We start from the raw sequence: 55,631 nt of genomic DNA on the forward strand, positions 1-55,631 counted from the left end.
CCCCCCCCCCCCCCCCCCCCCCCCCCCCCCCCCCCCCCCCCCCCCCCCCCCCCCCCCCCCCCCCCCGCTCCTACGGGGGGATGTGGGCGAGCCTGCTGCCAGTGCTTTACCCACGCCCCAGCAGATAGGTCGCGTAATCCGGGATGCGGTGTTCGTGAGCCTGATCCATCAACGGGCTGCTGAGCAGGTAGTCGGCGCTGCATTCGTTGCAGGCCACGGGGATGTTCCACACCGCCGCGACCCGCAGCAACGCCTTGATGTCCGGGTCGTGGGGTTGCGGTTCGAACGGGTCCCAGAAGAACACCAGCATGTCGACCCGCTGCTCGGCGATTTGCGCGCCGAGTTGCTGGTCGCCGCCCAGCGGACCGCTGATCATGCTTTCCACCGGCAGGCCGAGGCGTTGTTGCAACAACAACCCGGTGGTGCCGGTGGCGACCAGTTCATGCTGCGCGAGTTTGTCTTTCTGCCGCTCGGCCCAGTCCAGCAAAAACACTTTGCAATGGTCATGGGCGACCAGGGCGATACGCTTGCGCGCCGCCATGGTCTTTTGCGTAAAGCTGATACCGATCATCGGTTGCTGCTCCACGGTTTACTCGGCGTTGCAGAGCGCCAGGCAGTTATCGAGCATGCGGTTGGAGAAGCCCCACTCGTTGTCGTACCAGGCCAGCACTTTGAGCAGCTTGCCGCTGGACTTGGTGTGGTTGGCGTCGAAGATCGACGACAGCGGGTTGTGGTTGAAGTCGCTGGAAACCAGCGGCAGGGCGTTGTAGCCGAGAATCTTCGAGTGCTGGCTGGCTTGTTTGAGCAGCGCATTCACTTCATCGGCCGACGCTTCGCGCTTGAGCTGCACGGTCAGGTCCACCAGCGACACGTTGATCACTGGAACACGCACCGCCATGCCGGTCAGTTTGCCCGCCAGCTCCGGCAGCACCAGGCCCACCGCTTCAGCGGCGCCGGTCTTGCTCGGGATCATGTTCTGGGTGGCGGAACGGGCGCGGTACGGGTCGGTGTGGTAGACGTCGGTCAGGTTCTGGTCGTTGGTGTAGGCGTGAATGGTGGTCATCAGACCACTTTCGATGCCCAGCTCGCGGTGCAGCACCTGGGCCACCGGGGCCAGGCAGTTGGTGGTGCACGAGGCGTTGGAGATGATCTGGTGCGACTGGCGCAGAATGTCGTGGTTAACCCCATAAACCACGGTGGCGTCGGCGCCTTTGGCCGGGGCCGAGATAATCACTTTGCGTGCGCCGGCCGTAATATGGGCGGCGGCTTTGGCACGGTCGGTGAACAGACCGGTGCATTCGAACACGACGTCGACCTTCTCCGCGGCCCAAGGCAGTTCGGCCGGGTTGCGAATGGCGCTGACCGAAATACGGTCGCCGTTGACGGTCAGGCTTTCCTGATCGTGCTGGACTTCGGCATCGAATGTGCCGTGAACGGTGTCGTATTTCAGGAGGTGAGCATTCATCGAGCTGTCACCCAGGTCGTTGATCGCAACGATCTGCAGATCCTGACGATAGCCTTGGGTATACAGTGCGCGCAGGACATTACGGCCAATACGGCCAAAACCATTGATTGCGATTCGAAGAGTCATTTACAGCGCCGCCGTCGTTTTGTTGTTGGAATTACAAGATTATTCGCAAAAAAATAGAAAACAAGCCTTTTTAGTGGCAATATTTTGTTTTATCTACAACGAGTGACCTGAATCAACTGGTCCGAATGATCAAGAAAGCCGTCTGTCACCCCGATCACAACGGCGTTTGATCAGCATAGACAATCAGGTCGCCACATCCGTTAGCCTGGAGTTCTACACATGCATCCCCGCGTCCTTGAGGTCACCGAACGGCTTATCGCCCGCAGCCGCGCCACGCGTGAGGCTTACCTTGCATTGATCCGCGGCGCGGCCAGCGACGGCCCGATGCGCGGCAAGCTGCAATGCGCCAACTTCGCCCACGGCGTGGCCGGGTGTGGCAGCGACGACAAGCACAGCCTGCGGATGATGAACTCCGCCAACATCGCAATTGTTTCGTCATATAACGACATGCTCTCGGCGCACCAGCCGTACGAAGTCTTTCCTGAACAGATCAAAAAAGCCCTGCGCGAAATCGGCTCCGTCGGCCAGTTCGCCGGTGGCACTCCGGCCATGTGCGATGGCGTGACCCAGGGCGAACCGGGCATGGAACTGAGCCTGCCGAGCCGTGAAGTGATCGCGTTGTCCACCGCCGTGGCGCTGTCCCACAACATGTTCGACGGCGCGCTGATGCTCGGCATCTGCGACAAGATCGTGCCGGGCCTGATGATGGGCGCGTTGCGCTTCGGTCATCTGCCGATGATTTTCGTGCCGGGCGGGCCGATGGTGTCGGGCATCTCCAACAAGCAGAAAGCCGATGTGCGTCAGCGCTACGCCGAAGGCAAGGCGACCCGCGAAGAGCTGCTGGAATCGGAAATGAAGTCCTACCACAGCCCTGGTACCTGCACTTTCTACGGCACCGCCAACACCAACCAGTTGCTGATGGAAGTCATGGGCCTGCACTTGCCGGGCGCCTCGTTCGTCAACCCGAACACCCCTTTGCGCGATGCGCTGACCCGCGAAGCGGCGCATCAGGTGACGCGCCTGACCAAGCAGAATGGCAACTTCCTGCCGATCGGCGAAATCGTCGACGAGCGTTCGCTGGTCAACTCCATCGTGGCCCTGCACGCCACCGGCGGCTCGACCAACCACACCCTGCACATGCCGGCCATCGCCATGGCCGCGGGCATTCAGTTGACCTGGCAGGACATGGCCGACCTCTCCGAGGTGGTGCCGACCCTGAGCCACGTGTACCCGAACGGCAAAGCTGACATCAACCACTTCCAGGCAGCGGGCGGCATGTCGTTCCTGATCCGCGAACTGCTGGAAGCCGGCCTGCTCCACGAAAACGTCAACACCGTGCTCGGCCACGGCCTGAGCCGCTACACCCAGGAACCGTTCCTCGAAAATGGCCAACTGGTCTGGCGCGAAGGCCCGATCGAAAGCCTCGACGAAAACATCCTGCGCCCAGTGGCTCGTGCATTCTCGCCAGAAGGTGGTTTGCGCGTGATGGAAGGCAACCTCGGCCGTGGCGTGATGAAAGTCTCTGCAGTCGCTTTGGAAAACCAGGTCGTCGAAGCCCCGGCCATGGTGTTCCAGGATCAACAGGACCTGGCCGATGCGTTCAAGGCCGGTCTGCTGGAGAAGGATTTTGTCGCGGTGATGCGCTTCCAGGGCCCGCGCTCCAACGGCATGCCGGAGCTGCACAAGATGACGCCGTTCCTCGGCGTGTTGCAGGACCGTGGCTTCAAAGTCGCGTTGGTGACTGACGGGCGCATGTCCGGCGCCTCGGGGAAAATCCCGGCGGCAATCCATGTCAGCCCCGAAGCTTATGTGGGCGGCGCTTTGGCGCGGGTGCGAGAGGGCGATATCATCCGTGTCGATGGCGTCAAAGGCACCCTGGAGCTTAAGGTGGACGCCGAAGAATTTGCAGCGCGCGAGCCGGCCAAAGGCCTGTTGGGCAACAACATCGGCACCGGTCGCGAACTGTTTGGTTTCATGCGCATGGCCTTCAGCTCCGCAGAGCAAGGCGCCAGCGCCTTTACTTCTGCCCTGGAGACGCTTAATTGAAACTGGCTTTGGTCGGTGACATCGGTGGGACCAACGCACGTTTCGCGTTGTGGAAAAACCAGCAGCTGGAATCGGTCCAGGTGCTGGCGACGGCAGACCACGCCAGCCCGGAGGAGGCAATCGCGCTCTATCTGAACGGGCTCGGCCTGGCGCCGGGTTCGATCGGTTCGGTGTGCCTGTCGGTGGCGGGCCCTGTGAGCGGTGATGAATTCAAGTTCACCAACAATCACTGGCGGCTCAGTCGCAAGGCTTTCTGCAAGACCTTGCAGGTGGATCAACTGCTGCTGGTCAACGATTTCTCGGCCATGGCGCTGGGCATGACCCGCTTGCAGCCGGGCGAGTTCCGGGTGGTCTGCGAAGGCAAGCCGGAGCCGTTGCGGCCAGCAGTGGTGATCGGCCCGGGTACGGGGCTGGGCGTGGGCACGTTGCTCGATCTGGGCGAGGGCCGTTTTGCCGCGTTGCCGGGGGAGGGCGGTCACGTCGATCTGCCGCTGAGCAGCCCGCGGGAAACCCAACTGTGGCAACACATCTTCAGCGAGATCGGCCATGTCAGCGCTGAAACGGCATTGAGCGGCAGTGGTTTGCCGCGGGTCTACCGGGCGATCTGCGCGGTGGACGGTCACACACCTGTGCTCGACACGCCTGAGGCGATCACAAAGGCCGGGCTGGCGGGCGATCCGATTGCCCTGGAAGTGCTCGAGCAGTTCTGCTGCTGGCTCGGTCGCGTGGCCGGCAACAACGTGCTGACCACCGGCGCACGGGGTGGCGTGTACATCGTTGGCGGGGTGATTCCACGGTTTGCCGATTTCTTTATCGAAAGCGGTTTCGCCCGGTGCTTCGCCGACAAGGGCTGCATGAGCGATTACTTCAAAGGCATTCCGGTGTGGCTGGTGACAGCGCCGTATTCCGGCCTTGTTGGCGCGGGTGTGGCGCTGGAGCAGGCGCAGTAATGATCGTTCCCACGCTCTGCGTGGGAATGCAGCCCGGGACGCTCGGCGTCACTGGACGCGGAGCGTCCCTTGAAGCGTTCCCACGCAGAGCGTGGGAACGATCGAATTCGTCATCAGATTTCCGTAAGGCATAATCCTCCCCAACACAAACAACAAGGATGCCGCCGTGAGCTCAGTCAACAAGTCGATTTTGTTGGTCGATGACGATCAAGAGATACGCGAGTTGCTGGACACCTACCTGACCCGTGCCGGTTTCCAGGTTCGTACCACGCCCGATGGCGCAGGCTTTCGTCAGGCGCTGAACGAGGCGCCGAGCGATCTGGTGATCCTCGACGTGATGCTGCCGGACGAAGACGGTTTCAGCCTCTGCCGCTGGATCCGCCAGCACCCGCGCCAGGCTCACGTGCCGATCATCATGCTCACCGCCAGCTCCGACGAGGCCGACCGCGTCATCGGCCTGGAACTGGGCGCCGACGACTACCTCGGCAAACCCTTCAGCCCCCGTGAATTACAGGCGCGGATCAAAGCGTTGTTGCGCCGCGCGCAGTTCGGTCAGGAGCGTTCCGGTGGCGAAGTGCTGGCCTTCGACGAATGGCGGCTGGACATGGTCAGCCATCGACTGTTCCACACCGACGGCGAGGAAGTGATTCTCTCCGGCGCCGATTTCGCCCTGCTGAAACTGTTCCTCGATCACCCGCAGGAAATCCTCGACCGCGACACCATTGGCAACGCCACCCGTGGCCGTGACCTGATGCCGCTCGATCGAATCGTCGACATGGCGGTCAGCCGTTTGCGCCAGCGCCTGCGCGACACCGAAAAACCGCCGCGGCTGATCCGGACCGTGCGGGGCAGCGGCTACCAACTAGCGGCCAACGTGGTTGCCGGCAATGGCCACTGAGTTCCTGCGCAAGCTCGCCGGGCGCGTGCCGGTGCCGCGTTCGCTGCTCGGGCGCATGTTGCTGCTGACCCTGTTGGCGGTGCTGTTTGCCCAGACACTGTCGAGCGTGATCTGGGTTTCGCAACTGCGCGCCACGCAACTTGAAGGCCTGGTCACCAGCGCCCGCAGCCTGGCCCATTCGATGACGGCCAGTGTCAGTTATTTCCGCTCGTTGCCGGTGGCGTTCAGGCCGCTGGTGCTCGACCAGTTGCGTAGCATGGGTGGCACCCGGTTCGTGGTGACCCTCAACGACAAACCCTTGGGAATGGAAGTGCTGCCGATCACGCCGCGCAAAGAAGCGGTGCTCAAAGCGGTGGACGAAGTGCTGCGCCAGTCGCTGGGCCAGGACGCGGATATTTCGGTGACGTTCGTCAGCCCCGAAGACCTGCGGATCTTCAATAGCGGGCTGAAACTCGATGAATTGCCACGCTCCTGGGCGCACTACGCGTTGACCCTGGAGCCAGTGAACCCACCGGTGCTGGTCACGCAAATCCAGATGGCGCCGGGCGAATGGCTGTACATCGCCTCGTTGTTGCCCGAACCCTACACCAGTCTTGAAGAGCAAGGCCTGCCGGCACAGCAAGTCTGGTTCATCGTACTCACCAGCGGCTTCTTGCTGCTGTTCATCGGCCTGCTGGTGCACTGGCAGAGCCGGCCGCTCAAGCGATTGGCGCGGGCGGCGCGGGACATGTCCCTGGGGGCCGACGTCGAACCGGTTGCTCAGGGTGGCGGCAGTGAAGTGGTGGAAGTCGGTCGCGCGTTCAATGCGATGCGTGAACGCATCAGCCGTTACCTGACCGAGCGCAGCCAGTTGTTCAGCGCGATTTCCCATGACTTGCGCACACCGATCACTCGGCTGCGACTGCGGGTCGAATTGCTTGAAGACGAGAAACTGCAAGCCAAGTTCGGGCGTGATCTGGATGAGCTGGAGTTGCTGGTCAAAGGCGCGCTGCAATGCGTGAAAGACACCGACATCCACGAAAACATCGAGCCGGTAGACCTCAATCATGTGCTCGACTGCCTGGTGGAACCGTATCTGGCGCCTAACGGCAACGGCCGCGTGACTCAGCAGGGGCGGGCGCTGGCGCCGTATCCCGGCAAGCCACTGGCGCTCAAGCGCTGCATTGGCAACCTGATCGACAACGCCTTGAAGTACGGGCAGAACGCGCATCTGCACATCGATGACGACGAGAGTGCGTTCGTGCTGCATGTCGACGACGAAGGTCCGGGTGTGCCGGAGCAGCGGCTGGAGCAAGTGTTCGAGCCGCACTTCCGCCTGGCCGGGCAGCAGCAGGGTTATGGCCTTGGGCTGGGGATTGCGCGCAACATCGCCCATAGCCATGGCGGTGAAGTCAGCCTGCAAAACCTGCGTGAAGGCGGGTTGCGTGTGACGTTGCAGTTGCCGCGACCAATGGATTGAAAGCGACCCTGTGGCGAGGGAGCTTGCTCCCGCTGGGGCGCGGAGCGGCCCTGAAAGAGGGACTGCTGCGCAGTCCAACGGGAGCAAGCTCCCTCGCCACAAGTAACCACTCACTTCAAAATTGGGGTGAATGTCACAGGTCGGTGACATAACGCTCCCCCTTCGTTACCTGCCCGCCACCACCCGTTGTTTAGACTGATCCCAGTCATAACAACAAAAAAAGGTACCGCATGGACACCTTCCAACCCGCCTTCAGCAGTTGGCTGAACGCGCCTGCCCATCAGCAATGGCTCGCCGCCGAAGGCCTGCGCCTGTTGGCGTTTGCCAGGGCTTCAAAGCTTCCCGAAGGCTTCGGCAATCTTGATGAAAAGGGGCGCCTCCCAGCCAGCGCCCAAGCCGAAACCATGAACACCGCGCGCATGACCCACAGCTTCGCCATGGCCCACATCCAGGGTTTGCCGGGGTTCGCCGAGCTGGTGGATCACGGCATCAAAGCCCTCAGCGGGCCGCTGCGTGACGCCGAACACGGTGGCTGGTTCGCCACACCCGAACACCGCGACGGCAATACCGGCAAAGCCGCCTACCTGCATGCCTTCGTGGCGTTGGCCGCGAGTTCTGCGGTGGTCGCTCAACGGCCCGGTGCGCAAGCCTTGCTCGACGATGCGATCCACATCATCGACAGCCATTTCTGGAGCGAGGAGGAGGGCGCCATGCGCGAGTCCTTCAACCGCGACTTCAGTTGCGAGGAAGCCTATCGCGGCGCCAACAGCAACATGCACGCCACCGAAGCCTTCCTCGCCTTGGCCGATGTCACCGAGGACAACCGCTGGCTGATTCGCGCGCAGCGCATCGTCGAACGGGTTATTCACGATCATGCCGCCGCCAACGATTACCTGGTGGTCGAGCATTTCGACCGCGACTGGCAGCCGCTGCGCGACTACAACCACGACAACCCGGCCGACGGTTTCCGCCCTTACGGCATCACGCCGGGTCATGGTTTCGAATGGGCGCGGCTGTTGCTGCACCTCGAAGCCGCGCGGGTACAGGCCGGGATGCTCACACCGGGCTGGCTGGCCACCGATGCGCAAAAACTCTTCGAACACAATTGCCGTCACGGCTGGGACGTCGACGGTGCGCCGGGCATTGTCTACACCCTCGATTGGGACAATCGCGCGGTGGTTCGTCATCGTTTGCACTGGACTCATTGCGAAGCCAGCGCCGCCGCCAGTGCGCTGCTAAAACGCACCGGTGATGAGCAATACGAGCGTTGGTACCGACTGTTCTGGGAATTCTGTGACAGTCATTTCGTCGACCGCTGCGATGGCAGCTGGCATCACGAGCTCGATCCGCTGAATCGCCCGAGCGCCGATATCTGGGCCGGTAAACCCGACCTGTATCACGCCTGGCAAGCCGTATTGATCCCGCGCCTGTCGTTGGCACCGAGCATGGCCAGTGCGCTGGCGCAATTGTCCCAGAGCTCTCCTGTGTAACCATGTGGTGACATTCGCGCGTCCCTTCGTTACCTGCGAAGGGCGATCCCCTGTTTAAAATCCTATGCAGCGCAAGCACCAGACTTGCATGCATAACAACAAGAAAGGTACTACTAGATGAATGCGATTTCTCGCCTCGCTACTGTCATTTCTCTCGCTTCACTGCTTCCCGTTGCTGCATTCCCGCTCAGTGCCCTTGCTGCCGATTCCAAAGGTTCGGTGGAAGTCGTTCACTGGTGGACGTCTGGTGGTGAAAAAGCGGCTGTCGATGTGCTCAAGGCTCAAGTCGAAAAAGACGGTTTCACCTGGAAAGACGGCGCAGTCGCCGGCGGTGGCGGTGCCACGGCCATGACCGTACTCAAAAGCCGCGCCGTTGCCGGTAACCCGCCGGGCGTAGCGCAGATCAAAGGTCCGGACATTCAGGAATGGGCGTCTACCGGTCTGCTCGATACCGACGTCTTGAAAGACGCTGCCAAAGCTGAGAAGTGGGACAGCCTGCTCGACAAGAAAGTCTCCGATACCGTGAAGTACGACGGTAACTATGTGGCCGTGCCGGTGAACATTCACCGCGTCAACTGGTTGTGGATCAATCCGGAAGTCTTCAAGAAAGCCGGCATCGAAAAAGCGCCAACCACCCTTCAGGAATTCTACGCGGCCGGTGACAAGCTCAAGGCTGCGGGCTTCATTGCGCTTGCCCACGGTGGCCAGCCTTGGCAAGACAGCACCGTGTTCGAAGCGGTGGTCCTGTCGGTCATGGGCGTCGATGGCTACAAGAAAGCCCTGGTCGATCTGGATAACGCGGCGCTGACCGGTCCTGACATGGTCAAGGCGCTGACCGAGCTGAAGAAAGTCGCGACCTACATGGACGCCGACGGCAAAGGCCAGGACTGGAACCTGGAGGCGGCCAAGGTCATCAACGGCAAGGCCGGCATGCAGATCATGGGTGACTGGGCCAAGAGCGAGTGGACAGCGGCCAAGAAAGTCGCCGGCAAGGATTACGAGTGCGTAGCCTTCCCGGGCACCGACAAGGCCTTCACCTACAACATCGACTCGCTGGCCGTGTTCAAGCAGAAAGACAAGGGCACTGCTGCAGCTCAGCAGGACATTGCCAAGATCGTGCTGGGTGAGAACTTCCAGAAAGTCTTCAGCATCAACAAGGGCTCGATCCCGGTTCGAAACGACATGCTGAGCGACATGGGCAAGTATGGTTTCGACTCCTGCGCCCAGACTGCTGCCAAGGACTTCCTGGCGGACGCCAAGACCGGTGGCTTGCAGCCGAGCATGGCGCACAACATGGCGACCACGCTGGCGGTACAGGGTGCTTTCTTTGATGTGGTGACCAACTTCATCAACGATCCGAAAGCCGATCCTGCCACTGCCGCCAAGCAACTCGGCACTGCCATTAAAGCGGCCAAGTAACCGTTAGCCGTGCAACCCCCTGTGGGAGTGGGCTTGCTCGCGAAAGTGCAGTGTCAGGCACCCTGTCGGTACTGACACGACACGCTCGCGAGGACCGCTCCCACAAGGGAAAGCGCTTGTAATCCTTTCTCTTCGTACTGGATCTTCCCATGAGTTCTGTTGCTGTGTTCAGCAAGGCCTCGCCGTTCGATGCACTGCAGCGCTGGCTCCCCAAGCTGGTGCTGGCGCCGAGCATGTTCATTGTTTTGGTGGGGTTCTATGGCTATATCCTGTGGACCTTCGTCCTGTCGTTCACCACTTCGACCTTCCTGCCGACTTACAAATGGGCGGGTCTGGCGCAGTACCAGCGGCTGTTCGACAACGATCGCTGGTGGGTAGCGAGCAAGAACCTGGCGCTTTTCGGCGGCATGTTCATCGGCATCACCCTGGTGATCGGTGTGTTGCTGGCGGTGTTTCTTGATCAGCGCATTCGTCGCGAAGGTTTCATTCGCACCATTTACCTGTACCCGATGGCGCTTTCGATGATCGTCACCGGTACCGCCTGGAAGTGGCTGCTCAACCCGGGCATGGGCCTGGACAAATTGCTGCGTGACTGGGGCTGGGAAGGCTTTCGCCTGGACTGGTTGATCGATCCGGATCGCGTTGTGTACTGCCTGGTGATCGCGGCGGTATGGCAAGCCTCGGGCTTTATCATGGCGATGTTCCTCGCCGGTCTGCGTGGCGTTGATCAATCGATCATCCGTGCCGCCCAGATCGATGGCGCGAGCATGCCGCGCATTTACCTGAAAGTGGTGTTGCCGAGCCTGCGCCCGGTGTTCTTCAGCGCAGTAATGATCCTGGCCCACATCGCTATCAAGAGTTTCGACCTGGTAGCGGCAATGACCGCCGGTGGCCCGGGTTATTCCTCCGATCTGCCTGCGATGTTCATGTATTCCTTCACCTTCAGTCGCGGCCAGATGGGCATGGGCTCGGCCAGTGCGATTCTGATGCTCGGTGCGATTCTCGCGATCATCGTGCCTTACCTGTACTCCGAGCTGAGGGCCAAACGTCATGACTAGTTTCGCTGCCAAACCTGCCATCAGCCTGAGTCGCATCGCGATCTATGGCGTGCTGCTCTTTGCGGTATTGCTGTACCTGATACCACTGGTGGTCATGCTGTTGACCAGCTTCAAGACGCCGGAAGACATCAATTCCGGCAACCTGCTGAGCTGGCCGACCGTGGTCAGCGGTATTGGCTGGATCAAGGCCTGGGGCACGGTTGACGGGTACTTCTGGAACTCGATCAAGATCACCGTTCCGGCGGTAATGATCTCCACGGCCATCGGTGCGTTGAACGGCTATGTGCTGTCGATGTGGCGCTTTCGCGGGTCGCAGTTGTTCTTCGGCCTGCTGCTGTTCGGTTGCTTCCTGCCATTCCAGACGGTCCTGCTGCCGGCCTCGTTCACCCTCGGCAAGATGGGCCTGGCCAGCACGACGACAGGCCTGGTGTTCGTGCACGTGGTCTACGGCCTGGCGTTCACCACGCTGTTTTTCCGTAACTACTACGTCAGCGTTCCCGATGCGCTGGTGAAGGCGGCGCGGCTCGATGGCGCGGGGTTCTTCACCATCTTCCGCTTGATCATCCTGCCGATGTCCACCCCGATCATCATGGTCTGCCTGATCTGGCAGTTCACTCAGATCTGGAACGACTTCCTGTTCGGCGTGGTGTTCTCAAGCGGTGATTCGCAACCCATTACGGTGGCGTTGAACAACTTGGTCAACACCAGTACCGGGGCCAAGGAATACAACGTTGATATGGCGGCGGCAATGATCGCCGGGCTGCCGACCCTGCTGGTCTATGTGGTCGCAGGTAAGTATTTCGTGCGCGGGCTGACGGCCGGCGCAGTCAAGGGGTAATCATGGCTACGCTCGAACTTCGCAATGTAAACAAAACCTATGGCCCCGGCCTGCCGGACACCCTCAAGAACATTGAGCTGTCGATCAAGGACGGTGAATTCCTGATTCTTGTAGGTCCTTCGGGTTGCGGTAAATCGACCCTGATGAATTGCATCGCCGGCCTTGAGACCATCACCGGCGGCGCGATCATGATCGGTGACCAGGACGTCAGCGGCATGAGCCCCAAAGACCGCGACATCGCCATGGTGTTTCAGTCCTATGCGCTGTACCCGACCATGAGCGTGCGCGAAAACATCGCGTTCGGTTTGAAGATCCGCAAGATGCCCGCCGCCGACATCGACGCGGAAGTCGCTCGCGTGGCCAAGCTGCTGCAAATCGAACACCTGCTCAACCGCAAGCCGGGTCAGCTCTCCGGTGGCCAGCAACAGCGCGTGGCCATGGGCCGGGCGTTGGCGCGTCGGCCGAAGATCTACCTGTTCGACGAACCGCTGTCCAACCTCGACGCCAAGCTGCGGGTCGAGATGCGCACCGAAATGAAACTGATGCACCAGCGCCTGAAAACCACCACGGTCTACGTGACCCACGACCAGATCGAAGCGATGACGCTGGGCGACAAAGTGGCGGTGATGAAGGACGGGATCATCCAGCAGTTCGGTACGCCGAAAGACATCTACAACAACCCGGCCAACCTGTTCGTGGCGAGCTTCATCGGTTCGCCGCCGATGAACTTCATCCCCCTGCGTTTGCAGCGCAAGGACGGCCGTCTGTTGGCGCTGCTCGACAGCGGTCAGGCGCGCTGCGAATTGCCGCTGGGCATGCAGGATGCCGGTCTCGAAGACCGCGAAGTGATCCTCGGCATGCGCCCGGAGCAAATCGTGCTGGCGAACGGCGAAGCCAACGGTCTGCCGACCATCCGCGCCGAAGTGCAGGTCACCGAACCGACCGGTCCCGACACCCTGGTATTCGTCAATCTCAACGACACCAAGGTCTGCTGCCGTCTGGCACCGGACGTCGCACCGGCCCCGGGCGAGACCCTGACGCTGCAATTCGATCCATCGAAAGTGCTGCTGTTCGATGCCAAGACCGGTGAGCGTCTGGGGGTTGCCGGTGTACCAAAAACCGAAGCTCATAGCGCCAACGTGGCCCAGTTCAAAGGCCGCTGAAGATCAAATGTGGGAGCGAGCAAGCCCGCTCTCACAGGGGGGATTAGTGGCGGATGGAGACATCCGTCGCAATCGATGTAAACCGCGTTAGATAAAAACAGTTAATAACAATAAAACGAGGATGTAGGGATGAAGAAGAAGAACAACGCTCAGCTGATCTGCCAATTGTCAGCGGTTGCGGCGATGATGCTGGCCGGTAGCGTACACGCGGCTGACGCGTTCAGTGCCGATTCCCAGTGGATGACGGGGGACTGGGGTGGTGAGCGGACCAAGCTGATCGAGCAAGGTATCGACATCAAGGCCGACTATGTCGGTGAAGTGGGCGCCAACCTGCACGGCGGCTACAACGACGACAAGACAGCCCGTTATGCCGACCAGTTTGGTCTGGGCGTGGCGCTGGATCTGCAAAAACTGTGGGGCTGGGATAACACCCAGGCCAAGATCCAGCTCACCAACCGTAACGGTCAGAACATCTCCAATGACCGTGTCGGCGACCCGCGTGCCGGCACCTTGAGCTCCTCGCAGGAAGTCTACGGCCGTGGCCACATGGTCCGTCTGACCCAGCTGTGGATCAAGCACCAGTTCCTCGACGGGAAACTGGACGTCAAGGCCGGTTACTTCGGCGAGGGCGAAGACTTCAACACCTTCCCTTGCGAGTTCCAGAACCTGGCATTCTGCGGTTCCCAGGCGGGTAACTGGGCGACCGGTATCTGGTACAACTGGCCGGTCATGCAGGCAGCGATTCGCGTGAAGTACAACATCACGCCTGAGTTCTATGCGCAGATCGGCGCGTACAACCAGAACCCATCGCAACTTGAACACGGTAACGGCTTCAAGCTCAGCGGCAGTGGTACCAAGGGCACCGTCTTGCCGGTTGAATTGGTCTGGTCGCCGAAGGTCAACAACCTGCCGGGCGAATACCGTGTCGGTTACTACAAGAGCACTGCCGACGCCAATGACGTCCGTAAAGACGACGACGGCAACGATGCAGCGACCACCGGCAACGCCTTCCGCAGCCACGACAGCAAGCACGGCTACTGGTTTGTGGCGCAGCAACAACTCACCACCCACAACGGTGATGCTTCCCGCGGTCTGAACATCGCGGCCAACGCTACCTTCCACGACAAGGACACCAACTTCGTCGACAACTACCAGTCGCTGATGTTTGTTTACAAGGGCCCGTTCGATGCTCGTCCAAAAGACGACGTCGGGATCGGTTTCTCCCGTATCCATGTCAACGATGATGTGAAGAAAAACGCCGAGTTGGTCAACGCCGCCAATGGTGTCACCGACTACAACGATCCACTGTTCGCGCCACTGCGCAGCACCGAGTACAACTACGAGATCAACTACGGTTTCCACGTTACCAACTGGCTGACGGTGCGTCCTAACCTGCAATACATCACTCACCCAGGTGGTGTGGATGAAGTTGATAACGCGTTGGTCGCCGGCCTGAAAATTCAGTCGGTGTTCTAACACTGTTGCGATAAGCTCCTCTCTATGTGCGCATTTTTGCGGACAGCCATGGCTGTCCGCTTTTTTTTGGGGCTGGCTAACCAGGCTGCTGGCGAATGCTGTTGTGGCGAGGGAGCTTGCTCCCGCTCGGCTGCGAAGCAGTCGTAAACGCGGCGAGTTCGGTTTGGCTGAAGCACCGCAGTGAATGGTTTTAGGGCCGCTTCGCAGCCCAACGGGAGCAAGCTCCCTCGCCACAGAAAGTTCACTGGCTACAAGAGCGCTGTTATTTTCAGGGGTTGTGAGTACACCAATGATTTTCAGGACCGTGGCACATGCTTGAGCATCCGCTACAACGCTTCTTCAAATCCTTGCGCGAACGTCCGGTGTTTGCGTGGGAGCGCTATCAGATGCGCGACGTGCTGGTGATCGACCATCCGCTGTGTCAGGCGGTGTTCAGTCGTCAGGGCGCGCAGTTGCTGCACTTCCAGCCAAAGGGCCAGAAACCCTGGCTGTGGTGCGCGGCAAAATGGCCGCACGTCGGTGCGATTCGCGGCGGTGTGCCGGTGTGCTGGCCGTGGTATGGCCGCCACCCAAGCGAAAACGCCTGGCCGTCCCATGGCTGGGCGCGCCTGCTCGACTGGAAATTGCTCGACAGCAGCAGTGACGACGATGGCGTGCGCCTGCACTGGCAGTTACAGCTGTGCGACTGGCAAGTGGACTTGCACGCGCACCTGGGCGAGCGTATGGATTTGCACCTGAGCACTGTGCATCAGGACGACATGCCGTGCCAGTTGAGTCAGGCGTTGCACGCCTATTGGCGTATTGGCGACGTCGGTGAGATAGCGCTGTCTGGGCTCGAGGGCGCGCAAGGTTACGACCAGTTGAACCGCCAGGTTTGCCAACAGGAAGGCGAGTTGCGGGTCGACGGTGGGTGTCAGCGCGTGTTCCAGCATGACGGCGAATTGCAGCTCAAGGACCACGCCTGGCAGCGCGAACTGTGCATCGACACCGGTGATCATGCGGACACGGTGGTCTGGCATCCTGGCTCGCGGCCATTGCTGGGCGTGAGCTGGAACGAGATTTCAGAGTTCGTCTGTGTGGAAGCGGCCAGCGGTGGCACCGACAGCCTGTGCCTGGCGCCGGGGGAGAGGGCGCATTTGAGTTTGCAGGCGCGGGTGATCGTTCCCACGCTCTGCGTGGGAATGCCTCAAGGGACGCTCCGCGTCCAGTGACGCGGAGCGTCACGGGCTGCGTTCCCACGCGGGAGCGTGGGAACGATCATGGTGGGTTAATTAAACTCATCCCCAATCGGATACCGACTGGCATTCAGGCTTTCCTTGATCTTGCGCAAATGCGGCTGGAAATCCACGCCCCGGCGCAAGGTCATGCCGGTGGCGAGCACATCGAGCACGGTCAACTGAATGATCCGCGAGGTCATTGGCATGTAAATGTCGGTGTCTTCCGGCAACGGAATGTTCAGGCTCAAGGTGCTGGCCTTGGCCAGTGGCGAACCCTCGGCCGTCAGCCCCAGCACCGAAGCGCCGTTTTCCCGGGCGATGCGCGCCACTTCCACCAGTTCGCGGGTGCGGCCGGTGTAGGAAATGATCACAAACAACTCACCGGTGTGGGCCACCGAGGCAATCATGCGTTGCATCAGCACATCGGCATGGGCGGTCACCGCCAGGTTGAAGCGGAAGAATTTGTGCTGCGCATCCAGTGCCACCGGGGCCGAGGCGCCGAGGCCGAAGAAGTGGATCTGCCGGGCCTGGATCAACAGGTCGACGGCGCGGCTGATCAGGTTCGGGTCCAGTGCCTGGCAGGCGCTGTCCAGGGACGCGATGGCGCTGCCGAAGATCTTCTGGGTGTAAGCCTCGGGGTTGTCGTCGGCTTCCACCGCGCGGCTGACATATGCCGCGCCGCTGGCCAGGCTCTGTGCCAGTTGCAGTTTCAGTTCAGGGTAGCCGCTGACACCGAACGAGCGGCAGAAACGGTTGACCGTCGGCTCGCTGACCGACGCGGCCTGGGCGAGGGCGGCGATGCTGAACCGGGTAGCCTGCTGTGGGTTGAGCAGGATCACTTCGGCGACTTTGCGTTCTGCCTTGTTCAGGTCTTCAAGGCGACTCTGGATCTGTTCCAGTAAATTTCGCACGCGGTCCATATGAGGTTCCTAAATTCACCTGCGCAAACAAGCGCTCGGCTATGCAAATTGGGCCTTTGATACGGCCCATAACGGTGGCCTATCCTACTGATGGCTCCGACCGACCACCACTCGGAATCTATATTTTGCGAAAATGTTGTGGTTATTACTACATTTTCCCTTGAGTGATGCCTTGAAAAAAGGTATTTGTAGCTTAACTTGATAAAAGAACAAACATCATGCCTTCGATTACGGTTGAACCGTGCACCTTTGCCTTGTTCGGCGCTCTCGGCGATCTAGCCTTGCGCAAGCTGTTTCCTGCCCTTTATCAACTCGATGGCGCCGGCCTTCTTCATGAGGATACGCGCATTATCGCGCTGGCCCGTGAACCTGGCACCGAGCAACAGCACCTGGCGTTCATCGCCACTGAGTTGCGTCGCTACGTGGGCGCCAAAGAGCTGGATGAAGCCGTGCTCGAGCGCTTCCTGGCCCGTTTGAGCTACCTGCACGTCGACTTCCTCAAGGCTGACGATTACGTCGCATTGGCCGAACAGGCCGGCAGCGCCCAGCGGGTGATTGCCTACTTCGCCACGCCGGCGGCGGTTTACGGTGCCATTTGCGAGAATCTGTCGAAGGTCGGTCTGGCCGAAAACACCCGCGTGGTGCTGGAAAAACCCATCGGTTCGGACCTGGAATCTTCACGCAAGGTCAACGACTCCGTGGCGCAGTTCTTCCCGGAGAACCGCACCTACCGCATCGACCACTACCTGGGAAAAGAGACCGTACAAAACCTGATCGCCCTGCGTTTCGCCAACAGCCTGTTCGAAACCCAGTGGAACCAGAATTACATCTCCCACGTGGAAATCACCGTGGCCGAGCAGGTCGGGATCGAAGGCCGTTGGGGTTACTTCGACAAGGCCGGCCAGCTGCGGGACATGATCCAGAATCACCTGCTGCAGTTGCTGTGCCTGATCGCCATGGACCCGCCGGCCGACCTGTCCGCCGACAGCATCCGTGACGAGAAAGTCAAAGTCCTCAAGGCACTGGCGCCGATCAGCCCGGAAGGCCTGACTACTCAAGTGGTGCGCGGCCAGTACATCGCCGGTCACAGCGAAGGCAAATCGGTGCCCGGGTATCTGGAGGAGCCTAACTCCAATACCCAGAGCGACACCGAAACCTTCGTTGCCCTGCGTGCCGACATTCGCAACTGGCGTTGGGCCGGCGTGCCGTTTTACCTGCGCACCGGCAAGCGCATGCCGCAGAAGCTGTCGCAGATCGTCATCCACTTCAAGGAACCGTCGCACTACATCTTCGCCCCCGAGCAGCGCTTGCAGATCAGCAACAAACTGATCATCCGCCTGCAACCGGACGAAGGCATTTCCTTGCGCGTGATGACCAAAGAACAAGGCCTGGACAAGGGCATGCAGCTGCGCAGCGGTCCGTTGCAGCTGAATTTTTCCGACACCTGGCGTAGCGCACGGATTCCCGATGCCTACGAGCGGTTGTTGCTGGAAGTGATGCGTGGCAATCAGAACCTGTTTGTCCGTAAAGATGAAATCGAAGCCGCGTGGAAGTGGTGTGACCAGTTGATCGCCGGGTGGAAAAAGTCCGGTGATGCGCCCAAGCCGTACGCGGCCGGGTCGTGGGGGCCGATGAGCTCCATTGCACTGATCACGCGGGACGGGAGGTCGTGGTATGGCGATATCTAAATTGAAACTGCCTCAGGGCGTCAGCGCCCATGAGTTCAAAAGCCCGGTGCTGCTGGCCGAAGGCCTGGCATTGACGGTAGCCAGACAACTGAGCGAGGCGATTGCCGCACAAGGCGCCGCGACGCTGGTGGTGTCCGGTGGGCGCAGCCCGGTGGCGTTTTTCCAGCACTTGGCCAAGCAGGCGCTGGACTGGTCGAAGGTGGTGGTCAGCCTGGCTGACGAGCGCTGGGTGCCGGTGGAGCATGCCGACAGCAATGCCGGTCTGCTCAAGCGTTACCTGTTGCAAGGCCCGGCGGCCAAGGCCCAGTTCCTGAGCCTCTACAGTGCCACCGCCAACCTGGAACAGGCCGCCGAGCAGGCTGATCGCTTGCTCGCCGAATTACCGGCGATCGATGTGCTGGTGCTGGGCATGGGCGACGACGGTCACACCGCGTCGCTGTTCCCCAACAGCCCGAACCTGGCCGACGCCTTGAAAGTCGACGGCAGCCGTCGCTGCTGGCCGATGCTGGCGCCGACCGTACCGCATCAGCGCCTGACCATGAGTCGCGCGCTGCTGGCTTCGGCCAGGCACACCGTTCTATCGATTTCCGGTCAGTCCAAGCTGACCACCCTGAGCGCCGCACTGGCCGGTGACGATGTCGCCGCCATGCCGATTCGGGCGTTTCTGCAACCTACGTTAGAGATTTACTGGTGCCCATGAACCAAGGATCAGCCGCTATGACAAACACATCCCCGACCGTTTCCATGGCGGACAAAGTTGCCCTGATCGACAGCCTTTGCGCCAAGGCGCGGATCCTGCCGGTGATCACCATCGCTCGTGAACAGGACGTGCTGCCGTTGGCCGACGCCCTGGCCGCCGGTGGCCTCACGGCGCTGGAAGTGACCCTGCGTTCGCAGTTCGGTCTCAAGGCCATCCAGATCCTGCGCGAGAAGCGTCCGGAACTGGTGACCGGCGCCGGTACGGTGCTTGATCGCAGCATGCTGGCCGCTGCCGAAGCCGCCGGTTCGCAGTTCATCGTGACGCCAGGCATCACCCGTGACCTGCTCGAAGCCAGTGTCGCCAGCCCGATCCCGCTGTTGCCGGGCATCAGCAACGCCTCCGGCATCATGGAAGGCTATTGCCTGGGTTATCGCCGCTTCAAGCTGTTCCCGGCGGAAGTCAGCGGCGGCGTCGCGGCCATCAAGGCCTTGGGCGGCCCGTTCGGCGAAGTTAAATTCTGCCCGACCGGCGGCGTCAGCCCGGCCAACATCAAGAGCTACATGGCGTTGAAAAACGTGATGTGCGTGGGCGGTAGCTGGATGCTTGACCCCGAGTGGATCAAGAACGGCGACTGGGCCCGCATCCAGGAGTGCACCGCCGAGGCGTTGGCCCTGCTGGATTGATCTAATTTACCGGATTTACCAAACACTTCGTTGTGTGTTCTACGGCTTTACGGTGCGCTTGGTCGGTGCACCGTTTTTTTTTGCCTGATGAAAACCTGCGGGACATCACGCGATACATAGTTACCGCATCTCGTCGCACGTCCAGCGTTAACCTGCGTTCATCTTATGGAAGAGAGAATGTCATGGACGACAACACTGCAATTGCATCCCCTTCACCGGTTTATCAACTGTCACCCGAGCAGATCGCCGGTCCGTATTTTCGAAACCCGAAACTGATCAGACGAAACATCAGCGAAGGCATGGACGGCGTCCCCTTGGTGCTGCGGCTCACGATCATCGATGCCATGACCGGTCAACCGGTTACCGGGGCATTGGTCGATATCTGGCATTGCAATGCGCGCGGGGCGTATTCGGGCTGGAGCAAGATCAACCCGGACAAGGAAGTCAATGTGGATGATATCGGGTCGATCCCGCGCACCGACGACGACACCTACCTGCGTGGTGGGCAATTCACCGACAAAATGGGCATCGTGCGGTTTACCACGATTTATCCGGGGTTCTATGCCGGCCGCGCTTTACACATCCACGTCGCGGTACGCATTACGGCCGGCAATAACTATCTGGAAGAGCGGCACGTCGCCTGGGTCGGCCAGCTTTACTTTCCCGAGGTCGCATCAAGGTCGGTGCTCAACGCCCGTGAGTACAGCGGTCGAGCCGTTTCACCGCTGACCAATGCGCAGGATATGTTTTATCAGCGCATGGGCGGCGAGGCCTCGACCCTGAACATTCACACCATCGGTCGAGACTCGAATGAGGACGGCTTTTTCGGGCACATGACCATCGGTGTCGACACGTTTGCGGTGTCATCGCAAATCAAGCCCGAGGACTTCGACAAGTACACCGTGTGACGTCAGCGTAATTCACTCAGCGCCCGGGCCAGCCGATCCATGTCGGCAGCAGTGGTGGTGAGCCCCGGCGTAATGCGGATACACGGGCCACATGCTGCGCCGCTGCGCGCCACGGTAAACAGGTTGTAGTCGTTGAGCAGGCGCTCGACCATCACTTGTTGGTCGGCATGCCCGGTAAAGCGCATCGAGGTAATGCCGCAATACAGGCGCGGGTCATCGGGGGTCATGACTTCGATCCCCGGTAGCCCCCGAACGGCATCGACCCAGCGGTTGCGCAGGTAATTGAGCCGTGCACCCTTGGCGACGGAACCGCCCATGGTCTGATGCTCTTCGAACACCAGCGGCAGGGTCAGCAGGGCCGGGATGTTCGGGGTGCTGTATGGCGTGCGGGCGCGAATGTCGGTGATCGGGAAATGCATCTCGCCCATGTCCGGGTCGATGTCGGCCAGGCGCTCGGGCGCGATGTAAATGAAGCCGAGAGTCAGCGGCGCACCGATCCATTTGTGCAGGTTGTAGCCGGCAAAGGCGATGCCCAGCTCATCGAGGTTGAACTCGATCTGGCCGAGAGCATGGGCGCCGTCGAGGATTATATCGATGCCATGCTCCCTGGCGGCAGCGGCAATCGCCTGCACCGGCATCACCAGGCCGGTGCGATGGGTGACGTGGGTCAGGGCCATCAGCTTCAGTCGCGGATAACGCACGAACGCTTCGCGGTACGTGGTCAGCAAGCTGTCGAAACTGGCGGGGTGACGGTGCTCGATCTCGATCACTTCCACGCCTCGATAGCGGGCCAGCCAACGCATCGCGCTCTTGACCGTGTCGTACTCCAGATCGCACAGCAGGACCTGATCGCCCGGTTCCAGGCGATTGTAGTTGCGGATCAGCGATTGCAGGCCATCCGAGGCGTTGCGGGTGAAGGCGACGGCTTCGGCCGGGGCGCCGATCAGCTCGGCCAGCTGTGCGCGAATCTTGACGCTTTCGTCCTGTTCGAAGCGCTGGCGCACATACACCGAGCTGCCGCGGTTGATGAACTCGATGTTGCGCTGATACTCCTCGACCACGGTGCGTGACATGCGCCCGAAGTAACCGTTCTCCAGGTTCAGGGGGCCGGGTTCGACTGCATAACGGTCGGCAAAGGTCCGCCAAAAGGCTTCATCGCGGGTACGGCGGGCGTTATCGGGCATGAGCGACTCGGTGAAGTAGGGCGGGTCAGTGACGAGGGGCAGGTTTGCCGTGCTTGGCGCGCAGCGGTTCGAGCAGTTCCGAGAGACCGTTGTGGTCGATTTCCTGCATCAAGGCCAGCAAACCGCCCAGTTCCCCGTGAGGGAAACCTTCACGAGCGAACCAGTTCAGATACTGGCCGGGCAGGTCAGCGATGATGCGGCCCTTGTATTTGCCGAAGGGCATTTCACGGGTAATCAGCAGTTCGAGCTTTTCGGGATTCATCATCAGTCGTCTTGATTTAAAACAGTCTGGAAAATACAGGCATTCTGCATGCAGGCCAATTGACAGATCATGCAAAAAAAGCGGATACAGATTTCACCGTAAAATCTAACGTATTGAAATTTAAGTAAAAAATATCAATTCGAAGCTGGCATGCGGGGTGCAATGACTGACTGCATCTTTCATCAACCGCAAGGAATTGAAAAATGACCGACATCAATAAAGAAGCGATCTCTGTACTCAACGACCTGATTGAAACCTGTAAAGATGGTCAAGAAGGGTTCAAGACTTGCGCTGAAGACATCAAGAATCCCGAACTCAAAAATCTGTTCATTCAGCGCTCCGCCGACTGCGCCTCTGCCGCTGCCGAGCTGCAGGCCACTGTGCGTTCCCTGGGCGGTGATCCGGAAACCTCCACCAGTGTCAGCGGTGATCTGCACCGCCGTTGGGTCGATGTGAAGTCGATGTTCACCGGCAAAGATGAAGAGGCGGTGCTGAACGAAGCTGAGCGTGGTGAAGACCACGCGAAGAAGGCTTACAAGAAAGCGCTGGAAAAAATCAACGAGGACAATCTGGTGAGTATTCGTGACACCGTTGAACGCCAGTACCACGGCGTGCAACGTAATCACGATCAGGTGAAAGCCCTGCGCAACCAGGCTCGTGCACGTTCGTAAGCGTTCGTTACCTATCAAAAACGCCAGCGAGTCTGGCGTTTTTTTGTGTTCGGGATTGTAGGAGAACGAAACGCTGCATTCACCGTGGCGAGGGGGGCTTTTTGTGGCGAGGGAGCTTGCTCCCGCTGGGGTGCGCAGCGCCCCCAATCGGGCACCTCGATTCACCTGTTCCGGCGCGGAGCAGCTTTTACGACTGCTGCGCAGCCGAACGGGAGCAAGCTCCCTCGCCACAGAAGCCCATCCAGGCCACGGATGAGCGATGAATCAGCCGATGCTGATCGCAGGCAACGTCGGCAATGTCACGGTCTGCTGTTTACGCGGTGCCAGAATCTCCGCTTCGCCATCCACCACCAACTCATCACGCTGGTTGAACACGCGAGTGGCGATCCGCACACGAAACTTCGGCATTTTCTCGAGAATTTCCAGGCGCACAGTCAGCGTGTCGCCAATCTTCACCGGCTTCTGAAAGCTCATCGTCTGACCGATATAAATAGTCCCCGGCCCAGGCAGCTCGCAAGCCACCGCCGCGCTGATCAACGCGCCGCTGAACATGCCGTGGGCGATGCGCTCCTTGAACATGGAGGCAGCGGCGAATTCGGCATCCAGGTGCACGGGGTTGTGATCGCCGGACATCGCGGCGAACAACTGAATGTCGCGTTCTTCGACGGTTTTGCTGTAGCTGGCGGTCTGGCCGATTTCGAGGGCTTCGTAAGGGGTGTTGGTAACCTGGGTCATCTGTCTCGATTCCTGTGACGAATTAAATGAATCCACAAAAAAACTATTCGGCTCTGGGTGGCCGACGGTTGCTCAAGGCCTGGGCGATCCAGTTCAGCACGTCGGCAGTCACTTCATCGCGATTGCTCTCATTGAACAGTTCGTGCCGGGCCTGCGGGTAAATATTCAAGTGCAGGCTCTGGCAGCCAGCGTCGCGCAGGGCGTGGGCCAGATCTTTCAGACGTTTGCCTTCGCTCACCGGATCACATTCGCCGCCAATCACCAGCAGCGGCAGGCCCGGATCGATCTGGGCGAGATTGGACGCTTTGCTGATTTGCTGCAAGCCGCCGAGCAAATCGATCCATAGCTGATTGGTGCAGCGAAAGCCGCAGAGCGGGTCGTTGGCGTACTTGTCGACCTCGGCCGGGTCGCGGCTCAGCCAGTCGAACGAGGTGCGAGCCGGTTTGAATTTCTTGTTGAACGAGCCGAATGACAGCCATTCGATCAACGCGCTGCGACCCTTGGGGCCCTGGCGCAGGCGTTCGAGACGAGCAATCTGCCGCGCTGCACGATAGAGCGCCACGGGCTGGAAGTTCGAGCCGCTGAGAATCGCCCCGTGCAGGCTGGCGCTGTGGTGCAGCAAGTAAGCCTGGGCGATGTAGCTGCCCATGCTGTGGCCCAACAGCACGATCGGCGTGCCGGGATGCTGTTGGCCGATATGTTGGTTGAGGCTGGCCAGGTCACCGACCACTTTGCACCAGCCATCGTTGTCGGCGAAGTGGCCCAGGGTGCCGTTTTCAGCGGTTTTGCCATGTCCACGCAGGTCCGGCGCGTAAACACCGTAGCCCTGTTCGCAGAGCTTTTCTGCCAGACGAGCGTAGCGACCGCTGTGTTCCGCCATGCCATGGGCCAGCAGGATCACGGCTTTGAGCGGCGCAGCCGGCAGCCACTGGTTGACGAAGAGGCGGCTGCGGTCGCTCGCGGTCAGCCAGAAAGTGTCATGGATCATGGCGATTCCTTTGCATGGGACTGCATGGGGCATGGGCGTCGTTGCATTGTATAGCGCATCCCGCGCGCGCCGTCTGATCAGGCCGCGCCGGGGCAGCAAGATTCACGGGATCAATGAGGACCGTGCGCATATTTGCCTGATTCACCATAGCTGCTAGTGTCCGGGAAGCACCGCTTTTCAGAAGTGATAGAAAAAGCGGCCCCGGATAGATTCAGGTAATGAGGACAAGAACAATGCAACCTGATTTCTGGAATGACAAACGCCCGGCCGGCGTGCCCCTGGATATCGACCTTGAGGCCTATAAGTCGGTGATCGAGGTGTTCGAGCGTTCCTGCAAGAAATTTGCTGACCGCCCGGCATTCAGCAACATGGGCGTGACCCTGACCTACGCTGAACTGGAACGTTACAGCGCTGCGTTCGCCGGTTACCTGCAAGCCCACACCGACCTGGTGCCGGGGGATCGCATCGCGGTGCAGATGCCCAACGTCCTGCATTACCCGATCGCCGTGTTTGGCGCCTTGCGTGCCGGGCTGATCGTGGTCAACACCAACCCGCTGTACACCGCGCGGGAGATGCGTCATCAGTTCAAGGACTCCGGTGCCCGGGCGCTGGTGTACCTGAACGTGTTCGGACAGAAGGTCCAGGAAGTGCTGCCCGACACCGACATCCAGTACCTGATCGAAGCGAAGATGGGCGACCTGATGCCCACCGCCAAGGGCTGGCTGGTCAATACCGTGGTAAGCAAGGTGAAGAAGATGGTCCCGGCGTATACGTTGCCGCAGGCCATTTCCTTCAAGAGCGCGCTACGTCTGGGCCGGGGCCTGGGCATCAAACCGCTGAACGTCGGTCTCGACGACATCGCCGTGCTGCAATACACCGGCGGCACTACCGGGCTGGCCAAAGGCGCGATGCTGACCCACGGCAATCTGGTGGCGAACATGCAGCAGGCGCGGGCATGCCTCAGTCAGCTGGGCACCGACGGTCAGCCGCTGCTGCGCGAAGGCCAGGAAGTGATGATCGCGCCGCTGCCGCTGTACCACATCTATGCCTTCACGGCGAACTGCATGTGCATGATGGTGACCGGCAACCACAACGTGCTGATCACCAATCCGCGGGACATCAAGGGCTTCATCAAGGAACTGAAGAACTGGCGGTTCTCGGCGCTGCTGGGGCTCAACACGCTGTTCGTCGCACTGATGGACCATCCCGATTTCAAGACCCTGGATTGCTCCAGCCTCAAACTCACCAACTCCGGCGGCACGGCGCTGGTCAAGGCCACCGCCGAGCGCTGGGAGCAGCTCACCGGTTGCCGGATCACCGAAGGTTACGGCCTGACCGAAACCTCGCCGGTGGCCTGCACCAACCCTTACGGCGACAAATCGCGCATCGGCACGGTCGGCCTGCCGGTGCCGGGCACAACCCTGAAAGTGATCAACGACGAAGGCGTCGAGCAGCCGTTGGGCGAGCGCGGCGAACTGTGCATCAAGGGCCCGCAGATCATGAAGGGCTACTGGCGCAAACCCGAAGCCACCGCCGAAGTGCTGGATGCCGATGGCTGGTTCAAGTCGGGCGACATCGGGGTGATCGACCCGGACGGTTTCGTGCGTATTGTCGATCGCAAGAAAGACATGATCATCGTCTCGGGCTTCAACGTGTACCCGAACGAGATCGAAGACGTGGTGATGGCCCACCCGAAAGTCGCCAACTGTGCGGTGATCGGCGTGCCGGACGAGCGTTCGGGGGAGGCGGTGAAACTGTTTGTGGTGGCTCGTGAGTCGGGGGTCAGCCTTGAAGAGCTGAAGGCTTACTGCAAGGAAAACTTCACGGCGTACAAAGTACCCAAGCACATCGTGTTGCGTGAGTCGTTGCCGATGACGCCGGTGGGCAAGATTTTGCGGCGGGAGTTGCGTGATATCGCATAACAATTGAAAGCTGCGCTACGCGCATTCGCGGGCAAGCCTCGCTCCTACAGTTATTTGCGTCATTCTCATCGGATGATCGACAAAAAACCGTAGGAGCGAGGCTTGCCCGCGAAGCTTTTCAGGCTATAGGCCGCGAATTCAGCGGCTTTCAGGGAGGTATAGGATTTTTGCTCTAAAATGACTGCCTGATGGTCTTGAGTCACCAAAGTGACTGTAGAGGCCTATTTAGGCTCTAGTCGGCCCTTGGCAAAGCTGCTACTCTCGGCGCGCTTTGTGACTTCTCGGCCTATGTAAAGCCAGATTCACCAATAGACAAACACCAATAATAATCGCATCAAATGCGGTGTTGAATTCGCGTTGCTGAGGAGTGGGCTTCCATGATCGAAGACTTTTGGAAGGATAAGTACCCAGCTGGAATTGCTGCCGAGATCAATCCAGACGAGTACCCGAATATTCAGGCAGTGTTGAAGCAATCCTGCCAACGCTTCGCTGACAAACCGGCATTCAGCAACCTGGGCAAGACAATCACCTACGGTGAGCTGTACGAATTGTCCGGTGCCTTTGCCGCTTACCTGCAACAGCATACCGATTTGCAGCCAGGCGATCGAATCGCCGTGCAATTGCCCAACGTGTTGCAGTACCCGGTCGCCGTCTTCGGTGCCATCCGCGCCGGGCTGATCGTGGTCAACACCAACCCGCTGTACACCGCGCGGGAAATGGAACACCAATTCAACGACTCCGGTGCCAAAGCCCTGGTCTGCCTGGCCAACGTGGCGCACCTGGCCCAGACCGTCGTGCCGAAGACCGGCGTCAAGCACGTGATCGTCACTGAAGTGGCCGACCTGCTGCCGCCGCTCAAGCGTCTGCTGATCAACAGCGTCATCAAGTACGTGAAGAAGATGGTCCCGGCGTATCACTTGCCCAAGGCCATCAAATTCAACGACGTGCTGAGCAAAGGCCATGGCCAGCCAGTGGCTGAAGCCAACCCGGCCAGCAGCGACGTGGCCGTGCTGCAATACACCGGCGGCACCACCGGCGTGGCCAAGGGCGCGATGCTGACCCACCGCAACCTGGTGGCGAACATGCTGCAGTGCAAGGCGCTGATGGGCTCCAACCTTAACGAAGGTTGCGAGATCCTGATTACCCCGCTGCCGCTGTACCACATCTATGCCTTCACCTTTCATTGCATGGCGATGATGCTGATCGGTAACCACAACATCCTGATCAGCAACCCGCGCGATCTGCCAGCGATGGTCAAGGAACTGTCGAAGTGGAAGTTCAGCGGTTTCGTCGGCTTGAACACGTTGTTTGTTGCTCTGTGCAACAACGAAGCGTTCCGCAAGCTGGATTTCTCGAACCTGAAAATCACCCTGTCCGGCGGCATGGCCTTGCAACTGGCCGCGGCTGAACGCTGGAAAGCGGTCACCGGTTGCCCGATCTGTGAAGGTTACGGCATGACCGAAACCAGCCCGGTGGCCACGGTGAACCCGAGCCAGAACATCCAGATCGGCACCATCGGTATCCCGGTGCCGTCGACCCGGTGCAAAGTCATCGACGATGCCGGCGTTGAACAGCCGTTGGGCGGCATTGGTGAACTGTGTGTGAAAGGTCCGCAAGTCATGAAGGGCTACTGGCAGCGTCAGGAAGCCACCGATGAAATACTCGACAGCGAAGGCTGGTTGAAGACCGGTGATATCGCACTGATTCAGCCCGATGGCTACATGCGCATTGTCGATCGCAAGAAAGACATGATCCTGGTCTCCGGTTTCAACGTGTACCCCAACGAACTGGAAGACGTGCTGGCGACCCTGCCGGGCGTGCTGCAATGCGCGGCCATCGGCGTGCCGGACGAGAAGTCGGGGGAGGCGATCAAGATCTTCATCGTTGCCAAACCGGGCGTGACCCTGACCAAGGAACAGGTGATGGAGCACATGCGCGCCAACGTCACCGGCTACAAGGTGCCCAAAGCCGTGGAGTTCCGCGACGCGCTGCCAACCACCAACGTCGGCAAGATCCTGCGCCGCGAGTTGCGCGACGAAGAGCTGAAAAAGCTGGGCGTGAAGAAAGTCAGCGCCTGATCAAACAAAAGCCCCGCAGATGCGGGGCTTCTTGTTGCCTGACTGATCGTTCCCACGCTCTGCGTGGTAACGCAGCCCGGGACGCTCTGCGTCCCAGCATCGGACGCGGAGCGTCCGTGGCGGCATTCCCACGCGGAGCGTGGGAACGATCTGCTTAGAGGCGGAACTGCGCGAAATTGACGTTGGTGCCCGCCGGGCGCATGTCCTGCAGGTACGAGTCCTTGTCGGCGCTCAGTTCCAGGCTCAGGGCGGCCTTGCGTTTGCCCTGGTTGCGCACCACCAGGCCTTCCAGCTTCTCGCGCAGGAACACCGTTGGCACTTTCAGGTGCAGCAGTTCGTCGGTGTCCGGGGTGTGCATCAGCAAGTGAATCCATTCGTACTGACCAATGGCCAGGCGCGCTACCGGGATATCGAACCAGAAAATGTTGCGGTTGCGGTTCAATTCGGTGAAATGGCAGTTATTGACGCCAAGCACGGCACCGCCAAGTTCCTGGTTTCTGCGGGCAATGGCCTGCTTTTTATCGAGTTTCATAACGTTCCTACGGGATTGGATCTTCAGCACCATGGCCTGAATACGTTGCGCATTCTCGGGGCAAAGCCTGCAAACATAAAGCTTGATCTGCGTAGAACGATGAAATGTCGCAACGGTCGAACTACGAAATTGTTTCAAAGTCGCCAAGTAGGCTACTTTGTTGTAGAAAACGGCTCCTGAGTCGCCATGACTTCAACCTTTTTGCGGCGAGACGCTAATGTTTTTCCCGACCATGAAAGGTCTGCCCCTGCATCGTGTGATGATGCGCACGGTCACCGAGTTCGTCGACGACGAGATGTCGACCTATGCCTCGGCGCTCGCCTATCAGATGCTGTTCTCGCTGTTCCCTTTCATCCTGTTCCTGATTGCCCTGATCGGCTTCCTGCACTTGCCGGACTTCTTCTCCTGGCTGCGCCTGCAATCGGAACTGGTGCTGCCGCCCCAGGCGCTGGAGCAGGTGAACCCGGTGATCGACCAGCTCCAGCAATCCAAGGGTGGTTTGCTCTCGGTGGGTATCGTGATTGCCCTGTGGACCGCGTCCGCCGGTGTGCGGCTGATGATGAGTGCGATGAACGCCGCGTACGACGTGGTCGAAGGCCGTCCGGTCTGGAAGCGTTTTCCGCTGTCGATTTTCTACACCATCGGCATCGCCGGCATGCTGCTGGCCGCCGCTGCGTTGATGGTGCTCGGGCCGCAGGTGATGGCCTGGATCGCTTCGCAAGTGGGCCTTGAAGATTTCATCGTGACCGTCTGGACCATCGCGCGCTGGCCGGTGATCGTGATTCTGTTGATGATGGCAGTGGCGCTGATTTACTACGTCATGCCCGACGTCAAACAGGAGTTTCGCTTCATCACCCCAGGGGCGGTGTTGTCCGTGGTGGTCTGGATCGTCGCTTCGCTGGGCTTTGGTCTGTACGTCAAAACCTTCGCCAACTACAACGCCATGTATGGCAGTATCGGCGCGATCATCGTGTTGTTGCTGTACTTCTATATTTCAGCCGCGGTGCTGTTGCTTGGTGCGGAAATGAACGCGGTGATCGAGCACATGTCGTCCGAAGGCAAGAAACCCGGCGAAAAGGTACACGAAGAACCCAAACAGCATGTCTCAGGACTGGGACGAGATCACTCAATCCAGCCGACCACTGACGAAGTCATAAAATGATCCGTGAAATTCTGAAAATGGGCGATGAACGCCTGCTGCGCATTGCTCCGCCGGTGCCGGCAGAAATGTTCGACAGCCCCGAGTTGTGGCAACTGATCGACGACATGTTCCAGACCATGGAAAGCGTCGGCGGGGTCGGCCTGGCCGCGCCGCAGATCGGTGTCGACCTGCAACTGGTGATCTTCGGTTTCGAGCACAGCGAACGCTATCCGGACGCCGAAGCGGTGCCGCAGACGATTCTGATCAATCCGCTGATCACGCCATTGAGCGCGACCCTCGAAGAGGGTTTCGAAGGCTGCCTGTCGGTGCCGGGTCTGCGCGGGGCGGTGGATCGCTATCAGCAGATTCGCTATGAAGGCTTCGATCCCAAGGGCGAGCCGATCGTGCGCATTGCCTCGGGATTTCATGCGCGCGTGGTGCAGCATGAATGCGATCACTTGATCGGCCGGTTATACCCCTCGCGCATCACTGATTTCAGCAAGTTCGGGTTTACCGAAGTGATGTTCCCGGACCTTGATCCTGCGGCAGACGATTAAATCGCTCAAAGATCGCTGTTTATGCCGAACCTGGTTGCAAACCCATGGCAATCATCGGCTTGCTGCGCGCATAACGGCTCAACCGTTCGGCCAAGGCGTAGGGCAGGGGCGGGTCGAAGGTAAAACCGCGACGCTCATAAAAGCCACGTAAATCCGGATGGCAGAACAGCCAGACCGGCTCTTCAAGGTGCTTGACGGCCTGAGCGATCAACGTCGCGGCGATCCCTTGTCCGCGACAGCTCGGGTCGACAAACAGCCCGGTCAGCCAATGCCCACCGGCCACCGGCCGCAAACACAGCGCCGCGATGATCTCTTCACGTTTTGCGACCCACAATTGAGCGTCTCGAACCGCTTTCATCGACGATTGGTGGGCGCGGTAGAACTTGTTCATCAACGGCCATAATGGCTCGTCGAGCAAGGTGTACTGGGTGTTGGGCATGGGCTCGGACAGTCGGTGGGCAGGACGCAGATTATAAAAGAACACGCGCGCCGGGATAGGTGTATACCTGATCTCACATCCCCCCTGTGAGTGGAGTACGCATCATGTCCAAAGGTATGGAATCAAAGAAAGCCGCAAAGAAAAAACCGGCGAAAACCGCGATTGAAAAACGCGCGGACAAGAAGGCCAAGAAGGTGAATGTGTTCGGCCACTGATCCCGCGTCAACGGAGCCCGAGTCCTCGGGCTCCGATTTTTTACGTCTATCGAAATAACCAAACAATCTGCAAGAAATCCCGGTGCCGTTGCACAGAGGGGGATTGGTTCCCGTTCTGAGCAAAGCCATGTCCCATTACTTCGACGCTGCCCACCGTGAAGAAATCGAAACCCTGCGCCAACGTTTCACCGCTCGCACCGAGTGGCCGACCTGGTTGCTGCTGATCGGCGTTTACGTCGGCTGGTTCAGTATTGTGCTGGGCAGTGCCCGGTTGGGGCTCTGGTGGAGCACGTTGTTGCTGATTCCACTGCTGGTGTTGTGGTTGTCGGTGCAGCACGAATTGCTGCACGGTCATCCCACCCGTTGGCCAATGCTGAATAAAGTCCTCGGTTATGCGCCGTTTGCGGTCTGGTATCCCTACACCTTGTACCGCGACAGCCATTTGCTGCATCACCGCGACGAAGACCTGACCATCCCAGGTAGCGACCCGGAAAGCCGTTACCTGAGCGCTGAACAGTGGCAGCGCAGTTCGCTGTTCGAACAGGGCCTGCACTGGCTGAACAAAACCGTGCTGGGGCGCTTGGTCCTCGGTGCGCCACTGGCCTTGCTGGCGCTGGTGCGGGAGGAGCTGAAACGGCTGAAAACGGGTGAGCGCCAAGCGTGGTTGATGTGGCTGAGCCATGGTGCGCTGACGCTGCTGATGCTGGCGCTCATCGCACGCTACAGCGTGTTGCCGGTCTGGCATTACCTGTTGCTGATCAGCGTGCCGGCGCTGTCGATTGCGATGATTCGCTCCTACTATGAACACCGTCCGCATGCGCAACCGGAGCAACGCACCGTCATCAATGAAGCGGGGTGGCCGTGGCGCTGGCTGTTCCTGAATCTCAATCTGCACCTGGTGCACCACGACTTGCCGGGGTTGCCCTGGTACGACTTGCCACGGGTGTACCGCGCGCGTCGCGAGCAATGGCTGACGCGCAGTGGCGGGTTTGTGGTGCACGGTTATGGCCAGTTGGTGCGTCGGCACGGGGTGAGGGCAATCGATAGCCCACGGCATCCGTTTCATTGATAGGCGTCAAAAGATCGCAGCCTTCGGCAGCTCCTACAGGTGTATGCCGATTCAATGTAGGAGCTGCCGAAGGCTGCGATCTTTTGACTTTCACTGGTGAAGAAATTTTCGATGACACAACACCTCGCTGAATTACTGATGTACGTCGCTCCCGAGCCGATCCGCCAGGCCAACGAGCGTTGGCTGTCGCAGATCGTCGAACAGCTCGGCAGCACCCGCCTTGATGCCGAAGGGTTGTCGCTGATGGACCTTTGGCTATCCCCGCACCTGCTGCTGACCCAAACCTGCGGCTACCCGTTGATGACTGCCTTGCGCGGTCGCGTCCGGGTCATCGGTCGTCCTCGTTATGAACTGCCGGACAGCAGCGGCGGCAACCATTGCAGCCTGTTGCTGACTCGCGCCGATGATCCTCGCAGGACCTTGTCGGCCTTGCGCGGCAGTCGCGGTGTGATCAACGGCGAAGACTCCAACAGTGGCATGAACCTGTTGCGTCACCGACTGGCGCCGTTGCACCGCGACGGGCAGTTTTTTGCCAATGTCGTCATCAGCGGCAGCCACCGCGAAAGCCTGCGTTGGCTGCGTGACGACCTGGCAGACCTGGCTGCCATCGACAGCGTGACCTTCGCCTACCTGGCGCAGCACGCCCAGGCAGAGGTCGCGGGCTTGAGAGTATTGGCGCGCTCGGCGTTCAGTCCGACTTTGCCGTACATCGCGGCGGCTGACACCACTGATGTGCAGGCTGAACAGCTTCGACAGGTGATGAACCAGACATTGAAGGAACTGCCCGAGGTCGCCGAGACGTTGGGCCTGCAAGAAGTGTTGCCCGCCAGCGAGATCGACTATCAGATCGTGCTCGACTACCAGCAAGAGGCCGAGGCGTTGGGCTATGGGAGGTTGCGATAGTTGGCGTGCACCCTGTAGGAGCTGCCGAAGGCTGCGATCCTGGCGATCTGATGAGCGCCGAAAGGTCGAAATAGCTAATTCATTTATGGAATATAAAAATTCATTTTTAGTATTTTTAATGAATAAGTCTCCTTGCTAGGATCGCGCCACCGGATCACCGGACATTCAGCGACCCTAACCCAAGGAGCCCCTATGTCCGGCGCCGACCTTTTCCATCGCAACGACGTGGGCGGATTGTTCCGCGCCCACTACACCTGGCTGTGCGCACGCCTGCGCCGACATCTGGGAGCCAGTCCCAGTGTCGAAGACATTGCCGCCGAAACCTTCGTGCAACTACTCGAGTCGCCAGGCCTGACGCCGATTCGCGAACCCCGCGCCTTGCTCACCACCATCGCCCACCGGTTAATTTATCAGCTGTGGCGCCGCCGGGATCTGGAACGCCAACACCTCGACCAGTTACAGCCGGTTGACCCGCTCGGCGGGCCATCGCCTGAAGACCTGGCGCAGTTTTCCCAAACCCTGAAGCGCCTGGATCGAACCCTCGACCGTCTGCCGGGCAAGGTCAGGGCAACGTTTCTGTTGTCGCGAATCGATGGCCTGACCTACCCACAAATCGCCGCCGAACTGGGCATTTCCCAGCGCTCGGTCAGCGTTTACATGACCCGTTCCCAGGCACTGTGCGCGCTGCACAGTGCCAACGAACCCCTGAACCGACAATCCCTGACCCAGAGGTCTGCATGAGATCGATCAAAACCTTGCTCGGCAGTTCGCTGCTGGCCCTGAGCCTTGTGGCTGGCCACGTTCCGGCCGCAGAAAAACCCACACCCATCCATTTCGGCGACATCACCTGGGAAAGCGGCAGCCTGATCACCGAGATCCTGCGGCTGATTGTCGAAAAAGGTTACGGCTACCCGACCGACACTTTGCCCGGCAGCACCGTCAGCCTCGAAGCTGCGTTGGCCAAGAACGACATCCAGGTGATCGGCGAAGAGTGGGCCGGGCGCAGTCCGGCCTGGGTCAAGGCGGCATCGGAGGGCAAAGTGTTTGGTTTGGGCGATACCGTCAAAGGCGCCACCGAAGGCTGGTGGGTGCCGGAATACGTGATCAAGGGCGACCCGGAACGCGGCATTAAACCCTTGGCGCCGGAGCTGAAATCCGTCGCCGACCTGGCCCGCTACAAGGACGTATTCCGCGACCCCGAAGACCCAAGCCGCGGACGCTTCCTCAACAGCCCGACCGGCTGGACGTCGGAGATCGTCAACAGCCAGAAACTCAAGGCCTATGACCTGACCGCCAGCTACGTCAACTTCCGCACCGGTTCCGGCGCGGCGCTGGATGCCGAGGTCGCTTCATCGATCCGCCGTGGCAAACCGGTGCTGTTTTACTACTGGTCGCCGACACCACTGTTGGGTCGCTTCAAACTGGTGAAACTCGAAGAGCCACCGTTCGATGCGCAAGCCTGGAAAACCCTGGCCGATGCCAACAACCCGAACCCCAAGGGCACGCGTTCGATGCCGGCCAGCCTGGCCATCGGCGTGTCGGCACCGTTCAAGGCGCAGTACCCGGACCTGGTGGCGTTCTTCGAAAAGGTCGACTTGCCGATCGACCTGCTGAACCAGACGCTTGCGCAAATGAGCGAAAAACGCCAGCCACCGCGTCAGGTCGCCGAAGCGTTTTTGCGCGATCAACCGCAGGTGTGGAAGGGGTGGGTGCCGGGGGAGGTGGCCACGAAGGTTAGTTCGAGTTTGTAGTTCAGCGGTGTTTGATAGATCGCTATCGCGGGCAAGCCCGCGAAGCGATCTAGAGCCTTACGCCAACTCCGCCGCCAACGCTGCTTTCACGCTTGGCCGCTGATCAACCCGCGCCTGAAACTTCGCCAACGCTGGCCAATCATCCAGATCAATCGCAAACAGCCGAGCCCACCGCAACACCGTAAACAAATACGCATCGGCAATGCTGAACCCGCCGGCCATCAAGTAATCCTGCCGCTCCAGCGTCTGGCTCAACACGGCAAAGCGCTTGAACAGTTTCTCTCTGATGAGCGCCTTCACCTCGTCCGGAAACTGCGGATTGAACAGCCAACCCAGCCCGCCATGAATCTCGGTCGAAACGAAGTTCAGCCATTCCTGTAACCGCACCCGCTCGAACGTGCCGCTCGCCGGTGCCAGGTTTGCCTCCGGGTGCAGATCCGCCAGGTACTGCAGGATCGCCGGGCCTTCGGTCAGCACATCGCCGTTATCCAGTTGCAATGCCGCGACGTAGCCTTTGGGGTTAATGGCGAGGAAGTCATCGCCGGTGACGGTTTTCTTGCTGCTGTTGTCGACGCGGACCAACTCGAACGGCAGCTCCAGTTCGCGCAGCACAATGTGCGGCGCCAAGGAGCAGGCTTGCGGGGCGTAATACAACTTCATGGGCGGGGCTCTGGTTGCGGATTTGCGCCAGTGTCATAGTGTGCGGCACCCTCGGTAAAATTAATCTTTCAGAAAACTGCCATTAGGATAGCTACTGCCATGATGAACCTGATGCATTGGCGAATGGTGGTGGCGGTGGCCGATACCGGCAACATTACCCGCGCCGCCGAACGGGTCGGCATGACTCAGTCCGGTGCCAGCCAGGCGCTGGCCTTGATCGAAGAAACCCTGGGCGTTCAGCTGTTCAGCCGGGAAAACCGCCAGACCTTGCCGACCGCCATCGGCTTGCCGGTGATCGAACAGGCGCGAACCATGCTCGGCGCCCTGGAAAACATTCGCAGCACCGTCGACGCCGCAAAAGGCATCCAGCGCGGGACGATTCGTCTGGCCAGTTTTCCTTTGGTGCTGACGACGTTCCTGCCGCCGCTGTTGCGCCAGTTCAATCGGCTGTATCCCGGCATTCAAGTGGTGGCGCTGGAGGTCAGCGACGATGAAGTGGAAACGTTGCTCAGTGCCGGGTTGGTGGATGTCGGTGTGGCGTTGAACCCGACACCCGCGCGCAATGCCGGGCGTTTGGGGCGTGATGCCTGGGTGGCGGTTCTGCCCGGTGGCCATCCTCTGGCGCGTCGCTCGAATGAAGAGGGCGTCTCACTGGCGGAACTGGCGGAGCAACCCTTCGTGCTGGCCACGGGCGGGTGTTCGACCAATGCCCGCAGCCTGGCCGCCGATGCCGGGTTGCAACTGCTGGATGTACGGGCCGAGGTGCGTGAGTGGAGCAGTGCGTTCACCCTGGTGCGGGAAAACATCGGCGTGACCCTGGTACCGGAAATGACCCTGCCGACTAATCGCCAAGGCCTGCGCGTAGTGCCTGTGACGCCGCGCATCGACCGGGAGTTTGCTTTGGTGGTTGCGCCCGACAAAGCTCCAACGGCAGCGGTGCAGGCGCTGTTGGGAATGCTCGCCGACCGTCCGTTATCGCCTGTAGGAGCGAGGCTTGCCCGCGAAGACGGTGTATCAGGTAACGATGATGTCGACTGACACATCGTCTTCGCGGGCAAGCCTCGCTCCTACATAAATTTGCGTGGGGAGGTGAAATCAAGGCACGCCATTACAGCCGTGTGCCATAAACCCCGGCCGCAGCGCCAGTCGTTGGCAATAGGCGTCGACGGCGGGATAGTCCGGGCGTTCCATCGGGGTCATCCGCCAGCGGTTGACCGACAAGCCGATGAGGATATCGGCCAAGGTGAACCGAGGTCCGGCGACATACGCACCGGTCGACGCGAGTTGTTGTTCAAGGATGCCCATTTTCGCGTTCCAGCCGCGAACGCCATCGGCAATCCGCTGCGGATCCTGGAAGTTCGGCAATTGCCGCACCAGCGCAAAAAAGGCGTAGCCCCAGGACGGATTGAGTTCGGTGGCTTGCCAATCCATCCACTGTTCCACGCGAGCGCGCGCCGCCGGCTCGATGGGCAACAGGTCGGTGTTTTGGTATTTGCCGGCCAGATAGCGGCAGATGGTATTGGATTCCCACAGCACGCCGGCTTCGTCGATGAGCACCGGCACCTGTGCGTTAGGGTTGAGCTGGAGAAATTCCGGACTCTGGGTCGAGGCAAAACCGCTGCCCCAGTCTTCCCGTTCGTAGGAAACGCCCAGTTCGTCGCAGGCCCACAGGACCTTTCTGACGTTGATTGACGAGGCCCGACCCAAAATCTTCAGCGCATGTCCCATTGAGCTACTCCGTTTGCTATTACAGGTGCCGGGAATCTAGCACGAGCAAAGGGACGATTGCGTATCAGGTACTCTCGCGCACCTTCAATTCAAACCCCATGTCTTGCACCGGTTTGGCCACCGAATTGCCGGCCATCAAGGTCAGCATCAACTCCGCCGAACGCCGGCCGATGGCTTCTCGAGGAGTGCTGATGCTGCTCAGGCGGGGAACCATGTGGGCCGAGGCCGGCAGGTCGTTGAAGCCGAGGATCGCTACTTGTTCGGGGATCTTGATGCCGCAGCGCAGGGCTTCGAGCAGTGCGCCCTGGGCCAGGTCGTCGTTGCCGAAGAAGATCGCATCGAGGTCCGGATGCGCAGCCAGCAATTGCAGGAACAGTTCGCCACCGAGGCCGACCGATGAGGCCCGTGGCGTCAACACTTCCAGATCCGGGTCGTAGCGCCCGGCTTTTTGCAGCGCGCGGCGGAAACCTTCGCCCCGCAGCAGCGTGCGCTGATCCAGTTGCGCACCGATGTAAGCCAGGCGTTTGCGACCGCGTGACAGCAAATGCTCGGCCGCCGTTTCGCCGGCGGCGAGTTGCGAAAAACCGACGCAATTGAGTCCCGCCGCACTGTCCAGTTCCATCATGTAGACGCAGGGAATGTTGCTGGCCTCGATCATCCGTCGCGAACTTTCGGTGCGGTCGAAACCGGTCAGCAGCAAGCCGCGAGGCTGATAAGCCATGTAGTTGCGCAGCAGGTTTTCTTCTTCGTCGCGCGAGTAATGGAAGTTACCGATCAGCACTTCGAAGCCCTTTGGTCGCAAAACCTGATGAATGGCTTCCAGCGTTTCGATGAACAGCAGGTTGGACAACGAGGGCACCAAGACCACGACGGAATGGCTCTGGGCCGAGGCCAGCGCGCGGGCGGCGGGGTTGACCACGTAGTTCAGTTCGAGGGCAGCCTTCTGGACTTTTTCCACCAGTTCGGTGGCCACCGTGCTGACACCACGCAGGGCGCGGGAGGCGGTAATCGGGCTGACACCGGCCAGGCGTGCGACTTCGTTGAGGGTAGGACGGCCAGTGGTGCGTGTATTTTTATCGTTTTTAGGGGTATTCATCGGACGGCTTGCCAAACAAAATTCAAGGCACTAAGGTAGCGCTGTCTCGATGCAGCTGCAAATGCGTGAGCGGGGTTTGCCTGATCCTCGCTTTTCGGCATCGGGAACGAACATGCTGCAACCCACAAAAATGACAAGAAGGCGTCGGCAACATCTGCTTTTGCACTAGAGTTTTACGTAGCAAAGGTAGCGCTGTCTGCGCGCTGAGGTGTTACATGAATCATCCCATCACCGCCCTGGTCATCATGGGCGTTGCCGGTTGCGGCAAGACGTGCGTCAGCCAGGCCCTGTGCCAGCTCAGCGGCGCGACCGCCATTGAAGGCGACACTTTCCACCCTGCCGCCAATATCGAAAAGATGAGCGCGGGTATCCCCCTGAACGACGAAGACCGTGCCGGCTGGCTCGACAGCCTGTGCGATGAACTGCGCCGCGTCGACGCCCGTGGCGAGCGCCCGGTGCTGACCTGTTCGGCCCTCAAACACAGTTACCGCGAACGCTTGCGCAGTGCCTTGCCGGGCCTGGGTTTTGTGTTCCTTGAGCTGACCCCTGAAGTCGCCGCCGATCGTGTCTCCCATCGGCCGGGCCACTTCATGCCGTCGACCCTGATCGACAGCCAGTTCGCCACCCTTGAATCGCCCGTTGGTGAGCCCCTGACCCTGGCTCTGGACGCTTCGAGCCACAGCGTTGACGAATTGGCCGTGCAGGCCCACCGCTGGTGGCTCGATCACGGCTTGAAACTCGCCAGTTGAGTTTTGCTGCAAGAGATAGCGCTGTCCTGACGGCTTCTGATTAATCGCTTTAATAACAACAACAAACAGGAGACACCCCCATGTTTGGCATGTCCCACGAGACGTTTCTGCTGCTCGATGCAGTGGTCACGGTGATCGGCTTGATTTTCCTGATCACCAAATTCAAGTTTCACCCGTTCATTGCATTGATCATCGCCGCCGCGTTCCTCGGGCTGACCTCCGGCATGCCGATCGGCACCATCATCAAGGCATTCCAGGATGGTTTCGGCGGCGTTCTCGGTTTCGTCGGGATCATTCTGGCGCTGGGCACCATGCTCGGCAAAATGATGGCCGAGTCGGGCGGGGCGGATCAGATTGCCCAGACCCTGATTCGAGCCTTCGGCAAGGACAAGGTGCAGTGGGCCATGATGTTCGCGGCCTTCCTGGTCGGCATCCCGTTGTTCTTCGAAATCGGCTTCGTGCTGCTGATCCCGCTGGTGTTCATCGTCGCCCGTCGTACCGGCGTGTCGATCATCAAGATCGGTATCCCGCTGCTGGCCGGTCTGTCTGCCGTGCACGGTCTGGTTCCTCCGCACCCGGGTCCGTTGCTGGCCATTGGCGTGTTTGGTGCCGACATCGGTAAAACCATTCTCTATGGCCTGATCGTTGCGCTGCCGACCGCCATCATCGCCGGTCCGATCTTCGGTACGTTCATTGCCAAGCACATTCCCGGTCATCCGAATCAGGAACTGGTGGACCAACTGGCGCGCGAGTCGGATTCCGCCGATCTGCCGAGCTTCGGCATTACCTTGGTCACCGTGCTGTCGCCTGTGTTCCTGATGCTGCTCAAGACCTTTGCTGACGTAGTTCTGCCGGACGGCAACTTCTTCCGCACCTTCATGGACCTGATCGGTCACCCGATCTCGGCGCTGCTGCTGGCATTGCTGCTGTCGCTGTACACCTTCGGCTACAAGCAGGGCATCGGTTCGCAACAGATGCTCAAATGGCTGGACGCGAGCCTTGCGCCGACCGCCGCGATCATCCTGATCATCGGTGCCGGTGGCGGCTTCAAGCAGATGCTGGTTACCAGCGGTGTAGGTGATGTGATCGGTCACATGGCGGTGGCTGCACAGATCTCGCCGATCCTGCTGGCCTGGCTGGTGGCGGCGGTGATTCGCATCGCGACCGGTTCGGCAACCGTGGCGACCATCACTGGCGCAGGTATCGTGGTGCCGGTGGTGGGGATGATTCCGGGGGTGAACCGTGAGCTGCTGGTGCTGGCCACCGGTGCTGGTTCGTTGATCCTGTCCCACGTCAACGACGCCGGTTTCTGGCTGGTGAAGCAGTACTTCAACATGACCGTGGCGGAAACCTTCAAGACCTGGACCGCGATGGAAACCATCCTGTCCGTGGTGGGTTTGGGCTTTATTCTGCTGCTGTCGTTGTTCGTCTAAATACATTTGGCAGGCACAAAAAAACCGCAGCGATGCGGTTTTTTTGTGGGGGATGATCGTTCCCACGCTCTGCGTGGGAATGCCTCAACGGACGCTCCGCGTTCGGCTCTGGAAGGGACGCAGAGCGTCCCGGGCTGCATTCCCACGCAGAGCGTGGGAACGATCATTCAGGCACAAAAAACGAATCAGGCGTTGGTTTTTGTGACCAACCCATCCGCCCGGAACATCCCGCGAATCCCGCGTACAGCCTGACGAATCCGGTCCTGGTTTTCGATCAGCGCGAAGCGCACATGATCGTCCCCATACTCACCAAACCCGACGCCCGGCGAGACGCAGACCTTGGCCTCGGCCAGCAGTTTTTTGGCGAATTCCAGCGAACCCAGGTGCGCGTAAGCCTCGGGAATCTTGGCCCAGACGTACATCGACGCTTTCGGGTTTTCGACCATCCAGCCCAGTTCATGCAGGCCTTTGACCAGCACGTTACGACGCTGCCGATACTGCTCGGCGATGTCTTTGACGCATTGCTGATCGCCTTCCAGCGCCGCGATGGCCGCGACCTGCAGCGGGGTGAAGGTGCCGTAGTCGTGGTAGCTCTTGATCCGTGCCAGGGCGTTGACCAGTTCCGGGTTGCCGACCATGAAGCCGATGCGCCAGCCGGCCATGTTGTAGCTCTTGGACAGGGTGAAAAACTCCACCGCGATGTCCTTGGCGCCGGGCACCTGCATGATCGACGGGGCTTTCCAGCCGTCGTAGACGATGTCGGCGTAGGCCAGGTCGTGCACCACCAGCACGTCGTACTGTTTGGCGAGGGCGATCACCCGCTCGAAGAAGTCCAGCTCCACGCACTGGGCGGTGGGGTTGGACGGGAAGCCGAGAATCATCATTTTCGGTTTCGGGATCGAGCCGCGAATCGCCCGTTCCAGCTCGGCGAAAAAATCCACGCCAGGGATCAGCGGCACCGACCGCACCTGGGCGCCGGCAATCACGGCACCGTAGATGTGAATCGGGTAGCTCGGGTTCGGCACCAGCACGGTGTCGCCCTGGTCGAGGGTGGCCAGCATCAAATGCGCCAGGCCTTCCTTGGAACCGATGGTGACGATGGCTTCGTTTTCCGGGTCGATATCAACCTGGTAGCGATCCTTGTACCAATTGGAAATCGCCCGGCGCAGGCGCGGGATCCCTTTGGACGTGGAGTAGCCGTGGGTGTCTTCGCGCTGGGCGACGGTGACCAGTTTTTCGACAATGTGCGGCGGCGTGGCGCCGTCGGGGTTGCCCATGCTCAAGTCGATGATGTCTTCGCCACGACGACGGGCGGCCATCTTCAGCTCGGCAGTGATGTTGAAAACGTAAGGGGGGAGTCGATCTATGCGCGCAAAGCGGCGCGGCGAACCTTGTTCGGCCATTGTTGCCTCGAATAACGTAAGCGCCCGGAACCGTCCGAGCGACGCTGGCCACTGCGGTGGCCTGTGGCGGAATGTAAGGGCAGCTGTGGCAAACTGTCCAGCCTCTACGTGAACAAATTTTCCGAAGGAAACGGCTTGATGGAATTTACCAGTGGCTTCCTGCTCAGCCTTTCACTGTGCCTGGACATCGGCGTGGCCAATATCGCGATGATCACACTGGCGATGCAGCGCGGCTATTTCCAAGGCTTTGCCCTAGGGCTGGGGACTTGCGTCGGCGACCTGATTTACGCGGTGCTGGCACTGGCCGGCATGACCGTATTGCTGCAGTACGAAACCGTGCGTTGGGTGTTGTGGATCGGCGGGTCGGCGTTGCTGCTGTATTTCGCGGCGAAGATGATTCATTCGGCGATCTACCACGATGCGGTGTTGGCCGAGACCGCCGAAGTCGGCCACAACTCCCATCGCAAAGAGTTCTTGCGGGGGATTTTCCTCGCCATGTCGTCGCCCAGTGCAATCCTCTGGTTCGCCGCAGTGGGTGGCACCCTGATTGCCCGTTCCGGCGGCGGGGGTACCCTCAGCTCGGCGTTGTTTCTCGGTGGATTTCTCTGTGCGGGAATTCTCTGGTGCGTCACGCTGTGCTTCGCGGCGAGCCATGGCGGCAAGCTGCTCGGAGACAAACTGCTGCGCTATTCCTACATGGCATCTGCGGCGATCTTCTGCTATTTCGCGGTCTACGTGATTCTATCGGGCTACAACGAGTTTGTCGGAGTATCCACCGCCGGGCAGCTTCCCGCGCTCTGACTGGGCGAATCGGGTTTGGCCTCTATACTCCCAGCCGAACCCACTTTTTTCGTTCCCAGGAGTCGAGTCATGGATGAGCAAATACGCGATGATCAGGTTGAGCCACGCTTCGAACACGGGCAATTCATGCTCATAGCGGGGCTTGGCGGACGATTTACCCAAGCGACGGCCAAACAGATTCCCAAGCTATGGGATCAATTCGTTCCCCACATCGGCAATGTACCAGGGCAAATTGGCGAAGTGACCTACGGCGTTTGCTGCAACCCGGACGGCAAGGGCGGTTTCGAATACATCGCCGGCGTCGAGATCAGCAAGCTCGACGACCTGCCCGAGAAATACCGTTGGATCGAGATTCAGCCCCAGTATTACGCGGTGTTCAAGCACAAGGGCTCGCTGGATACACTGCCGCAAACCTTTCAGTACATCTGGGAGACCTGGTTGCCGAAGTCTGGTCACGAAGCGGCGGATGCCCCGGAGTTCGAACGTTACAGTGACGATTTCAACCCGAAGCTCAATACCGGCGTGCTGGAAATCTGGCTGCCGATCAAAGCGTAACGAACGGGGCGAGGGGCGGATCGACGGTCCGCCTCTCTGATCGATATCCACACCTTATTAATTTATGATCCCAGCCTTTCCCCCGCCGATTCCGAGCTGCCATGAACACCGTCATCCGCCACGTCATTCCCGCTGACCTGGACCGCTGCTACGCCATCGAAACCGTTGCCTACGAAGGCGACGAAGCCGCCACCCGCGAGAAAATCGCCACCCGCATCGCCACCTGGCCCGAGGGCTTCATCGTCGCCGAAGTGGATGGCGTTGTAGCCGGTTTCGTCAATTCCGGTGCGGCGTTTGAGGTGGAAATGTCGGACGAGGCGTTCAAGGAACTGATCGGCCACGACCCGGCCGGCCCGCACGTGGTGATCATGTCGGTGGTGGTGCATCCGGATTATCAAGGGCAGGGCCTGGCGAAACGCTTGATGGGGGAGTTCATCCAGCGCATGCGCGTATTGAACAAGGCCAGCATTCACTTGATGTGCAAAGAGCGGCACATTGCGCTGTATGCCGGGTTTGGTTTTGCCTACATCAAGCCTTCGGCGTCCGACCATGGCGGGATGGCGTGGCATGAGATGATCTTGGACCTGTAAGCCTTGATCGTTCCCACGCTCTGCGTGGGAATGCCTCAATACGCTCTGCGTCCGCTCTTGGGACGCAGAGCGTCCCTGGCTGCGTTCCCACGCAGAGCGTGGGAACGATCATCAACGATCGATTTTGTGGTCAGTAAAGGCTATCGCGCACTCTCGCCGGTGCTTCCCGGTCGTACGTCTCGGCATCGAACTGCCCATCGTTCAGCCGCTTGTGAAACGCCCCTGCCGTCGGCAGGGCAGAGCGGTCGAGGAAGTTCTCAGGATTCCACAAGTCCGAACGCACAATCGCTTTCGAACAATGGAAATACGCCGCTTCCACCGTCACCAGCATTACCGTGCGCGCCGGTTTGCCATTAACGGCAAAACTCTCCAGCAACCCGGGCTCGGCGCTGATCTGCGCCGTGCCGTTGACCCGCAACGTCTCGCCGATCCCCGGAATGATGAACAGCAGCGATACCCGCGAGTCGAGCACGACATTGCGCAACGTGTCGATGCGGTTGTTGCCCGGGCGATCCGGGATCGCCAGGGTGCGCTCATCGATGATCCGCACGAAACCCGGCATATCGCCGCGCGGCGAGCCGTCCATGCCGTCGGGGCCGACCGAGCTGATAATCACCAGCGGCGAGGCGCGGACCATCGCCTGATAGTCCTCGTTCAAAAACGGGATCTGCTTGCGCACCGCGCGCTCATGGGGCAGGCCGTAGATCGCTTCCAGCGCTTCGATTGAATTCAACATTCGTTCATCCCTCCATGAATCAGAAAACCAGTCCCATCCGTCGTTCGTAACCGATCCGGCCCTTGTACGCTTCGCCGCTGTCGACAAAACCATACTTGGCATACAGCGCGATGGCCGACTCATTGTCGGCATCCACCGACAACTCCAGCCCCTTGATCTCTGGCCAGGCCTGGCGCGCAACCTCGGGCAGGGCTTGCAGGCAGGCTTTGCCATAACCTTTGCCCTGGGCACGGTGATCGACTTGCAGGGCGTGCAGGGTGGCGCTGTGTTCGTCGGCCCAGGCCGGCAGTACCGGCGGGCGCTTGAGCAGCAGGAAGGCCACCGGAACCTCTTCGGCCAGCAGGGCAAAGCCTTTGACGCCTGGGCCCGGTTTGGACAGCAAGGTGTGCAATGCACCGTGGATGTCACCGGAGAATCTGATTTGTTCGGCGTGGATTTCGATGGCCTCGACCTGTTGGCGCTGCAAGGCGTTCAGGCTTTCGTAAGGCACGAGTCGGGCAGTCACTGGAGTGTCCTTTTTCCAACGGAAATGAGCCTTGGATTCTAGCGAGTTTGCCTCCATGGATTATTTTTATTTCTGTTGTCGATTTGGCTTTTCGCCAGACGACTAAAGGCGTCTTCAACAAAAAAACATGGAGAACCCTCATGAATGCTCATACACAAATCCATAACTTGATCGAGAACTACCGCCAGGCAGTCATCGCCAAGGACGTGGAAAAAGTCATGGCCCTGTACGCCGACGACATCGTCTCTTTCGATGCCGTCAAAGCCCTGCAATTCAAGGGCAAAACGGCCTACCGTGCGCATTGGCAGGAATGCCTGGAGATGTGCCCCGGCCCGCATATTTTCGAGTTTCACGAGATCGACATTGTGCCGTCGCAGGAGATCGCTTTCGCTCACTGGCTGGCGCATTGTGGCGGCACCAATGAAAAGGGTGAAACCCAGGCGTGCTGGATGCGCGTCACCGCGTGCTATCGGCAGGAAGCGGGGCTCTGGCAGATCGTCCACGAACACTGGTCGGCTCCGTTCGACATGACCAGCGGCGCGGCTCTGTTCAACCTGGAACCCTGATGGTCGGGCGGTTTATCGGAAAGCAGCGCCAAAGCGCCAATCGACAGCCATAGTTGATCAGTTCGGTCACGGTAAAGCCGACTGAAATGGAGAGTCCCATGAAGTATTTATGCCTGGTCTACAGCAACGAGCACGAGCTGCACTCGCTGCCCGAAAGCCCCAACGACGCCGAGTGCATGGCCTATGCCGAGTCGGTCCAGGGCAGCGGCCGGATGATCGCCGCCGAAGCGCTGGAGTCGGTGCAGACCGCAACCACCGTGCGCATGCGCAACGGCAAAATGTCGATCACCGATGGCCCGTTCGCTGAAACCAAGGAGCAGTTGGCCGGCTTCTACCTGATCGATGCCAAGGACCTCAATGAAGCCCTCCAGGTCGCCGGTAACATCCCGGCGGCCCGGGTTGGCTGTGTCGAGGTGCGGCCCGTTCGCCAGTTGAATGTCTGAATAACAATCACAACAGGAGTTCTTTTATGAGTGTGCAATCTGTCCAGCGAAAAATGGCCCCAGGCATGCCGGACTGATGCCGGGCGAATCGGTACGGGCGCAAGTCGAGCAGGTTTACCGCGACGAATCACGGCGAATCCTGGCGACCCTGATCCGTTTGCTCGGCGATTTCGACCTCGCCGAAGAGGCGCTGCACGAGGCGTTCTTCGTCGCGGTCGAGCGCTGGCAGCGCGACGGCGTGCCGGACAATCCGCGCACCTGGCTGGTGTCCACCGGTCGTTTCAAGGCCATTGATGTGTTGCGCCGGCGCGCGCGTTTTAACGCGTCCCGGCCGTTGTTGATCGCTCAACTGGAGGCGCTGGAGCAGGCCGACTGGAGTGACGAAGACGTGGAAGACGATCGCCTGCGCCTGATCTTCACCTGTTGTCACCCGGCACTGGCGGCGGACGCTCAAGTGCCGCTGACCCTGCGCGAAGTCTGCGACCTGACCACGGAAGAAATCGCCCGGGCATTTCTCTCGGCGCCGGCCACCATCGCCCAGCGCATCGTGCGGGCGAAGGCCAAGATCCGTGACGCGAAAATCCCTTATCAAGTGCCCACCCTGGCGGAATTGCCCGAGCGTCTCGACAGTGTGTTGCGGGTGATTTACCTGGTGTTCAACGAAGGTTATTCGGCGTCCATCGGCAGCGAACTGATCCGTGAAGACCTGACGCGCGAAGCGATTCGCCTCGGTCGGTTGTTGATGGAGTTGTTGCCTGAGCCGGAGGTAATGGGGCTGCTGGCGCTGATGCTGTTGCATGAGTCCCGGCGCCCGGCCAGGACCTCCGCGAGCGGCGAGCTGATTGTGCTGGATGAACAGGATCGCTCGTTGTGGAACGCCGAGTTGATGGCCGAAGGCTGCGCCTTGATTGAGCGGGCGCTGACGACGCGGCGCTTCGGGCCTTATTGCCTGCAAGCAGCGATTGCCGCGGTGCATGCCGAAGCACCCACGGCGGCAGAGACGGACTGGCCGCAGATTGTCGGTCTGTATGACGTGCTGCTGCGGGCGGTGCCGTCGCCGGTGATCGAACTGAACCGCGCAGCGGCGCTGGCCAGGCGCGATGGCCCGCAGGCCGGGCTGACCTTGATCGAAGGGATTCTGGCCCGGGGCGAGTTGCAGGATTACCACTTGGCACATTCGGCGCGGGCAGAGTTTTGCCGGCAGTTAGGCAGGGTGGAAGAGGCGCGGGCGGCGTATCAGCGGGCGCTGGAATTGACGCAGCAGGTGCCGGAGCGGCGGTTTATCGAGGGACGATTGCGCGAGTTGGGATGATGTGATCTTGCGGACCTTCATTCCAGCATCTTGCTCAATAACCAACTCCCCGCCGGCCCCGGCGGGTGCAGGCGTGACCACAGCGCATCGACATACACCGGTTTCGGCCAGCCGCGCACCTGCAGTTCCACCAACGAACCGGCCCCAAACCGCCCCACCAGCCATCGTGGCAACGGCGCCCAGCCGAACCCGCCCTGGGCCATTTCCAGCAGCATCAGGTAACTCGGTGCCGACCAGACGCGCCCCTTCGCGCGGCTTTCATACGGATTGACGATCGTTGCCAGACGCAGTTCGCGGTGCTGCTGCAGCACGTCCTGATCAATTGCGCTCAGCGTCGCCAACGGGTGCGAGTGGGACACGAACAGGGCGATTTCCGTGCGCTCGTCCACCGTCGAACTGACCAGATCCGGCGGGTAGCTGTCCTGCATCTCGGCGAAGGCGACATGCGCGCGGCCGCGTTGCACCAGTGCCACCAGGTCATCGCATTCGGCGATCAGGCATTCAAGTTCGAGGTCCGGGTAACGCTGCTCGAAAGCACTGAGCGCCGCTTCGAAACGGTCGGACTGGTAAGTGTCGGAAATCGCCACGGTCAGCTTTGGCTCGACGCCTTGGGACAGTTGGCTGGCGGTCATTTCCAGACGGCTGGTGGCGGCCAGAATCTCCTCGGCCCGTTGCAGCATGACGTGCCCGGCCGGGGTCAGGCTCGGCTTGCGGCTGCTGCGGTCGAAGAGGACAAGGTTCAGGTCGATTTCCAGGCTCGCCACGGCGGCGCTGATGGTCGACTGACTGCGCCCGAGCTTGCGCGCTGCGGCGGAAAACGAGCCTTGAGTCGCAGCTTCTACAAACGCCAGCAACACTTCGTGGGAAGCCATGAACTATCGCCTTGATCGATGGTTATTGGTTATGAAGTATCGGTGTGATGGCAGATCATGGCAACCACAGTCACTCAGGGAGTCTGGTCATGAACGCCAACAAATCCATCACTGAACGAATTCTCCAGGCCATCGGTTTCGAACTGCTGGCGATATTGATCTGTACCCCGCTACTGGCCTGGGTCATGGACAAGCCCATGCTGGAAATGGGCGTGGCAACCATGGCGATTGCCGCCCTTGCCCTGGCCTGGAACGTGGTCTTCAACGGGCTGTTCGACCGCTTGCTCAAGCGCTTCGCCGTTGTGCGTAACGCCTGGGTCCGCGTGGTCCATGCGTTGTTTTTTGAAGGCGGTCTGGTCGCGTTCGGCGTGCCGTTGATTGCCTGGTGGTTGAAGATCAGCCTGTGGCAGGCGTTTCTGCTGGACATCGGCGTGCTGCTGTTTTTCCTGCCGTACACCTACGTGTACCACTGGGGTTACGACGTGCTGCGGGAGCGGTTGATGATGGCTCGTGCAGTTCGCTAATGGGAGGGCTCCTTTGTGGCGAGGGAGCTTGCTCCCGTTCGGCTGCGTAGCAGTCGTCATCCGGTCACCGTGTTCTATCTGAAGCATTGCGATGGCAGGTTTTTGGGTCGCTTCGCAACCCAGCGGGAGCAAGCTCCCTCGCCACAGGGAATCTTTATTACGCCGACTAGAACAGCTTGGTGAACAACCAGTACAAACTGCCCGACAAAATAATCGCCGCCGGCAAGGTCAGCACCCAGGCCATCAGCAGGTTGCGGATGGTCTTCATCTGCAAGCCGCCACCGTTGGCGACCATGGTCCCGGCCACCCCCGAAGACAACACGTGAGTGGTCGACACCGGCAGGCCGAACATGTCAGCAGCGCCGATGGTCAGCATCGCTACGGTTTCGGCTGAGGCGCCCTGAGCGTAGGTCAGGTGGGTCTTGCCGATTTTCTCACCGACCGTCACCACGATGCGTTTCCAGCCGACCATGGTGCCCAGCCCCAAGGCGATGGCCACCGCGATCTTCACCCACAGCGGAATGAACCGCGTGGCGTTGTCGATCTGTTGCTTGAACAGCTGCAGTTTGCCGGTGGTGTCGGCGTCGAAATTGCCGACCTTGTTTTTGTCCATCAGGCGAATGGTTTCGCTGGTCAGGTACATATCGTTGCGCACGTTGCCCATCGCTTCGGCCGGGACTTTCGACAGCGAGCCGTAACCCTTCACCTGTGCGCCGATGCTGCCAGTGAGGGCGGCGAGGGCAGGGACCAGTTGCGGCGTGGCTTGCTTGCTGCGCACGTAATCGGACAGCACCGGGCGCGGATCAGCCGGCGCTGGCAGTGGCGCGCTTTTGACCAGCGCTTGCTGGGTGACTTCGGCCACGGCGGCGAACTGCAAGGCCTGATCAGCCGGCATGGTGCGGTTCAGCGCATACGCCATCGGCAGCGTGCCCACCAGAATCAGCATGATCAGGCCCATGCCTTTCTGGCCGTCGTTGGAGCCGTGGGCGAAGGACACGCCGGTGCAGGTCAGAATCAACATCCCACGAATCCACCACGGTGGCGGGGTGTCGCCCTTCGGCGCCTTGTACAGCGCACGATTTTTGACGAAGGCGCGCAACGCCAGCAGCAACAACGCGGCAAACGCGAAGCCGATCAGCGGCGACAGCAGCAACGCGTAACCGACCTTGGTCGCCTGGGCCCAATCCACGCCACTGGTGCCGTCGCGGCCATGCATCAAGGCATTGGCCACGCCGACGCCGATGATCGAACCGATCAGGGTGTGCGACGAAGAGGCCGGCAAACCCAGCCACCAGGTGCCGAGGTTCCACAGGATGGCGGCGATCAACAGGGCGAAGATCATCGCGAAACCGGCGGAGGATCCGACCTGCAGAATCAGCTCCACCGGCAACAGGGCGATGATGCCGAACGCCACCGCGCCGCTCGACAGCAACACCCCCAGAAAGTTGAAGAACCCGGACCAGGCCACTGCAAAATTCGGCGGCAAGGAGTGGGTGTAAATCACCGTCGCCACGGCGTTGGCGGTGTCGTGAAAACCGTTGACGAACTCAAAGCCCAGGGCAATCAGCAGTGCCACGCCCAACAGCAGAAACGGCGTCCAGGTGGTGACCACCGTGCCGAGTTCGCTCATGTCGTGCATCAGGCTGTAGGCGGTGAACAGCAACCCGCTGCCCAGCACAGCAAAGAACATCACGAAGGTGAGCAGGCTGGGCTTTTTATCGAGCTGCGGCCTGGCGCTGCTGGCGGGCGCCTGGGAGGCGGCGGTGAAGGAAGGCGTCATGCCGGATAATCCTGAGCAGAGAAGGAGTATCGGCCATGATCGTTGCTAAATATTACAGTGAGGCTGCGCTGGGTCAGTGTTTGGTTTTTTTGTGATGCCAGATGCTAAGGCAGGCAAACACCTGTGGCGAGGGAGCTTGCTCCCGTTCGGCTGCGAAGCAGTCGTCAAATAGGTAACCTCGTTTTATCTGAAGAAATCGGGTTGCAGGATTTGGGGTCGCTTCGCAACCCAGCGGGAGCAAGCTCCCTCGCCACAAGGTATCGGTGGGGTCGAAGGATTCAATAATCGCGCCGCTTGCGAAACGCCCAGCGTCCGGCAATCAGGGTAAACGTCGCAACCAGCGCCACCAGAATCCAGAACCCCTCCGGGTCACCGGCAAGCGGCACCCCGCCGACGTTCATGCCGAAGAAACCGGCAATGATGTTGATCGGCAGCGCCAGCACCGTGACCACGGTCAGGGTGAACAGCGTGCGGTTGCTTTGTTCGTTGAGGTTGGCGGCGATTTCTTCCTGCAATAGCTTGATCCGCTCACCGAGGGCGGTGAGGTCGTTGATGATCAGCGCAAACTCCTCGGTGGATTTGCGCAGCTCCTTGACGTCCTCCTTCTGCAACCATTGCGGCGGGCGATTGAGCAGGCGCAGCAACGAGCCCGGCTCCAGCGCCAGCAACCGTTGCAGACGCACCAGCACCCGGCGGTTGGCGCCCAGTTCGGCGCGGTTGGTGGACAGGCGTGACGACAGCAATTCATCTTCGATCTGATCGACACTGAGGCTGGTCTTGCGCACGATCTGCGTCAGCACTTCGCCCTGATCGCGCAGCAAATGCACCAGCAATTCCAGCGGTGAGCGAAAGCATTCACCGGCCTTCACCGAAGAGCGCAGCTTGTCCACCGAGTGCAGCGGTTGCAGGCGCGCGCTGATGATCAGTCGACTGCGGGCACAGACCCACAGCGTTGAGACATCCGAGGAAACCATGCTGCTGAGGTTGAACACCACGTCGTTGACCACCGCCAGCAACGCCGAATCGACATGCTCGATGCGCGTTGAACGGGACCCTTCATGCAAGGCTTCGAAAAACTCGTCGGGCAATTCCAGGTGGCTTTTCATCCAGCGCTCGCACGCCGCATGGGCCAGGTTCAGGTGCAGCCAGAGAAACTCATCACTGTCGTCCGGTTGTTGCAGGCAGTGCAGTGCCTTGGCCGAATCGATCTCTCGACCGCGCTCGCCGGGGCGAAAACTGAAACCGTAAAGCAGGCCGAACAGGTCGGAATCGCGATGGCGTTGGTCAATGCTGTGGTTCATGAAGTCTCGCTGCGAGGAGGCGCCTGTCGCGGGTTTCACAGGTTCACTTGAGCCCCATCATTGCAAGCGCTCATGACGGTTTTGTGACGGCGAGGTGTACGCAAACGATTGCGATACCGATGGTCGGATTCTCCTCAAGAACTGCTCTGGAACGCCGATCACGCTTGAGTTACGTTTGCGCGCCTTCGGCCAAGGGCCAATATGGCAGACAGGGATGTCCGGATACTTTTCACGCCTTCATCAGCGTGCCTCATTCCTGTTTCGAGTACTTCCCGATGTCTTTGCAAAAGTCCCTTCGAGCACAAATTCTCGCCCTGTTGAGCGGCAGCCTGTTGGCGATGTTGCTGATCGCTTTGGCCAGCTTTCACTTTCTGTCCAACGGTGTTCAGAGCTACGCGAATCTGATCGAAGGCCCGTTGCGCACCTCGCAATTGATCGATGAAGCCAACCTGCAATTCAAGGTGCAGGTTCAGGAGTGGAAAAACGTCCTGCTGCGCGGCAAGCAACCCGCGGACCTGGATAAATACTGGAAGCAATTCGAGGACGGCCAGCGCAACGTGCAGGGCATTCTGGGCGAGCTGGCCGGGCAGAAGGGTATCGAGCCGCAACTCAAGACCCGCATCGAACGTCTGCGTGAAGAGCATCGTCTCCTGGGGGCGGCCTATCAGAAGGGGCGTGATGCCTACGTGGCGGCGGGTGCCGACCCAACGGCCGGTGACAGCGCGGTCAAGGGCATGGACCGTGCTGCCAGCGAGCAGATGAATGAGCTGGTCAGCGAGCTGCGCAAACAGGGCAGCGAGCAATCGAAGTTGATCAGCGCCAGCGCCGACCGCACCGTGTTGCTGGGGATCGTGGTGATGCTGCTGTCGGGTGTGCTGATTGGCCTGTTAAGTCTGTGGCTGGTCAACCGCAACCTGGTGGAGCCGATCCGCAAACTGATCGACTACGTGGCGCAACTCAGCCAGGGCCGGTTCGCTGAACGTGTAGCCAGCACCCGTCAGGATGAGTTGGGCAATCTAGCCAGGGCCGCCAACACCTTGCGCGATTTCCTCGCCGAAACCTTCAACCGTTTGCAGCGCAGTGCGTCCGATCTGGACAGCGCCAGCGGTGAGCTGAACTCGATTGCCGGCCTCATGGCCAGTGGCACCAACGAGCAGTTCAACCGCACCGATCAGGTGGCCACGGCGATGAACGAGATGTCCGCCACCGCGCAAGAAGTCGCGCGCCACGCAGCCGAAGCGGCACGTGCGGCCGACGATGCCGATCAGTCCGCCCAGCAGGGCGAGAAGGTCATGCAGGGCACTATTCACACCATCACCCAAATGCGTGGCGAAATCGCCAACACCGCCACGGTCATCCGTCGTCTGGAAGAAGACAGCGGGCGCATCGGAAAAGTGTTGGAAGTGATTCGCGGCATCGCCGAACAAACCAACCTGCTGGCGCTCAACGCAGCGATCGAAGCGGCCCGTGCCGGTGAAGCGGGGCGCGGTTTTGCGGTGGTCGCCGATGAAGTGCGCAGCCTGGCCCAGCGCACGGCGGCGTCGATCATCGAGATCAACCAGATCATTCAAACCGTGCAAACCGGTGCGGTGGATGCGGCCCAGGCCATCGAAAGCGGCCAGTCGCGCAGCGAGCAAAGCGTCGAGCAAGTCACCCAGGCCGGCGCCATGCTCGAGCGGATCACCCTTGCCGTGGAAGCCATTCGCGACATGAACCGCCAGATCGCCACCGCCGCCGAGGAGCAGACCTCGGTGGCCGAAGACATCTCGCGCAACCTCACCGAAATCACCAGCATCGCCAGCACCAACCTGGACAACGTGCAGCGCACCGAAGCGGCCAGCCACAACCTGCACGGGTTGTCGGGGCAGTTGAATGAAGTGACGGCCCGGTTGAGCGCCTAGTGAAATGGACTGTGTACCGATTCGGTTACCGAGTCGGTACACAGTCGCTCTCAAGTACGTGTCGCGCCTGACGATGACGGAAGTTACCCAAACTGCATATTGGATAACTCCCATGGTTAGCATCAGCTCCGTTTCGATCAACCAGACCCTGTCGATCTCATCAAGCCAGGTCTCGATCAGCGACAGCACCGAAGACACTACCGTCGCGGCCACTACCGAAGCATCCAGCGACACCACCAAGGTTGCCGCCGGCGGTGCAGCCGCGTCGAGCGAAAGCAGCTCCAGCAACAGCGAATCCGATACGGTGAAGGAACTGCGCAAGCAGCTCGCCGAACTGCAAAAGCAATTGCAGGAACAACAGCAGCAACTGCAAGCGGCCCAAGCCAAGCAGGAAAGCACCGAAGCCAAGGCAGCGGAGGTCGCGGCAGCTCAGTCGCAGATTGCGGCCACCTCGGCTTCGATGCAGACGGTGACGGCGGCGTTGTTGCAGGCGTTGCAGGATGAGGGTGGCAGTACGTCGGGTTCGGTGGTCAGTACCACCGCTTAAGTCTTGGGGGGCAGGCTGAAGGTAAACGTCGTGCCCTGCGGCTCGGTCGATTCCACCTCCAGTTTGCCGCCATGGGCCTGCGCAATCTGATTGGCAATGTACAACCCCAGCCCGAGGCCGGCCTGCGGTGTTCCGCCGGTCGGTCGCGAGTAGGGCTGGAACAGATGCGGCAGCGCATCCTCGGCAATCAGCCCGTGGTTTTTCACGCTCAATAAGAAGTGCCCTTTCTTGACCTGCGCACTGACCTCGACCGGGCCATCGGGGGCTCCGTGGACAACGGCGTTGGCTAGCAGGTTGGACAGCAACTGCGCGACCCGTTCGCGATCGCAGTGAATGTCGCTCAGGTCGCCAATCGACGACTGAATGATGCGCTTGGGGTGAATGCTCTGGATCTCGGCAATCACATGCCGCAGCACATCCCCCAAGTCCGGGCATGGTTCGATACTCACCGGGATGCCGCGACCCAGTGACCCCCGCGCAAAGTCCAGCACATCGTCGACCAGTTTGGTCGCACGCCGGGCGCTGGTGAGGATATGCCGCGCCCGTTGCTCATTCGCCGGGTCTTTGAGTTTGCGCAGGAGCATTTCGGCACCGGCGCTGATGGCGAACAAGGGGTTACGCAGATCATGACCGAGCACGGCGATGAACTGTTCGCGCAGTTCGGTGGTTTTACGTTCCTTGATCGGCGCCGCTTCGGTCCGTTGCAGGTTTTCGTCGGCTTCGATTTGCAGCGCCAGCATCCGGGCGAACGATTCCATGGTGCTCTGGATCGTGCTGGACTTGAGCGGCGCAGGATCAGGATCGAGGGCGCAGAGGGTGCCGAAGAAGCGCCCGTCGGTGCGAAATACCGGCACGGCAATGTAACTTTCGAAGGGATGATCGCGGCAGAGCGGGTCTTCACTGACCTTGTCGATGACCACTGACTGCTGGCCCCGGCGAATTTCGTCGCTCAGCGTGGAGACCAGCTGCAGTTCATCGCCCACTTGCACGCCGAAATCCAGTCGATCGAGCACCGCGCAGGCGATCCAGGTGTTGTCGATGACGCGGGCCACCGCCGCGAACCGCAAACCGGTCAACTCACCTATCACCTGAAGAACCACCGGCACCGCGCTGATCCGGCTGATCGTGGCGATGTCTGCTGCCGCTGTTTGCCCCATATCCCTGGTTCTCTGCTTCAA

General features: G+C 60.2%; 55 protein-coding genes. 36 read left to right on the top strand and 19 right to left on the bottom strand.

Annotation, left to right across the window (positions count from 1 at the left end; genetic code table 11):
• Positions 1-106: 106 nt before the first annotated feature.
• Positions 107-571, bottom strand: coding sequence for a methylglyoxal synthase (locus tag AC1RO5_RS26780; protein ID WP_413696848.1), 465 nt, complete (start codon positions 569-571; stop codon positions 107-109).
• An 18-nt stretch (positions 572-589) separates the two neighbouring features.
• Positions 590-1,591: a type I glyceraldehyde-3-phosphate dehydrogenase gene (gap, locus tag AC1RO5_RS26785; RefSeq protein WP_493178590.1), complete on the bottom strand. Its 1,002-nt coding sequence runs from the start codon at positions 1,589-1,591 to the stop codon at positions 590-592.
• Positions 1,592-1,810: 219 nt separating this feature from the next.
• Here gap and edd point away from each other — a divergent pair, with 219 nt between their 5' ends.
• From edd to AC1RO5_RS26840, 11 genes are all read left to right on the top strand, one after another.
• On the top strand, positions 1,811-3,637 hold the full coding sequence (edd, locus tag AC1RO5_RS26790; RefSeq protein WP_493178592.1) for a phosphogluconate dehydratase: 1,827 nt from the start codon (positions 1,811-1,813) through the stop codon (positions 3,635-3,637).
• A complete protein-coding gene (locus AC1RO5_RS26795; RefSeq protein WP_493178593.1) occupies positions 3,634-4,587 on the top strand; it encodes a glucokinase in 954 nt (317 codons plus the stop codon). Before edd ends, AC1RO5_RS26795 begins: the two co-directional genes overlap by 4 nt.
• A gap of 166 nt (positions 4,588-4,753) precedes the next feature.
• A complete protein-coding gene (locus AC1RO5_RS26800) occupies positions 4,754-5,485 on the top strand; it encodes a response regulator (RefSeq protein ID WP_493178594.1) in 732 nt (243 codons plus the stop codon).
• Positions 5,475-6,944, top strand: coding sequence for an ATP-binding protein (locus AC1RO5_RS26805; RefSeq protein WP_258672610.1), 1,470 nt, complete (start codon positions 5,475-5,477; stop codon positions 6,942-6,944). Before AC1RO5_RS26800 ends, AC1RO5_RS26805 begins: the two co-directional genes overlap by 11 nt.
• Before the next feature lie 230 nt (positions 6,945-7,174).
• Complete coding sequence (locus AC1RO5_RS26810; RefSeq protein ID WP_493178595.1) at positions 7,175-8,434, top strand: D-mannose isomerase; 1,260 nt, start codon at positions 7,175-7,177, stop codon at positions 8,432-8,434.
• A gap of 117 nt (positions 8,435-8,551) precedes the next feature.
• Positions 8,552-9,853 (top strand): ABC transporter substrate-binding protein, encoded by a 1,302-nt coding sequence (locus tag AC1RO5_RS26815; protein WP_064616384.1) that lies wholly within the window; start codon positions 8,552-8,554, stop codon positions 9,851-9,853.
• A 149-nt stretch (positions 9,854-10,002) separates the two neighbouring features.
• On the top strand, positions 10,003-10,911 hold the full coding sequence (locus tag AC1RO5_RS26820; RefSeq protein ID WP_018926470.1) for a carbohydrate ABC transporter permease: 909 nt from the start codon (positions 10,003-10,005) through the stop codon (positions 10,909-10,911).
• Positions 10,904-11,749 (top strand): carbohydrate ABC transporter permease, encoded by an 846-nt coding sequence (locus AC1RO5_RS26825; protein WP_493178596.1) that lies wholly within the window; start codon positions 10,904-10,906, stop codon positions 11,747-11,749. Before AC1RO5_RS26820 ends, AC1RO5_RS26825 begins: the two co-directional genes overlap by 8 nt.
• Positions 11,750-11,751: 2 nt before the next feature.
• Positions 11,752-12,912 (top strand): ABC transporter ATP-binding protein, encoded by a 1,161-nt coding sequence (locus AC1RO5_RS26830; RefSeq protein ID WP_493178599.1) that lies wholly within the window; start codon positions 11,752-11,754, stop codon positions 12,910-12,912.
• A 129-nt stretch (positions 12,913-13,041) separates the two neighbouring features.
• Complete coding sequence (locus AC1RO5_RS26835) at positions 13,042-14,388, top strand: carbohydrate porin (RefSeq protein WP_493178601.1); 1,347 nt, start codon at positions 13,042-13,044, stop codon at positions 14,386-14,388.
• Positions 14,389-14,699: 311 nt separating this feature from the next.
• Positions 14,700-15,599: a D-hexose-6-phosphate mutarotase gene (locus tag AC1RO5_RS26840; protein WP_493178602.1), complete on the top strand. Its 900-nt coding sequence runs from the start codon at positions 14,700-14,702 to the stop codon at positions 15,597-15,599.
• A gap of 56 nt (positions 15,600-15,655) precedes the next feature.
• Here AC1RO5_RS26840 and AC1RO5_RS26845 read toward each other — a convergent pair whose 3' ends face one another.
• The gene (locus AC1RO5_RS26845; protein ID WP_172901244.1) at positions 15,656-16,516 is read right to left on the bottom strand and encodes a MurR/RpiR family transcriptional regulator; all 861 of its coding nucleotides are present in this window, start codon (positions 16,514-16,516) and stop codon (positions 15,656-15,658) included.
• Positions 16,517-16,743: 227 nt separating this feature from the next.
• Between AC1RO5_RS26845 and zwf the strand changes: the two genes are divergently transcribed.
• The 4 genes from zwf to AC1RO5_RS26865 all read left to right on the top strand — a co-directional run bounded on the left by zwf (position 16,744) and on the right by AC1RO5_RS26865 (position 20,504).
• Positions 16,744-18,213, top strand: a complete 1,470-nt coding sequence (zwf, locus tag AC1RO5_RS26850; protein WP_493178604.1) for a glucose-6-phosphate dehydrogenase — start codon at positions 16,744-16,746, stop codon at positions 18,211-18,213.
• Entirely contained in the window at positions 18,200-18,913 is a 714-nt protein-coding gene (gene pgl / locus AC1RO5_RS26855) for a 6-phosphogluconolactonase (protein ID WP_007934739.1), read from the top strand. Before zwf ends, pgl begins: the two co-directional genes overlap by 14 nt.
• A 17-nt stretch (positions 18,914-18,930) precedes the next feature.
• Positions 18,931-19,596: a bifunctional 4-hydroxy-2-oxoglutarate aldolase/2-dehydro-3-deoxy-phosphogluconate aldolase gene (locus AC1RO5_RS26860; RefSeq protein WP_018926462.1), complete on the top strand. Its 666-nt coding sequence runs from the start codon at positions 18,931-18,933 to the stop codon at positions 19,594-19,596.
• Positions 19,597-19,778: 182 nt separating this feature from the next.
• Positions 19,779-20,504: an intradiol ring-cleavage dioxygenase gene (locus AC1RO5_RS26865; RefSeq protein ID WP_493178605.1), complete on the top strand. Its 726-nt coding sequence runs from the start codon at positions 19,779-19,781 to the stop codon at positions 20,502-20,504.
• Between the two features lie 2 nt (positions 20,505-20,506).
• Here the strand turns inward: AC1RO5_RS26865 and AC1RO5_RS26870 are convergent, their stop codons facing one another.
• Together AC1RO5_RS26870 and AC1RO5_RS26875 are read right to left on the bottom strand one after the other, a co-directional pair.
• A complete protein-coding gene (locus AC1RO5_RS26870; RefSeq protein ID WP_493178606.1) occupies positions 20,507-21,688 on the bottom strand; it encodes an aminotransferase class V-fold PLP-dependent enzyme in 1,182 nt (393 codons plus the stop codon).
• Between the two features lie 25 nt (positions 21,689-21,713).
• Positions 21,714-21,950 carry a DUF3820 family protein gene (locus tag AC1RO5_RS26875; protein ID WP_007949456.1) on the bottom strand — a complete coding sequence of 79 codons (237 nt, stop codon included), beginning with the start codon at positions 21,948-21,950 and terminating at the stop codon, positions 21,714-21,716.
• 203 nt (positions 21,951-22,153) lie between these two features.
• Between AC1RO5_RS26875 and AC1RO5_RS26880 the strand changes: the two genes are divergently transcribed.
• Positions 22,154-22,621, top strand: a complete 468-nt coding sequence (locus tag AC1RO5_RS26880) for a ferritin-like domain-containing protein (RefSeq protein ID WP_493178607.1) — start codon at positions 22,154-22,156, stop codon at positions 22,619-22,621.
• 264 nt (positions 22,622-22,885) lie between these two features.
• Here AC1RO5_RS26880 and AC1RO5_RS26885 read toward each other — a convergent pair whose 3' ends face one another.
• Both AC1RO5_RS26885 and AC1RO5_RS26890 read right to left on the bottom strand, forming a co-directional pair.
• A complete protein-coding gene (locus tag AC1RO5_RS26885; RefSeq protein ID WP_019581456.1) occupies positions 22,886-23,356 on the bottom strand; it encodes a MaoC family dehydratase in 471 nt (156 codons plus the stop codon).
• A 43-nt stretch (positions 23,357-23,399) separates the two neighbouring features.
• Positions 23,400-24,344, bottom strand: a complete 945-nt coding sequence (locus tag AC1RO5_RS26890) for an alpha/beta hydrolase (RefSeq protein ID WP_493178609.1) — start codon at positions 24,342-24,344, stop codon at positions 23,400-23,402.
• A gap of 233 nt (positions 24,345-24,577) precedes the next feature.
• On the opposite strand from AC1RO5_RS26890, the gene fadD2 reads away from it, so the two are divergent.
• The gene (gene fadD2 / locus AC1RO5_RS26895; protein ID WP_493178610.1) at positions 24,578-26,266 is read left to right on the top strand and encodes a long-chain-fatty-acid--CoA ligase FadD2; all 1,689 of its coding nucleotides are present in this window, start codon (positions 24,578-24,580) and stop codon (positions 26,264-26,266) included.
• Positions 26,267-26,643: 377 nt separating this feature from the next.
• Positions 26,644-28,344: a long-chain-fatty-acid--CoA ligase FadD1 gene (gene fadD1, locus AC1RO5_RS26900; protein ID WP_493178611.1), complete on the top strand. Its 1,701-nt coding sequence runs from the start codon at positions 26,644-26,646 to the stop codon at positions 28,342-28,344.
• 154 nt (positions 28,345-28,498) lie between these two features.
• Here fadD1 and AC1RO5_RS26905 read toward each other — a convergent pair whose 3' ends face one another.
• A complete protein-coding gene (locus tag AC1RO5_RS26905) occupies positions 28,499-28,876 on the bottom strand; it encodes a hypothetical protein (RefSeq protein WP_007934758.1) in 378 nt (125 codons plus the stop codon).
• A 217-nt stretch (positions 28,877-29,093) separates the two neighbouring features.
• On the opposite strand from AC1RO5_RS26905, the gene AC1RO5_RS26910 reads away from it, so the two are divergent.
• The gene (locus tag AC1RO5_RS26910) at positions 29,094-30,038 is read left to right on the top strand and encodes a YihY/virulence factor BrkB family protein (RefSeq protein ID WP_493178613.1); all 945 of its coding nucleotides are present in this window, start codon (positions 29,094-29,096) and stop codon (positions 30,036-30,038) included.
• Complete coding sequence (gene def, locus AC1RO5_RS26915; RefSeq protein ID WP_413696860.1) at positions 30,035-30,574, top strand: peptide deformylase; 540 nt, start codon at positions 30,035-30,037, stop codon at positions 30,572-30,574. The genes AC1RO5_RS26910 and def overlap by 4 nt, the downstream gene beginning before the upstream one ends.
• Before the next feature lie 19 nt (positions 30,575-30,593).
• Here def and AC1RO5_RS26920 read toward each other — a convergent pair whose 3' ends face one another.
• Complete coding sequence (locus AC1RO5_RS26920) at positions 30,594-31,013, bottom strand: GNAT family N-acetyltransferase (protein WP_493178615.1); 420 nt, start codon at positions 31,011-31,013, stop codon at positions 30,594-30,596.
• A 342-nt stretch (positions 31,014-31,355) separates the two neighbouring features.
• Here AC1RO5_RS26920 and AC1RO5_RS26925 point away from each other — a divergent pair, with 342 nt between their 5' ends.
• The 4 genes from AC1RO5_RS26925 to AC1RO5_RS26940 all read left to right on the top strand — a co-directional run bounded on the left by AC1RO5_RS26925 (position 31,356) and on the right by AC1RO5_RS26940 (position 34,951).
• On the top strand, positions 31,356-32,297 hold the full coding sequence (locus tag AC1RO5_RS26925) for a fatty acid desaturase (protein ID WP_493178617.1): 942 nt from the start codon (positions 31,356-31,358) through the stop codon (positions 32,295-32,297).
• Between the two features lie 111 nt (positions 32,298-32,408).
• On the top strand, positions 32,409-33,200 hold the full coding sequence (locus AC1RO5_RS26930) for a phosphate/phosphite/phosphonate ABC transporter substrate-binding protein (RefSeq protein WP_493178618.1): 792 nt from the start codon (positions 32,409-32,411) through the stop codon (positions 33,198-33,200).
• A 192-nt stretch (positions 33,201-33,392) separates the two neighbouring features.
• Complete coding sequence (locus AC1RO5_RS26935; RefSeq protein WP_493178620.1) at positions 33,393-33,941, top strand: sigma-70 family RNA polymerase sigma factor; 549 nt, start codon at positions 33,393-33,395, stop codon at positions 33,939-33,941.
• Positions 33,938-34,951 (top strand): ABC transporter substrate-binding protein, encoded by a 1,014-nt coding sequence (locus AC1RO5_RS26940; RefSeq protein ID WP_493178622.1) that lies wholly within the window; start codon positions 33,938-33,940, stop codon positions 34,949-34,951. Before AC1RO5_RS26935 ends, AC1RO5_RS26940 begins: the two co-directional genes overlap by 4 nt.
• A gap of 57 nt (positions 34,952-35,008) precedes the next feature.
• Here AC1RO5_RS26940 and gstA read toward each other — a convergent pair whose 3' ends face one another.
• On the bottom strand, positions 35,009-35,611 hold the full coding sequence (gstA, locus tag AC1RO5_RS26945; RefSeq protein WP_493178623.1) for a glutathione transferase GstA: 603 nt from the start codon (positions 35,609-35,611) through the stop codon (positions 35,009-35,011).
• Positions 35,612-35,710: 99 nt separating this feature from the next.
• Here gstA and AC1RO5_RS26950 point away from each other — a divergent pair, with 99 nt between their 5' ends.
• Positions 35,711-36,649, top strand: coding sequence for a LysR family transcriptional regulator (locus AC1RO5_RS26950; protein WP_493178625.1), 939 nt, complete (start codon positions 35,711-35,713; stop codon positions 36,647-36,649).
• A 57-nt stretch (positions 36,650-36,706) separates the two neighbouring features.
• On the opposite strand, the gene AC1RO5_RS26955 is transcribed toward AC1RO5_RS26950, so the two are convergent.
• Positions 36,707-37,339 carry a glutathione S-transferase family protein gene (locus AC1RO5_RS26955; RefSeq protein ID WP_493178627.1) on the bottom strand — a complete coding sequence of 211 codons (633 nt, stop codon included), beginning with the start codon at positions 37,337-37,339 and terminating at the stop codon, positions 36,707-36,709.
• 64 nt (positions 37,340-37,403) lie between these two features.
• On the bottom strand, positions 37,404-38,435 hold the full coding sequence (gntR, locus tag AC1RO5_RS26960) for an HTH-type transcriptional regulator GntR (RefSeq protein ID WP_019651719.1): 1,032 nt from the start codon (positions 38,433-38,435) through the stop codon (positions 37,404-37,406).
• A 215-nt stretch (positions 38,436-38,650) separates the two neighbouring features.
• Between gntR and AC1RO5_RS26965 the strand changes: the two genes are divergently transcribed.
• Both AC1RO5_RS26965 and AC1RO5_RS26970 read left to right on the top strand, forming a co-directional pair.
• On the top strand, positions 38,651-39,184 hold the full coding sequence (locus AC1RO5_RS26965; RefSeq protein WP_493178629.1) for a gluconokinase: 534 nt from the start codon (positions 38,651-38,653) through the stop codon (positions 39,182-39,184).
• Positions 39,185-39,264: 80 nt separating this feature from the next.
• Complete coding sequence (locus AC1RO5_RS26970; protein WP_493178631.1) at positions 39,265-40,617, top strand: GntP family permease; 1,353 nt, start codon at positions 39,265-39,267, stop codon at positions 40,615-40,617.
• Between the two features lie 185 nt (positions 40,618-40,802).
• Here the strand turns inward: AC1RO5_RS26970 and alaC are convergent, their stop codons facing one another.
• Positions 40,803-42,020 (bottom strand): alanine transaminase, encoded by a 1,218-nt coding sequence (gene alaC / locus AC1RO5_RS26975; RefSeq protein WP_305409951.1) that lies wholly within the window; start codon positions 42,018-42,020, stop codon positions 40,803-40,805.
• Between the two features lie 138 nt (positions 42,021-42,158).
• Here alaC and AC1RO5_RS26980 point away from each other — a divergent pair, with 138 nt between their 5' ends.
• The 3 genes from AC1RO5_RS26980 to AC1RO5_RS26990 all read left to right on the top strand — a co-directional run bounded on the left by AC1RO5_RS26980 (position 42,159) and on the right by AC1RO5_RS26990 (position 43,966).
• A complete protein-coding gene (locus AC1RO5_RS26980) occupies positions 42,159-42,821 on the top strand; it encodes a LysE family translocator (protein WP_493178633.1) in 663 nt (220 codons plus the stop codon).
• Positions 42,822-42,890: 69 nt separating this feature from the next.
• Positions 42,891-43,376, top strand: coding sequence for a GyrI-like domain-containing protein (locus AC1RO5_RS26985; protein WP_493178634.1), 486 nt, complete (start codon positions 42,891-42,893; stop codon positions 43,374-43,376).
• Between the two features lie 101 nt (positions 43,377-43,477).
• The gene (locus tag AC1RO5_RS26990) at positions 43,478-43,966 is read left to right on the top strand and encodes a GNAT family N-acetyltransferase (protein WP_493178636.1); all 489 of its coding nucleotides are present in this window, start codon (positions 43,478-43,480) and stop codon (positions 43,964-43,966) included.
• Between the two features lie 130 nt (positions 43,967-44,096).
• On the opposite strand, the gene AC1RO5_RS26995 is transcribed toward AC1RO5_RS26990, so the two are convergent.
• Complete coding sequence (locus AC1RO5_RS26995) at positions 44,097-44,702, bottom strand: pyridoxamine 5'-phosphate oxidase family protein (protein ID WP_493178637.1); 606 nt, start codon at positions 44,700-44,702, stop codon at positions 44,097-44,099.
• A gap of 19 nt (positions 44,703-44,721) precedes the next feature.
• Positions 44,722-45,207, bottom strand: a complete 486-nt coding sequence (locus AC1RO5_RS27000) for a GNAT family N-acetyltransferase (RefSeq protein ID WP_028939395.1) — start codon at positions 45,205-45,207, stop codon at positions 44,722-44,724.
• Between the two features lie 140 nt (positions 45,208-45,347).
• Between AC1RO5_RS27000 and AC1RO5_RS27005 the strand changes: the two genes are divergently transcribed.
• The 3 genes from AC1RO5_RS27005 to AC1RO5_RS27015 all read left to right on the top strand — a co-directional run bounded on the left by AC1RO5_RS27005 (position 45,348) and on the right by AC1RO5_RS27015 (position 47,528).
• Positions 45,348-45,773: a YybH family protein gene (locus AC1RO5_RS27005; protein ID WP_493178638.1), complete on the top strand. Its 426-nt coding sequence runs from the start codon at positions 45,348-45,350 to the stop codon at positions 45,771-45,773.
• A gap of 98 nt (positions 45,774-45,871) precedes the next feature.
• Positions 45,872-46,216, top strand: coding sequence for a YciI family protein (locus tag AC1RO5_RS27010; protein ID WP_493178640.1), 345 nt, complete (start codon positions 45,872-45,874; stop codon positions 46,214-46,216).
• Between the two features lie 76 nt (positions 46,217-46,292).
• Complete coding sequence (locus AC1RO5_RS27015) at positions 46,293-47,528, top strand: RNA polymerase sigma factor (protein WP_493178641.1); 1,236 nt, start codon at positions 46,293-46,295, stop codon at positions 47,526-47,528.
• Between the two features lie 17 nt (positions 47,529-47,545).
• On the opposite strand, the gene AC1RO5_RS27020 is transcribed toward AC1RO5_RS27015, so the two are convergent.
• Positions 47,546-48,400 carry a LysR family transcriptional regulator gene (locus AC1RO5_RS27020; RefSeq protein ID WP_493178643.1) on the bottom strand — a complete coding sequence of 285 codons (855 nt, stop codon included), beginning with the start codon at positions 48,398-48,400 and terminating at the stop codon, positions 47,546-47,548.
• Between the two features lie 89 nt (positions 48,401-48,489).
• Here AC1RO5_RS27020 and AC1RO5_RS27025 point away from each other — a divergent pair, with 89 nt between their 5' ends.
• Positions 48,490-48,924 (top strand): multidrug/biocide efflux PACE transporter, encoded by a 435-nt coding sequence (locus AC1RO5_RS27025; protein WP_493178644.1) that lies wholly within the window; start codon positions 48,490-48,492, stop codon positions 48,922-48,924.
• Positions 48,925-49,090: 166 nt separating this feature from the next.
• Here AC1RO5_RS27025 and AC1RO5_RS27030 read toward each other — a convergent pair whose 3' ends face one another.
• Both AC1RO5_RS27030 and AC1RO5_RS27035 read right to left on the bottom strand, forming a co-directional pair.
• Positions 49,091-50,704, bottom strand: coding sequence for an inorganic phosphate transporter (locus AC1RO5_RS27030; RefSeq protein ID WP_493178646.1), 1,614 nt, complete (start codon positions 50,702-50,704; stop codon positions 49,091-49,093).
• A gap of 278 nt (positions 50,705-50,982) precedes the next feature.
• Positions 50,983-52,005 (bottom strand): transporter, encoded by a 1,023-nt coding sequence (locus tag AC1RO5_RS27035; RefSeq protein ID WP_019581436.1) that lies wholly within the window; start codon positions 52,003-52,005, stop codon positions 50,983-50,985.
• 275 nt (positions 52,006-52,280) lie between these two features.
• Between AC1RO5_RS27035 and AC1RO5_RS27040 the strand changes: the two genes are divergently transcribed.
• Both AC1RO5_RS27040 and AC1RO5_RS27045 read left to right on the top strand, forming a co-directional pair.
• Entirely contained in the window at positions 52,281-53,906 is a 1,626-nt protein-coding gene (locus tag AC1RO5_RS27040) for a methyl-accepting chemotaxis protein (RefSeq protein WP_493178648.1), read from the top strand.
• 112 nt (positions 53,907-54,018) lie between these two features.
• Entirely contained in the window at positions 54,019-54,453 is a 435-nt protein-coding gene (locus AC1RO5_RS27045; protein ID WP_493178649.1) for a hypothetical protein, read from the top strand.
• Here the strand turns inward: AC1RO5_RS27045 and AC1RO5_RS27050 are convergent.
• The gene (locus tag AC1RO5_RS27050; protein ID WP_493178651.1) at positions 54,450-55,610 is read right to left on the bottom strand and encodes a GAF domain-containing sensor histidine kinase; all 1,161 of its coding nucleotides are present in this window, start codon (positions 55,608-55,610) and stop codon (positions 54,450-54,452) included. The genes AC1RO5_RS27045 and AC1RO5_RS27050 overlap by 4 nt on opposite strands.
• Between the last annotated feature and the right edge of the window lie 21 nt (positions 55,611-55,631).

Source organism: Pseudomonas sp. GW822-FHT02G04, assembly GCF_058802085.1.

Coding starts and splice junctions, on each gene's coding strand:
- AC1RO5_RS26780 (WP_413696848.1), bottom strand. CDS start 571: ATGATCGGTATCAGCTTTACGCAAAAGACCATGGCGGCGCGCAAGCGT.
- gap (WP_493178590.1), bottom strand. CDS start 1,591: ATGACTCTTCGAATCGCAATCAATGGTTTTGGCCGTATTGGCCGTAAT.
- edd (WP_493178592.1), top strand. CDS start 1,811: ATGCATCCCCGCGTCCTTGAGGTCACCGAACGGCTTATCGCCCGCAGC.
- AC1RO5_RS26805 (WP_258672610.1), top strand. CDS start 5,475: ATGGCCACTGAGTTCCTGCGCAAGCTCGCCGGGCGCGTGCCGGTGCCG.
- AC1RO5_RS26810 (WP_493178595.1), top strand. CDS start 7,175: ATGGACACCTTCCAACCCGCCTTCAGCAGTTGGCTGAACGCGCCTGCC.
- AC1RO5_RS26815 (WP_064616384.1), top strand. CDS start 8,552: ATGAATGCGATTTCTCGCCTCGCTACTGTCATTTCTCTCGCTTCACTG.
- AC1RO5_RS26820 (WP_018926470.1), top strand. CDS start 10,003: ATGAGTTCTGTTGCTGTGTTCAGCAAGGCCTCGCCGTTCGATGCACTG.
- AC1RO5_RS26825 (WP_493178596.1), top strand. CDS start 10,904: ATGACTAGTTTCGCTGCCAAACCTGCCATCAGCCTGAGTCGCATCGCG.
- AC1RO5_RS26830 (WP_493178599.1), top strand. CDS start 11,752: ATGGCTACGCTCGAACTTCGCAATGTAAACAAAACCTATGGCCCCGGC.
- AC1RO5_RS26835 (WP_493178601.1), top strand. CDS start 13,042: ATGAAGAAGAAGAACAACGCTCAGCTGATCTGCCAATTGTCAGCGGTT.
- AC1RO5_RS26840 (WP_493178602.1), top strand. CDS start 14,700: ATGCTTGAGCATCCGCTACAACGCTTCTTCAAATCCTTGCGCGAACGT.
- zwf (WP_493178604.1), top strand. CDS start 16,744: ATGCCTTCGATTACGGTTGAACCGTGCACCTTTGCCTTGTTCGGCGCT.
- pgl (WP_007934739.1), top strand. CDS start 18,200: ATGGCGATATCTAAATTGAAACTGCCTCAGGGCGTCAGCGCCCATGAG.
- AC1RO5_RS26860 (WP_018926462.1), top strand. CDS start 18,931: ATGACAAACACATCCCCGACCGTTTCCATGGCGGACAAAGTTGCCCTG.
- AC1RO5_RS26865 (WP_493178605.1), top strand. CDS start 19,779: ATGGACGACAACACTGCAATTGCATCCCCTTCACCGGTTTATCAACTG.
- AC1RO5_RS26870 (WP_493178606.1), bottom strand. CDS start 21,688: ATGCCCGATAACGCCCGCCGTACCCGCGATGAAGCCTTTTGGCGGACC.
- AC1RO5_RS26875 (WP_007949456.1), bottom strand. CDS start 21,950: ATGAATCCCGAAAAGCTCGAACTGCTGATTACCCGTGAAATGCCCTTC.
- AC1RO5_RS26880 (WP_493178607.1), top strand. CDS start 22,154: ATGACCGACATCAATAAAGAAGCGATCTCTGTACTCAACGACCTGATT.
- AC1RO5_RS26885 (WP_019581456.1), bottom strand. CDS start 23,356: ATGACCCAGGTTACCAACACCCCTTACGAAGCCCTCGAAATCGGCCAG.
- AC1RO5_RS26890 (WP_493178609.1), bottom strand. CDS start 24,344: ATGATCCATGACACTTTCTGGCTGACCGCGAGCGACCGCAGCCGCCTC.
- fadD2 (WP_493178610.1), top strand. CDS start 24,578: ATGCAACCTGATTTCTGGAATGACAAACGCCCGGCCGGCGTGCCCCTG.
- fadD1 (WP_493178611.1), top strand. CDS start 26,644: ATGATCGAAGACTTTTGGAAGGATAAGTACCCAGCTGGAATTGCTGCC.
- AC1RO5_RS26905 (WP_007934758.1), bottom strand. CDS start 28,876: ATGAAACTCGATAAAAAGCAGGCCATTGCCCGCAGAAACCAGGAACTT.
- AC1RO5_RS26910 (WP_493178613.1), top strand. CDS start 29,094: ATGTTTTTCCCGACCATGAAAGGTCTGCCCCTGCATCGTGTGATGATG.
- def (WP_413696860.1), top strand. CDS start 30,035: ATGATCCGTGAAATTCTGAAAATGGGCGATGAACGCCTGCTGCGCATT.
- AC1RO5_RS26920 (WP_493178615.1), bottom strand. CDS start 31,013: ATGCCCAACACCCAGTACACCTTGCTCGACGAGCCATTATGGCCGTTG.
- AC1RO5_RS26925 (WP_493178617.1), top strand. CDS start 31,356: ATGTCCCATTACTTCGACGCTGCCCACCGTGAAGAAATCGAAACCCTG.
- AC1RO5_RS26930 (WP_493178618.1), top strand. CDS start 32,409: ATGACACAACACCTCGCTGAATTACTGATGTACGTCGCTCCCGAGCCG.
- AC1RO5_RS26935 (WP_493178620.1), top strand. CDS start 33,393: ATGTCCGGCGCCGACCTTTTCCATCGCAACGACGTGGGCGGATTGTTC.
- AC1RO5_RS26940 (WP_493178622.1), top strand. CDS start 33,938: ATGAGATCGATCAAAACCTTGCTCGGCAGTTCGCTGCTGGCCCTGAGC.
- gstA (WP_493178623.1), bottom strand. CDS start 35,611: ATGAAGTTGTATTACGCCCCGCAAGCCTGCTCCTTGGCGCCGCACATT.
- AC1RO5_RS26950 (WP_493178625.1), top strand. CDS start 35,711: ATGATGAACCTGATGCATTGGCGAATGGTGGTGGCGGTGGCCGATACC.
- AC1RO5_RS26955 (WP_493178627.1), bottom strand. CDS start 37,339: ATGGGACATGCGCTGAAGATTTTGGGTCGGGCCTCGTCAATCAACGTC.
- gntR (WP_019651719.1), bottom strand. CDS start 38,435: ATGAATACCCCTAAAAACGATAAAAATACACGCACCACTGGCCGTCCT.
- AC1RO5_RS26965 (WP_493178629.1), top strand. CDS start 38,651: ATGAATCATCCCATCACCGCCCTGGTCATCATGGGCGTTGCCGGTTGC.
- AC1RO5_RS26970 (WP_493178631.1), top strand. CDS start 39,265: ATGTTTGGCATGTCCCACGAGACGTTTCTGCTGCTCGATGCAGTGGTC.
- alaC (WP_305409951.1), bottom strand. CDS start 42,020: ATGGCCGAACAAGGTTCGCCGCGCCGCTTTGCGCGCATAGATCGACTC.
- AC1RO5_RS26980 (WP_493178633.1), top strand. CDS start 42,159: ATGGAATTTACCAGTGGCTTCCTGCTCAGCCTTTCACTGTGCCTGGAC.
- AC1RO5_RS26985 (WP_493178634.1), top strand. CDS start 42,891: ATGGATGAGCAAATACGCGATGATCAGGTTGAGCCACGCTTCGAACAC.
- AC1RO5_RS26990 (WP_493178636.1), top strand. CDS start 43,478: ATGAACACCGTCATCCGCCACGTCATTCCCGCTGACCTGGACCGCTGC.
- AC1RO5_RS26995 (WP_493178637.1), bottom strand. CDS start 44,702: ATGTTGAATTCAATCGAAGCGCTGGAAGCGATCTACGGCCTGCCCCAT.
- AC1RO5_RS27005 (WP_493178638.1), top strand. CDS start 45,348: ATGAATGCTCATACACAAATCCATAACTTGATCGAGAACTACCGCCAG.
- AC1RO5_RS27010 (WP_493178640.1), top strand. CDS start 45,872: ATGAAGTATTTATGCCTGGTCTACAGCAACGAGCACGAGCTGCACTCG.
- AC1RO5_RS27015 (WP_493178641.1), top strand. CDS start 46,293: ATGCCGGGCGAATCGGTACGGGCGCAAGTCGAGCAGGTTTACCGCGAC.
- AC1RO5_RS27020 (WP_493178643.1), bottom strand. CDS start 48,400: ATGGCTTCCCACGAAGTGTTGCTGGCGTTTGTAGAAGCTGCGACTCAA.
- AC1RO5_RS27025 (WP_493178644.1), top strand. CDS start 48,490: ATGAACGCCAACAAATCCATCACTGAACGAATTCTCCAGGCCATCGGT.
- AC1RO5_RS27030 (WP_493178646.1), bottom strand. CDS start 50,704: ATGACGCCTTCCTTCACCGCCGCCTCCCAGGCGCCCGCCAGCAGCGCC.
- AC1RO5_RS27035 (WP_019581436.1), bottom strand. CDS start 52,005: ATGAACCACAGCATTGACCAACGCCATCGCGATTCCGACCTGTTCGGC.
- AC1RO5_RS27040 (WP_493178648.1), top strand. CDS start 52,281: ATGTCTTTGCAAAAGTCCCTTCGAGCACAAATTCTCGCCCTGTTGAGC.
- AC1RO5_RS27045 (WP_493178649.1), top strand. CDS start 54,019: ATGGTTAGCATCAGCTCCGTTTCGATCAACCAGACCCTGTCGATCTCA.
- AC1RO5_RS27050 (WP_493178651.1), bottom strand. CDS start 55,610: ATGGGGCAAACAGCGGCAGCAGACATCGCCACGATCAGCCGGATCAGC.